This window comes from Acidaminococcales bacterium, assembly GCA_031290885.1.
In the GTDB taxonomy this organism is placed as follows: Bacteria; Bacillota; Negativicutes; order Acidaminococcales; family JAISLQ01; genus JAISLQ01.
The window spans coordinates 1-57,671 of the sequence record JAISLQ010000046.1; the positions used below are offsets into that span (position 1 = coordinate 1).

The following is a 57,671-nucleotide window of genomic DNA, read 5'->3' on the forward strand; positions in this document are numbered from 1 at the left end:
GCGGTAAAAGGCGGCGTTACCTGCGAAGTGTTCGGGTTGCGCGGATTCATTCCGGCCTCGCATCTCGGGCTGGAACGGGTAGACGATCTTTCTGTTTTCGTGGGGCAAAGAATCCCGGCGCAAGTAATAGAACTTAATCTGGACGGTCCGCGCAAAAAAATAATTTTGTCGCGGCGCGAATTGCTAAAGCAAGACAGGACGGCGAAAGAGGCGGAGTTTTACGCCCGGATCAAAGCCGGCGAAAAATACACCGGCATCGTGTCGCGGCTTACCGATTTTGGCGCTTTTATCGATTTGGGGGGAGTGGACGGGCTTTTGCACGTTTCCGAAATGTCCTGGCAAAAAGTCAAACATCCGGCGGACGTTCTCTCCGTAAACGAAGAAATTGAGGTCATGGTAAAAAAAGTCGATGCCGAAAACAAGAAAATATCTTTAAGCCGGCGCGAATTGCTGGAAGACCCCTGGCTTTCAAATGTGAGCGGCTTTAAAGAAGGGCAGATTGTCAGCGGCAGAGTTACCCAGATGACCAAATTCGGCGCGTTTGTGCTTTTGGGCGAAGCGGTGGAAGGGCTTGTCCATGTTTCGGAAATTGCCGAAGAACATATCGAAAGCCCCGAATCCGTCCTGAAGGCCGGCGAGGAAGTAAAAGCTAAAATACTCAAAATCGACAAAAAAAACAAAAAGGTTTCCCTGAGCATAGCGAAAGCGAAAAAAGAAGAAGGCCGGCTGGAAATGAAAGAATTTATCGGCGACAATTCCGAATTCAAAACGTCCATCGGCAGCAAGTTCAACCTCAACAAGATTTTTGACTGACCGCCCGGGGAGGCTTGCATGTTAAGACAGTCCCGCAAACTGGAACACATAGAATATTTTTTGCGGACGGCCGGCGAGCGGGCGGATAACGGGTTCGCCGACATAAATGTCCTGCATGACTGTTTGTCGGGGCATGCGCTCTCGGATGTTTGCCTGAAAACAAATTTGCTGGACATCCGGCTTGAACATCCGATCATCATCGATGCCCTGACCGGCGGCGACGAACGGGTGATAGAGATCAACCGCGCCCTTTCCCTGGCGGCTAAGGCATCCGGCTGCGCTCTGGCGGTCGGCTCGCAGTACGCGGCCATCAAAAACCCGGCGGCGCGCGCGAGCTACGAGATAGTGCGCAAAGAAAACCCGGACGGCGTCATCTTTGCCAACATCGGCGCTTACGCTTCCCCCGCCGAAGCAAAGGAAGCGGTTGACATGCTGTCGGCCCAGGCGCTGGAAATACATCTTAACGTAGCGCAGGAACTTTTCATGGCGGAAGGCGACCGCGCTTTCTGCGGCTACTTAAGCAACATAGAAAAAATAGCCGCCCTTTTGCCGGTTCCCGTCATCGTCAAGGAAACTGGCTGCGGAATGTCCATGGAAGCGGCTGCCCGGCTGCTCGGCGCCGGCGTCAAAATCCTCAATGTCGCCGGGGCGGGCGGCAGCAACTTTATCGCGATCGAAACGGCGCGCGCCGATAAAACATTGGACGGCGCCTTGCGCGGGTGGGGGATCAATACCGCCGTGAGTACGCTTGAAGTGGCGCACATAACCGATGGGCGCGCCGATATAATCGTTTCCGGGGGAATAAGGACGGCTTTGGACATTATAAAAGCGCTGGCCTGCGGCGGCCGCGCCGTGGGCATTGCCGGAATGTTCCTGAAAATACTGGCCGAGCAGGGCGTAGATGGACTGTGCGCCAAAATAGAAAATCTCCTGGACGAATGTAGAAAGTTGCTTTTGCTTACAGGCTGCGCCTCTGTTGACGCGCTGCGGAAAAAACCGCTGGTTGTTACGGGCTTTGCCCGGCAATGGATTGACGCCAGGGGCATTGACCCGCTCAAAGGGCGCTGAATTTGGAAAGTATTTCGATTGGGATGTGTAAGATTAACTATGGCAGCGGCATTAAGATAGTAGGACAACGGGTGGGCAACTTTTCAAGGAGGATCTGGGGACAAAACTGCCAACGATATTTACAGGGCAGCTTTAGTGTAAGCAGATAAAACTATCGTGGGCAATTAAACTTGCATTTTCGATGCCATGTCATCTTTCATAAAGTGTATTGACATTGCCGAAATTTAGCATTACAATTAAACATAGCTATAGCTAAATAAACTCAGAGGTTGATCTGCGTGATTAATGCCGTGAGCTTACAGCGAAACATTGGCCTTTTGTACAATGCGCAAAGACCGCCGAGCGATATTTCGGCCAAGGTTGGGGGGACGTTTGCGTGCAAGCGCGACAGCTTCGTAAAATCGGCAGGATTTTCCTTGTTGCCGGAAAATTATACAGGCAAAAAAATTAATAATATTGAGCCTACGAAAGTTGATGTAACGGAAAATCCTGCAAATACAAGTGAATTGCAGCAGGCTAACGCGCCAGAAAGGCTTTCAAATGTGAGCCATCTGTTGGATGCTTACGCTAACGAGGGAGTTGCGGCGAGTATTTCAAATGGCCCGGTCGGAGTGTCGGAAGAACCATTAAACCTTACACAAGAACAAATAGATTTTTACTTTAGTATCATGAGGGATTTTCCCGTTGGCGATAGTGAATATGATGTTTACCTTCCCCTGATACACGCATCGGATGATGTTAAAAAAGCTTGGATAGAAACGATAGATGAATTGGCCGCCCAAGAAATAAAACCTAACTATTATAAGGTTGCTAACGCTAAGGACGCAGTAGCGGCCGGATATGGCTTTTTTACCAACCTTAGCACGGAGCAGCTTATCAACTTTGATAAAGCTGGTATAAACAAGCAGTTTGGCGATTTTAAATCCATGATCGAAAGCGCGATAGATTATTTAAATGATCTGTATCGTCAATATTTGGCTGACCCAGCTTCGTTTGGGGATTTTACGATAGGCTATAAGGCAGAAGCCGATTATTACCAAGTCGTGCTGGACATGTTTGAGAAAAACCATGACAAATACAAAAAATAGAAATAAACAAGCAGACATAAGGGCAAATAGTATGAATGAAGAAAATTTTTGCAGTAATTTGTTTGTGTCTGAGTTTGTTTTTAGGAAATTTCTTGCTTGTCGATGCCCCAGGCGCGGAAGCTGCTACTACTATTTTTATTACCCAAGTGTCCCCTGAATGGATTTCTACTACTACCACTTCTGCCGATTATATACCTGTTCAAGGCAATTCTCTCCCAACTGGTAGATATTTAGCTGGCGACGTATTGCGGTTTCAGGTAAAATTTACTGACTTGACCCCCAACCCGACATTTACGCTTTTTGGCAGCAACGTGCCGAGTTCACAGGTGACTGAAATCTCCAGTAGTGTTTCGGGAAATGTAACGACAAAGACTTATCAAATATCTGGCATGGTTAATCGGGCTAATTTGACTCAGAATCCCGCCGTAGATAACAGTTTTGGACTTGGCGTTTGGCAATGGTCAGGTGCTACTAAAATAGCACATACAATTACTATTAGATATAGACGCTATATTGACTGGCCGTAATAAGTATTTGTCCGTAAAAGGAAAGAAGGCCCAAAACAAGTCTTCTTTCCTTTAATTTTTTGTATTGAAATAAGATATCATTGTAGTTCGTCCTGATAAGGAAAAATTGTTTTGAATTCTTTGTGGGCTTCTTGTGTCTGGTACGCAAGACACATTAAAGAGAATTGGAATTGTTATTGATCAATTTGACAAACGTTTGCCAAGTATAAAAGTCGAATTTAAAGTTTTGGAAGTGAATAAAAGCAAAGAAAGAAGATTTGGCATTTCTTGGCAGGATGGTGAAGGCACTTATTCATATAATAAACAAATCGGCGATATAAAGATTATGAGCCAAAGCGGCATATCAAAAATATTTACCGCCGGAATAGTGGCTACCGCCCAGGAAACTCAAGGTTGGGGCAAAATACTCGCAAGACCTTACCTAATTACAACCAACGCTACCGAGGCACATCTTTCCACCGGCGATGAAATACCTATATTTTCCAAAGATTATAATGGTAATCCTACAGTAGAATACAAAAAAGTTGGAATAGAGCTGTATGCTACCCCGATACTGCTCGAAGGCGATTTGCTTAATGTCAAGGCAAAAACCATTGTAAACATAATAAGTGGACAGGAGACGCAGCAAGGACTTACTGTGCCTAAAATAAGTTCGCGCGAAGCTGAAACCATTATGCAGATAAAAAGCGGGGAGACAATAGTCATAGGAGGATTAATCAAGCAGGAAGAAATAAAGAGCGTTGTGCGGGTGCCGGTTTTTGGTAAAAAACCGATAGTCGGCAGTTTATTCAAAAGTTCACATAAAAGCAAAGCCGAATCGGAAATTTTGATATTTATAACGCCAACGCTTATATATCCCAATTCCGACGTGGAAAATGCCACGGATGAAAACACAAGCATGGTTGCCAGCACAAAATAATCATGCTCTATAAAAAATAGTCCCCCAAAGCGGCTTTAATTTAAACGGCAGTTCATTTTTTTATTGTTAGCCGTACCAACCTTGCCATAAAGTTTACAATTTTTATGTTTTGAAAAAATCCACTTGCTGGACTTTTTCAAAATATAAATTTTTTCGTTGTATCTTTCTTGGAAAACTCCCCGCGCTGGCGGGAGTTTGCGGCAACATTTCGCGTCTTGGCGGTACGCGTCAAACATGGTGCATTTATGCTGAAAAACAAAACGATCGCGGCCGTAAAGCCCGGCAGTTTGGCCGCTTGCGCCGGCGTTTTGCCGGGCGACGTCCTTTTGTCGGTAAACGGCTGTGAATTCAAAGACCTCATCGACCTTGGCTATTTGCTGGCCGATGAAGAACTTGAGTTAAAAATACTCTCCGCCGACGGGCGGGAACGGTTCGTTACAATAGAAAAAACGATTGACGAAAACATCGGCCTGGAATTTCATGCCGCCGTTTTTGACGGAATAAAAACCTGCCGCAACAACTGCGTTTTTTGCTTTGTCGCGCAAATGCCGCCGAACATGCGCGGCAGTTTGTATATAAAAGACGACGACTACAGGCTTTCTTTTTTGTCCGGCAATTTTATCACCTTGACCAATTTGACAGAAGAAGATAAAAACCGCATAATTAATTTAAAGCTGTCGCCGCTTTATCTTTCGGTACACGCGACCGATGCGGCTGTCCGCCGGACGCTGTTTGGCAGCCCGGCCGCCGCCGGCGCGCTTGGCCTCATAGAAGAGCTGGCGGGGGCCGGCATAAAGTTTCACGCGCAGGTCGTGCTGTGCCCCGGTTTAAACGATGGGGAAATATTCGCCGCGACCTACCGCGACCTTTTGCGTTTGCATGGCGGCATCCTGTCGGTGGCGGCGGTGCCGGTCGGCCTGACTAAGTTCCGCCCTCCGTCCGCCGCCAAGCTGCGCCCCTTTACCGGCAGGGAGGCGCAGGGGACAATAGAGCGGATAGTTCGCTGGCAAAAAGAATGTCGGCAAAATATCGGCCGAAACTTTATATATCCGTCCGACGAATTTTTTGTCCTGGCAGGGCAGCCCTTCCCGCCGGCCGAATGTTACGACGGTTTCGCGCAATATGAAAACGGCGTGGGCATAGGCCGCGTGTTTCTCGACGAATGGCGCGCGGTGAAGATAAATGCCGGCGCTGCGCCGGAGGAGGCCTGCGTCGTCTGCGGCAAATCGGCGCGGGCGGCCTTGGCGGAAGTTATGGCGGAAATAGAAACCGCGTTTATGGTCAGGCATCGGCTGCTGGCCGTCGAAAATGATTTTTTCGGTGATACGGTTACTGTAACAGGGCTGCTTACGGGGCAGGACATCCTGCGGAGCATAAACAAACTTGTCGTAAAGCCTGGGCGCGTTGTCTTGCCGGGCGTTGCCCTGAAAAGCGAAACCGAAAAAGTCTTTCTTGACGATATGGCCTTGAACGAAATGGAACGCGCGCTTTCGGGCATCCGGGTGGAAGTCGCTTGGAACGCGTCCGAACTGAAAAATCTGCTTTGCGGATAAGAGGTGGCAATGTTGGGAAAAAAACAGGGCATGCTGCAAATCTATACCGGCAACGGCAAAGGGAAAACCACCGCCAGCCTTGGGCTGGCCTTGCGGGCCGCCGGGCATGGGTTCAAGACATTGATGATCCAATTTTTAAAAGGCGACCCGGAATACGGCGAAGTCAAAGCGGCCGGGTTTTTGCCGGGATTTGAAATAAAACAAGCAGGGCGCGATTGTTTCGTCAATTTCGCGGCGCCTGACCCTGTCGATGTAAAAATGGCGGCCGAGGGCTGGGAAATGGCAAAAGCAGCCATACTTTCGCAAAAATACGACATGATTATTTTGGATGAAATAAATATAGCTATGGGAACAAAATTGCTGCCGGCCGCAGAAGTCGCCGGTTTCTTGCGCGAAGTTTTTCCGCAGCCGGCGGAAATAATTCTGACAGGCAGGATGGCGCCGGCGGAAGTAGTCGAGTTAGCCGACCTTGTGACGGAAATGCAAGAAACACGCCATTATTTTGGCAAAGGCGTTCATTCGCGCAACGGGATTGATCATTGAGAGTGAGGATGCATGATGCCACGACCGATCGTAGCAATAGTAGGCAGGCCGAATGTCGGCAAATCTACGCTGTTTAACCTGATCGCGAACAAAAAAATCTCCATTGTCGAAGACAATCCGGGCGTTACCCGCGACCGCCTGTACGCGCCCGCCCAATGGCTGGACAAAGACTTCATGCTGGTCGATACCGGCGGGATAGAAAGCGACAGCAAAGATGAAATGTTCGCGCATATAAGGGCGCAGGCCGAAATTGCCATCAAAGAAGCGGACGTTATCGTTTTTCTGGTTGATGCCCGCGACGGCCTTTTGCAGCAGGACGAGGCAGTGTGCGCTATCTTGCGCAGCGCGAAAAAATCCGTGATACTGGCCGTGAACAAAACCGATTCACCCAAACAGGAAGCCTTGGTCTATGATTTTTACAGCCTGGGGCTGGGCGATCCGATACCGATATCTTCCGCCAACAAATTGAACATCGGCGACCTCCTGGACGCGATCGTCGCTAAATTTCCCGCAGAAGAAAGCGGCGAGGACGAGCGGGACGAAGATGTCATTCGCGTTGCGATCATCGGCCGGCCTAACGTGGGCAAGTCGTCCATTTTCAACGCGCTCGTCGGCAGCGAACGCTCCATCGTCAGCGATGTGGCCGGGACTACCCGCGATGCCATAGACACGACGGTGCAGCGCAACGGCATGAAGTTTTTGTTTATTGATACGGCGGGGATGCGGAAAAAAAGCAAAGTGGACGAACCTGTGGAAAAATACAGCGTTATAAGGTCGCTGCGCTCGGTTGACCGCGCCGATGTTACGCTGATGGTGCTGGACGCGGCGGAGGGCGTTACGGAACAGGACAAAAAAATTGCCGGCTACGCCCACGATGAGGGGAAAGGCGTAGTGATCGTGGTGAACAAATGGGACTTGACGGTGAAAGACACCTCGACCCACCTTCGCTACACGGAAAATTTGCGCAAAGAAATTATTTTTCTGCAATATGCCCCCATTGTGTACGTTTCCGCCAAAAACAACCAGCGGATCGGCCGCCTGCCGGAACTTATCCATTACGTCGCCGAGCAGCACTCCATGCGTGTCGCCACCGGCGTGTTGAACCAAGTGATCGGGGATGCCGTTTCCACCAATCCGCCGCCTTCCGAGCGCGGCGTGAAACTTAAAATACTTTACGCGACGCAGGTCAAAACCAAGCCGCCGACCTTTGTTTTTTTTGTCAACGATCCCGCTATCATGCACTTTTCCTACCAGCGTTTTTTGGAAAACAAGCTGCGCGACGCTTTTGGCTTTGAAGGGACGCCTATCCATATAATAATCCGCGGACGAGACGAAAATAAATAGGGCCTGTTAACGCTGCCCCGCGAAATGTTCGGATTTGGAGCGAATTTTTCGCCAGGCGCGGCACAAAACGCGGGCTAACCCCTATCGGCTTTAGGGCAAAGCATGGCGGATAATTTGCCAAAAGATGGGCGTTGAACGGCAGTGTCAACAGTATCTGATACTTTTCCCGCTTAAAACATGGCTGAGTTTTGCGGGCTGGTTTGCCGCCGTGCGCGGCGCAAAAAGGCAAACGGGCAAAACGTCCGGCGAGAGTTTTGCGCAAAGCGGCACGGCAAAATTCGCAAAGGCGCCGCGTTTTTGGCCGGGGGACGCATAAGGGGATTTTTATGCAATATTTGGCAGCGGCCTTACTTGGCTATCTTTTGGGGTCTATACCGAGCGGCCTTTTGGTCGGCCGTTATTTGCGCGGCATTGACATAAGGAAATACGGCAGCAAAAATCTTGGCGCCACCAACATGTTTCGCGTACTTGGCCCTAAACCGGCGCTGGCCGTGCTGCTGGCGGACATGGGCAAAGGCGCGCTGGCCGCGCTGTCGGCTCTTTATTTTGCGAGCGACGAGACGGCCTCCGTAATCGGCGGCGTAATGGCGATAATCGGGCACAGCTACCCGCTCTTTTCCGATTTTAAAGGCGGCAAGGGCGTGGCTACCGGGCTTGGCGTCATCTTGGCTTTGATGCCTGAACTTACTTTGATGGTGTTCGCCGTCTGGGCGGCGATCGTTTTTTTCACAAGATATGTTTCTTTGGCTTCGGTGGGCGCGGCGGCGCTGGTGCCGGCTTTTGCCTGGTATCTGGAATACCCTTGGCGGCTTTTTGTTTTCAGCTTGCTTGCCGCGCTTTTTGTCATTGCCAGGCACAAAGAGAATATGAAAAGGCTTCTGCGGGGACAGGAAACGAAGATAACTCCCGGCAGCTTGGAAAAATTTAAAAGCGCGAAAGGCAAGCGATGATAAAAACAGTCGCGGTATTGGGCGCGGGCAGTTGGGGCACGGCCCTGGCAAAACTTTTGGCGGAAAAACCTGCTCTCGCGGTTAAACTCTGGGCGCGCAGCGCCGAACTGGCAAAGGACATAAACGCTGGGAAGCAAAACCCCCGTTACCTGCAAGGCGTTGTTTTGCCCGGCAACCTTGAGGCGACTGCGGATCTTTGCGCCGTCCTGCCGGCAGACCTGATAATCTGCGCCCTGCCCTCGCAAGCGTTGCGCCCTATGGCGCGGCGGCTTTCCCAGGAAATGTCGCCGGGGCAAATGATCGTCTCCTGCGCCAAAGGACTGGAAGACGGCACTTTTTGCCGCATGTCGCAAATCATCGGTTCCGAGTGCCCGCTGGCAGCCGTGGCCGCCTTGTCCGGCCCCAACCACGCCAATGAAGTGGCCGCCCGGCAGCCGACCGCTACGGTCGTAGCCTGTGCGGACGAAAACATTGCGAAGCAAATTCAAGCGGCGGTATCGATGCCTTATTTTCGCGCTTATACCAATAAAGACATAACGGGCGTCGAACTGGGCGGCGCTTTAAAAAACATCATAGCGATCGCGCTCGGGCTTTTAAACGGCCTCGGCTACCAAGACAATATAAAAGCCGCCGCCATGACGCGGGGGCTTGCGGAAATATCGCGCCTGGGCGTTGCGCTGGGGGCGAACCCCGCCACCTTTCTCGGCCTGGCCGGGATGGGCGATCTCATTTCGACCTGCACCAGCAAACACAGCCGCAACCGCTGGGCGGGCGAGCAGCTTGCCAAGGGGCGCAAAGTAGAGGACATTTTGGCCGGGACCAATATGGTAGTGGAAGGGATAAAGGCGATAAGCTCCGCCTATGCCCTGTCCGCCGAATTGTCTGTGGAAATGCCGATTACAAAAGAACTGTACCACGTTATCTATGAAGGCAAAGACATTTCTGCGGCCGTAGCGGACTTGATGAACCGCGGCAGCAAATCGGAAGGATGAGCGCGCCGGCGGATGCCGCAAACGACAACGGCAGGGAAAACCGGCGCTGTTTTTCGTGAAACAAATAGCCAGGAGCATTTGTTTTTTTCTTGCGTTAATATAAACATAAATGCTATAATGTCTTTCGGGGGAAGAAAAAGATACTTTTGCCATGAACGGGGAGGCGGCGCGGGTGCAGGGGCAGGAAAAATTCTATTTAGTGAAGGAAACGATACTTCCCGAGGCGATCAAGAAAACCATCAAAATTAAGGAACTGTTGCTGGCCGGCGGCGCGAAAACGATCAACGAAGCGGCGGACAAGATAAAGCTAAGCCGGAGCGCCTATTACAAATATAAAGATTGCGTGCTTCCGTTTTTTGACGCCAGCCGGGAGAAGATCGTCAGCCTTTCCATCCTGCTTGAACACAAGCCGGGAGCCCTGTCCGGCGTTTTAAACGCCGTGGCGGCCGATTTGGGCAGCGTCATAACGATAAACCAAAGCATTCCCTCGCACGGCGTGGCGAACATCAACCTTACTATGGAAACGGCCAATTTAAAATTGGAGCTGGAAGCCCTGCTGGACAAAATCAGGACGCTCGATGGCGTAAAAAAGCTGGAAGTGCTCGGATACATATAAATATAAGGATGCCGATTGATTTCTTGGGGGAAACGGAGTGAAAAAATGTATAAAAAGCGCATAGACACAACAATCAACGTGGGACTACTGGGAGCGGGCACCATAGGGCGCGGGGTGATCGGCCTTTTGCGGGAAAACGCGCTGGCGATAGCGCAAAAAGCCGGGACGCGCATCAAATTGAAAACCGTTCTGGAAAAAGATCCGGCGCTGGCTGAAGAACTGGCGGAAGAAGGCTACATTGTAACGCAGGAAATAAACGACATCGTCAACGACCCGGAAATATCAATAGTCGTTGAGCTGATTGGCCGCGTTGAGCCGGCTAGGTCGTTTATGGCCAAAGCGATTGAAAACGGCAAGCACGTGGTTACCGCCAACAAAGACGTCATTGCGTCCCACGGCCGCGAACTTTTGGAGCTGGCGGAGAAAAAACGCGTCGATATGATGTTTGAGGCATCGGTCGGCGGCGGCATACCTATCATCCGGCCGCTCAAGCAATGCTTGGCCGCTAATGGCATCCATTCGGTAATGGGCATAGTCAACGGCACGACCAACTACATGCTGGGCAAAATGATCGATGAAAACCTTGATTATGACGCCGCCCTTAAAGAAAGCCAGGAAAAAGGTTACGCGGAAAAGGATCCGGCCGCCGACGTGGGCGGGCTGGATGCCGCGCGCAAAATTGCCATACTCGCCTCGATCGCCTTTAACACGAAAGTCGCTTTGGATGACGTATTCGTTGAAGGGATACAATCGGTGGATCTGCGGGACATAAAATACGCCGCCGAACTCGGCTATGCGGTCAAACTTCTGGCGATCGCCAAATATCTGCCCGAACATGGGATAGATGTGCGGGTGCATCCGGCCTTTTTGCCGAAAGAACATCCCCTGGCCAATGTGAAGGGCGTGTTCAACGCCATTTTCGTAACGGGCGATTACGTGGGGGACGTAATGTTCTACGGCCAAGGGGCGGGGCGCAGGGCGACCGCCAGCGCCGTCTGCGGCGATATAATAGACATCGCCCGTGACATAGCAAGTGGCAGCGCCGGCCGGATACTTTGCACATGTTTTGACGAAAAGCCCGTATGCTCGCAAGACATCGTGGCAACCCCCTTTTATACCCGTATGCTCGTAACCGACAAGCCGGGCGTGCTGGCGGCCATAGCGGCGGCCTTCGGCCATAACGACGTAAGCTTGCGCACGGTCCTGCAAAAATCCACTATCGGCGCCTGCGCCGAACTTGTCGTAATAACTCACAAAGTGTGCTACAAAAATCTTTCCCTCGCTCTGCAATCCCTGAAAGCATTGCCGTCTGTCGATAAAATATGCGCGGCCATCCGGGTGGAGGACAATGAATTCGCGTGACAAGAGGAATGGGGATGCCTGATACAGTAACGGTAAAAGTTCCGGCTACAAGTGCCAATTGCGGCCCAGGTTTTGACTCTATCGGCCTGGCGTGCGCCATTTACAATACCCTTACCCTTTCCTGCGGCGGCCTTCCCGGAATCAGGCTTGCCGTTACCGGGCAGGGGGAGGAATTTCTAAAACCGAGCGAAAAAAATTTCGCGGTCATGGCCATCAGGCGCGTATTGCGGGAAGCGGACTGGAACCGGCCCGGGCTTGACATAAAAATGCACAACGGCATACCCATGTCGCGGGGCTTGGGCAGCAGCGCCGCAGCTATCGTCGGCGGCATGGCGGCCGCTAACGCCCTTGCGGGGGGGAAGCTTTCGCGCGAGAGGATATTTGAGCTTGCGACGGAAATGGAAGGGCATCCGGACAACGTGGCGCCAGCCATATACGGCGGCTTTACCATAAGTTTTATGGAAAACGGCAAACCGCGTTGTATGCGGCTGGATCCGCCTGACGGCATACGGATGGTCGCGGCGGTGCCTGATTTTCCCCTGCCGACCAAACTGGCCAGGGACGCCCTGCCGGAGAAAGCCGCCTATCGGGACGCGGTCTTTAACATTGGCCGGGCCGCGCTTTTGGCCGCTTCCATCGCCAAAGGCGATGTCTCCTTCTTGCGCTTTGCTTTAAAAGACAAGCTCCATCAGCCCTATCGCGGCAAATTTATCCCCGGCATGGAAAATGTCTTTGCGGCGGCCGAAAAAGCCGGCGCGTTGGGCAGTTTCATCAGCGGCTCGGGTTCGGCTCTGATGTCCTTTGTGCCCAAAGAAGCTGACGCCGAAATGATTGGGGAAAAAATGTGCGCCGAATTTGCCCGGTTCGGCAAAACGGCTGTCTGGCACATACTCGGCTTTGACTTAGGGGGCGCTTATGTTGTTTGAATTTCTTGACAGCGGGGCGGAAAAAAGTTAAAATAAACCTTGTTAATCGGGGCGTGGCTCAGTTTGGTAGAGCGCTACCTTGGGGTGGTAGAGGCCGTGGGTTCAAATCCCGCCGCTCCGACCAGAAAAAATGCGGCTTCCGACTTTGGCCGGAAGCCTTTTTTATTTGTATTTGTGTTTGCAAGCGGCGCGAAGCCCCGCCCGAAAGAGGCGGCCGCAGACGGCCAAATCCCTGCCGCCGCCCAAGGAAACGAACCAGCCGAACTTTCTTATTTTGCCGCTATATGTTTACGCTATCATAATATATAAATTGCGCCGTATTGTCAAATAAAAACACCTCGCCCGTTCACCGTGCGGGAGAAAGAAAAACCCCCTGCCCGCGCAGTTCCCGCTATCGGCCAGGCGGAGGGAGGCGCAAATCTTTGCCGTGCCGTTGCCAAAGAAAAAGGACTGACAGGCCCGCAAGCTTTTCGCGGACGGCTTCGCCCCCAGCGCGTTTATTGCCCATCGAACCGCCATTTTGTTTGCCGCCGCCACCATTAACAAGGCTCGCGCAACAGTTTGCGTGGCCGACCCAAGGGACTTTTTGCCAAACTATGCCGCCGGCCGAAATTGCCAATGCCGATTTTCCCGCCGGCAAGGGCGGATTGGCGCGGAGCGTTTGCTTTTCAGGCGCGCGGGCGGTGGCCGTCCCGGGGAATAAAACAAGTTATGCGCGTCCCTTCGTTTTCGACGCTGTCAATATCGATTTTGCCCTGGTGCGCTTCCGCAATATGTTTTACTATGGCAAGGCCGAGCCCGGCGCCGCCGGTCTTTTTGGAGCGGGATTTATCCGCCCGGTAGAAACGCTCGAATATGTGGCCGATGTGCCGCGCCGGTATGCCGATGCCGGTGTCGGCAACGGTTATCAGGCAAAATTCGTTCTCATCCGACAATTCTATGTCCACCCGGCCGCCTTCCCGGTTGTATTTGACGGCGTTATCGATCAGATTGTAAAAAAGCCGGTCAAGCATGTTCCGGTTGGCCGCTATGTAAAAAGGCGGGCCGTCTTTTATGTTTATGGACACGCTGCGCCCGGCGGCCTTTTCTTTCAGGCCGGCGGCCGCTTCTTCCGCGACCGCGCGAAGATCGAAAGCGGCGCATTCGCCTGTCGCCGCCCCTTCGTCAAATTCCGCGATCATTATTATGTCTTCGATGATGTTTATGAGCCTTTTGGCCTGGGCATGGATTTTTTGCGCGAAAACCCGCGCGTCCTCCTCTTTGGCCGTCCGGTCGGCAATCATTTCCGCGAGGGCGCTAATGGTGGTAAGCGGGGTTTTCAGTTCGTGCGACACATTGGCGGAAAACTCTTTGCGCTGCTCTTGCGCCGCGTGCCATTCGGTCGTATCGATGAACAAAACGGCCGCGCCGCCCTTGTTTTCCCCTTCGCGGATCGGGTTACAGAAAACGCTGTATGTTTTGCGGCCGCGGCGCAGGACGGTTTGGGTCTCCTGCCCGGCCAGGCAGGTTTTCAGCCTCTCGAGGAATCCGGTGTCGCGGCAAAGCTGTATGATGTTTTTCCCGGGGGGGCAAGGATCGCCGAAAAGGCCGGCAACGCTTTTGTTGGCCATGACGACCGTTGATTTTCTGTCGACGATCAACAGGCCTTCCCGCATGTTGTCGGTAACCGTCCGCAAAATGGCTGTTTTGGTCTCCAGCGCCGCAAAGTGTTCCGCTATTTCTTTTTTCTGGGCGGCGATTTTTCGCAAAAAAGGCAAAAATTCATCGTAAGTGTCCGTTTCTTCGGCTTCTATGTCGATGCGGTCTATTTTGCCGACGATTTTGCCGGTGAGCCAGCGGGACAGGACGAAAGAAACAAAAACGGCTGGCAGCAGGCAGCCGACAAGCGCGGGGAAAAAGCTCCAGGCCATTTTGTCGATAAGGTCGGCCGTAACCGCCAAGCGCAGTATGTTGCCGCCCGGAAGCGCCACGGCGTAATAATGCGTAACCTTGCCCAAGGTTTCGGAAAAGCGGCTGACGCTGCCTGTACCTTTTCGCGCGGCATCAATTATTTCCTCCCGGTCTTTATGGCTGTCAAGACTGCCGGGATCGGCAAAATTGTCAAATATTACTTTTCCCGTAGGATCAATGTAAGATAGGCGAAGGGTTTTCAAGCTTTCTTTAATTTGCGTTTCCAAGCGGCCGCTGAAAACCGCGCTTAAAGACACGGCGAAAAAGAGCAGCATAAAAACGGCGGAAAAAACCATGAAACAGAAGATGCGCTTTTGCAAGGATTTTATTCTCCTATTTTATACCCAACATTGCGTACGGTCTTTATGTGTTTGCCGGCCGCGCCCATTTTTTGCCGCAGCGATTTGATATGCGCGTCGACCGTGCGGCTTTCGCCTTCAAATTCCTGCCCCCATACCATCTCCATGAGTTTGTCCCGGCTAAGGACAATGTCCGTGTTCAGCAGGAGGTATTGCAACAGTTCAAATTCCGTAAAGGTCAGCGAAATTTTGTGCCCGTCCACGGCGGTAAAGTGCCGCTTGCTGTCCAGCACAATGTTTTGGTAAACGAGCGGGCCGTCGTCTTTTTCGTGCGCGCCGGTTCGGCGCAGGACGGCGTTGACGCGTGCGACGAGTTCGGTTACGCCGAAGGGTTTGGCTATGTAGTCGTCCGCGCCGAGGTCAAGGCCCTTTACCTTGTCAAATTCGCTGCTTTTGGCGCTCAGCATGATGACCGGTACGGTACGGTAGCGGCTGTGCGCGCGCAGCTTTTTCAGTATGAGAAAACCGTCGCAGACCGGCAGCATAATGTCCAGTAAGATGATGTCAGGCAGGAGGGCGCTTTTTTCCAGCTCTCGGAAAAAAGGCTCCCCGCTCTCGAAGCCTTCGCACAAAAAGCCATGCGACTTCAAGGCATAAAGGACAAGATCGCGTATGTCTTCGTCGTCTTCAATGAAAACCGCTTTCGCCGGCATGGCGCACCGCCCCTTAGGTTGCCTTTTGCTCTTTTTGCCCGGCCGGGCCGCCTGTTATATAAAATATGATCCAGCCCGCGATGTTCACGGCGTGATCGCCGATTCTTTCCAGATACTTGGCGATCATGATCAAATTTATCGCCTGTTCCGCCCCGCCGCCGTCTTTTCTGATCAACTCGATGAGGTTGAGCCTGGCTTTCGCGAACAGATCGTCCACCACGTCGTCATAGGCAATGACCTGTTCGGCCAGCCGCGCGTCTTTGTGCACAAACGCGTCTATGCAGCCTGTAACCATTTTTTGGGCGGCCTCGCTCATGCGCAGCACATATTCAAGTTTGCCGCTGTAGGGCGGCTCGTTCAGGGCGGCGGCCAGTTCCGCGATGTTTACGGCCTGGTTGCCTATGCGCTTTAAGTCGGTGCTCATCTTGAGCACCGAGGATATGAGCCGCAAATCTGTGGCCACGGGTTGCTGATGCAACAGTAGCTTTAGGCACAGGCTCTCTATTTCCTTTGTTTTATTGTCGACGTCCTGGTCAAGGGCGATCGCCTGTCCGGCGAGCGCGGCGTCCGGTTTTTCCAGCGCTTCCGCGCTGGCGGCGATCGCCGTCTCCGCCAGCGCGCCCATTTCCGTAAGCATGGCGCTTAAAATGGACAGTTGTTCTTCAAATTTTCCGCGCATCACCCAAACCTCCCCGTGATGTAGTCTTCGCACCTTTTGTCCTTGGGGACGGAAAATACTCGTTCGGTAGCGCCGTATTCCACCAAAACGCCCAGGAGAAAAAAGGCCGTTTTGTCAGATATGCGGGCCGCCTGCTGCATGTTGTGGGTAACGATGACGACGGTGTAATTTTTCTTTAAGTCCACCGCCAGATCTTCGATTTTGGCGGTGGATATGGGATCGAGGGCGGAGGTCGGCTCGTCCATCAAGATGACTTCCGGCGACACGGCCAGTGCCCGCGCGATGCACAGCCGCTGCTGCTGTCCCCCGGAGAGGCTGAGGGCAGTTTTGTGCAGTCGGTCTTTTACTTCGTCCCAAATAGCCGCGTCCCGCAGGGCTTTTTCAATGACCTCGTCAAGTTTGCGCTTGGCCGTTATCCCGTGCGTGCGCGCCCCGAAAGCGATATAGTCATAAATGGTCATGGGGACGGGGTTGGGCTTTTGAAATACCATGCCGACCCTTTTGCGCAGGCGGTTGACGTCAGGGTCTTTGTAAATGTCTTTGCCGTCAAGCCTTATGCTGCCGCTGATTTTGCAGCCGTCCACTAAGTCGTTGAGGCGGTTGAGGCTTTTGAGCAGGGTGGATTTGCCGCAGCCGGACGGGCCGATGAAGGCCGTAACTTCGTTTTCTGCGATGTCCATGGAAATGTTGTGCAATGCTTTAAAATTATTGTACCACAACTGCACGTTGCTTAAATTAAATTTGTCCATGCGGTTCAGTCCTTTTTGATCTGTTTTGTCATTATTGCCGCCAGAAAGTTCAGCAAAATCACCGTCAGCAGGAGTATGACCGCCGTGGCGTAGGCCTGGCCGCTGTAGAGCCCTTCGCTGGAGAGGGCGTACATGTGTACGGACAATGTCCGGCCGGACGAAAAAAGATTTTGCGGTATTTGCGCCACCGTCCCCGCCGTGTAGATAAGCGCGGCGGTTTCGCCCGCGATCCTGCCGATGGCCAAAATCACGCCCGCGAGTATGCCGGGCGCGGCCGACGGCAGCACGACTTTAAACACCGTGCGCAGCTTGCCCGCGCCCAGCCCGAAAGCGCCTTCCCGGTAGATGTCGGGCGTGGCTTTGAGGCTTTCTTCGGTTGTCCGCACCAACAAAGGCAAAATCATTATGGAAACCGTAAATGTCCCGGCCAGCAAGGAAAACCCCCAACCCAGCCAGATGACGAAAAAAAGCATCCCGAACAGGCCGTAGACGATTGAGGGTATGCCGGCCAAGGTCTCCATCGTTACGCGGATGACGCGCACGAGCCGGTTGCCCCGCTTGGCGTACTCGACCAAGTAAATGGCGGTAAATATGCCTATCGGCGCGCTTACGGCGAGCGAAAGGATTATCATGAAAATGGTGGTCAAAAGCGCGGGGAAAAGCGACACGTTTTCCGTATTATAAGAAAACGCGAACAAAGACGGCGTTATGTAAGCCGCGCCGTTTATCGCGACATAGCCGATCAGGAAAAACAGGGCGGCAAAAGTAAAAAAGGCGGACAGGCAAGAGAGGGTGAAATAAAACAAGTCCCATGGTTTTTTTGTCATTTTTGCCCTCCGGTTTGCAAAGAAGAAAACAAAAGGTTGATAATGAGTATAAAGACAAACAGCACGACGCCCGTTCCGATCAGCGCCCCCCTGTGCAGGTCGGCCGCGTAGCCCATTTCAAGGACTATGTTGGCGGTGAGGGTGCGCGCGCCCCGCAGTATCCCCACCGGCGCGCGCGCTTGGTTGCCCGCGACCATGATCACCGCCATAGTCTCCCCGACGGCTCGGCCGATTCCAAGCACAATGGCCGCCAGCACCCCCGATTTCGCGGCCGGCAGCAGCACGGCGAAAATTATTCGCTCCCGGCTCGCGCCAAGCGCCGCCGCCCCATCGTACAATTCGGGCGCCAGAGCGTTCAGGGCGCTTTCCGTAATGCAGATGATGGTCGGCAGGATCATTAGCGCCAACAGGATGGACGCGGTCAGTATGCTGCTGCCGCTGCCGCCAAAAAAGAACCTGATCAGCGGCGCTATCGTAACAATGCCGAAGAAACCGTAAACGATCGAGGGAATGCCGGCCAACAGTTCCACCAGCGGCTGCAGAAAGCGGCAAAGCCCTTTTGGGCACAGCTTGGACATGAATACCGCCGTCAGCACGCCGATGGGCGCTCCCAGCAAAACAGCGCCGCCGGTGATGTAAACGCTGCCGAGGATCATGGGGTAGATGCCGAAAGACGGCGGCACATCGTTAGGCGCCCACTCTTCGCCGAACAAGAAGTTGCCCAGCCCTATTTCCCAGATCGCCGGCAAGCCGTTGGCAAACAAAAACAGGCAGATCAGCGCGACCGCTAAAACAGAGGTCAGCGCTGAACAAATGAAAACTGCCCGCATAAAGTGTTCTTTACGGTTATTCACCGATCTGGCTCCAATATTCGAGCGCGCCGGTGAAAACATCTTTGATCTGGCGGCTGGTCATGCCGCTGACGGGATTTTCCCGGTTGACGATCACGGCTATGCCGTCAAGGGCGATGGGGATGGCTTTAAGCCGCTCCAATTCGCTGCTTTTAAGATCGCGGCTCGCCATGCCTATGTCGCAGGAACCATTTATCGCTGCCAGCATCCCGGACGTGGAGTCGCTCATCTGAATTTCGATGGCAGCGGCGGGATTTAAGGCGATATAGGCTTCTTTGAGTTTTTCCATGATCGGCGTTACGGAAGAAGAACCGGCGACCGTTATTTTGCCGGACGGCCTTGAGCCTTTGTAGGCGGCGGCCGCGCTGTTTACGGGGATGTAGCCGTTCGAGACGACCTTTTGGCCTTCGGCGGAGAGGATGAACCCGATGAAATCACCGGCCAGGGCGCTTAGGTTGCTGCCGGTCGCCAGCATGAAAGGGCGCGAAATCTTGTACGAGCCGTTTTTCACGTTGCCGGTGGTAGCCGCCACGCCGTCGACGATCAAGGCTTTGACGCTGCTGTTTAGCGATCCGAGCGAGATATAGCCGATAGCGTAAGGGGCGTTGGCCACATTGGAAATCATTACGTCGGTTTTATTGGCGATGATCGCCTCTTTGGTGGTCATGTCCTTGCGCGCGCCGTCCGGCGTCCTGGCCTCGATCCCCAATAGCTCAATAAAAGCCCCCCTGGTGCCGCTGCCGCTCTCGCGGGAAACCACCGTTATGCTTTTGCCCCTTTCAAAGGCCGCTTGCGCCTTCCCCCGGGAAAATGCCGCGAACAACGTGAACAGCGCCAGCAATAAAATACCTGCTTTTAGTAACCTGTGCATAATTACCCCTTCTTTCCCTGTTTATTCCGGGCGGACAGTTCCGCCCCGGCATATTCAAAGTATATTCGCCCGATGTAAAAAGCAAACGCGGGGTTTTGTGAAAAACAGGTAAAATATCGTTCGGTGGAAAAGGCGTCCGAAAACATAAAGAACCATCCCCGGCCGGCATTGCCGGCCGGGGATGGTTCTTAGGGCAAAAAGCGGGCGCCGCGCGGCTTAGTCCGCCCGGGGCGGCGGATTATGCTCGGGGGCGCCGCCTGTTTTATTGCGCAGCCCGAGCCTTTCCGTGATCCATTCCACGATGACAAAAAGCACTGGTATGATGAAAATGCCCAAAGAGGTGGCGATCGTCATGCCGCCCACGACCGCCGTGCCCATGGCGTTTCTCGCCCCCGCCCCGGCGCCGCTGGCGGCTATCAGCGGTATACAGCCGATGATAAAGGCGAGCGAAGTCATAAGAATGGGGCGCAGCCTGAGCTTTGAAGCCTCAATGGCGGCTATGAGCGGCGGCATGCCGTTATCTACTCTTACCTTCGCGAACTCGACGATGAGTATGGCGTTTTTTGCGGCCAGGCCGATCAGGGCGATGACGCCGATTTGCATATAAACGCTGTTTTCCAGGCCGGCGGCGTATTGCGACAAAAACGCGCCGAAGATGGCGGTGGGGACGGACAAAAGAACGGCGTAAGGGACGGACCAGCTTTCATAAAGCGCCGCCAGGCACAGAAACACAAAGACCAGTGCCAGGGCCATTATTTGTTCGGCGGCGGCGCCGGCTTTTTTCTCTTCGCGGCTTTGCCCGGACCATTCCACGGCAAAACCGGGCGGCAGTTCAGCCGCGGCTAAAGACTCCATGGCCGCTATGGCCTGGCCGGAACTGTAGCCGGGCGCGACCGAACCGTTTACCGGCAGGCTGCGGGCGGCGTTGAAACGGGAGATGTTGGACGGCGCGGTGGTTATCTTTGGCGTAACGAGCGTATTGAGCGGAATCATGGCGCCATTGGCCGAACGGACGTAAATGAAGCGCAAAGCCTCCGTTTCGCCGCGGTAAGGGGAGGCGGCCTGTATGGATACCCTGTAGGCGCGGCCGAAGAGATTGAAGTCGTTAATTTCCGCGCCGCCGAAATTGACCTGCATGGCATCGAATATGTCTTTTAGCGGCACGCCCAGCGCCTTTGCTTTTTCGCGGTCGACTTCAAACTCTATGGCCGGCGCTTTGGCGCTGTAGGTGGTATAGACGCCGGTTACGCCGGCGGTGCGGGTGTTGGCGGCCAAAAGCAGCTTGTCGAGCGCGGCGGCGGTTTCTTCGTCGCCGTGGCCGACGATGTCCTGCAACACCATCGTAAAGCCCCCGACCATGCCAAGGCCGGGCAGGGACGGCGGGTTCATGGCGATTACGGACGCTTCGGGATAGTTGTGCGCTTTTTCCATTACACGGGCGATGATAGCGTTTATCCGCATAGCGGCGCTTTTGCGCTCCGACCAGTCGGTAAGGCTGATGAACATGGTGCCGGCGCTGGTTTTGGCGCCATCGGATAAAACGTCAAACCCGGAAATCGCCATTACCTGCTTTACGCCGGGGATGGTTTGCACGTCCTTGCCGAAGCGGTCCATAAAGTCTATCGTCCTGTTCATGCTGGCTCCGTCCGGCAGGCTGGCGGACGCTATGACGAAAGCCTGATCTTCTTCCGGAATGAAAGTGGAGCGCACGGTTTTGACGAGCACGCCCGTAAAGGCGAATACGATCAGGAGGAATATGACCACATATTTGGCGCATCCGATGAGTTTTTGCACGGTTTGACCGTAAGATTCGGTCATGCGCTCAAACCAGGCGTTGAACTTTGTGAAAAACCCGCCCAAAAATCCGCCCGCCTGTTCCTTGTGCGGCTTTAAAAGCGATGCGCACAGGGCGGGGGTCAGAGAAAGGGCGATGAAAGCCGAAAGCCCCACGGAAATGGCGATGGTCAGGGCGAACTGGCGGTACAGAACGCCCAGCATGCCGCCCAGAAAAGCTACCGGTATGAATACCGACGAAAGGACAAAGGCGATGGCCACAACCGGCCCGGAAACTTCGGCCATGGCGCGGCGGGTGGCTTCGCGCGGGCTGAGGTTGTTTGCCCGCATGTGATGCTCGACCGCTTCAATCACGACGATCGCATCGTCAACTACCAGGCCGATGGCCAAGACCATGGCGAAAAGGGTCAAAGTGTTTATGGTAAAGCCCAGCGCCACGAAAGAGGCAAAAGTGCCGATGAGCGAAACCGGCACCGCCAGTATGGGGATAAGCGTTGCCCGCCAGCTTTGCAGGAAGACGAACACTATGACGATTACCAGAAAAAGCGCTTCAAAAAAGGTCATGGCGACTTCTTCCAGAGATGACGATATATATTCGGTATTGTCAACTACTACGGCGTATTCCGCATCGGGAGGCAAATCGGCGGCCGCGCGCGCCAGCGTTTCTTTTACTTCGCCGATGGTCTTTAGGGCGTTGGCGTCGCTGGTAAGCTGCACGGCCAATCCAAGCGCGTTCTTTCCGTTGAGTTTGGAATCGAAGGTCAGTACCCGGCCGGCGTTTTCGATATGGGCCAGGTCTTTCAAAAATATGAAGGAACCGTTGGGATTGGCCCTGACGATGATGTCGCCAAATTCCTCGATGCTTTCCAGCCGCCCTCTCGCTCGCCCGGTATACTGCACTTCCTGCTTGCTGTCCACGGGCATGCCGCCGATCGTGCCGGCCGCCGCCTGCATGTTTTGATCTTGTACGGCGGCGATTACATCGTTGACCGTAAGGTTAAGTTCCGCCAGCCGGTCGGGGTTAATCCAGATGCGCCTGGCCAGGTCGGAACCGAAGACCATGACGTCGCCGACGCCGTTGACCCGCTTTATCGCGTCAAGCACATATATTTTTACATAATTGTACAAAAAGGTACTGTCGTGCGTACCCTGCGGGGAATAGAAAGTAACGATCAGCGACATATCGGCGGCGGCTTTTTTGGTTACTATGCCGTATTCCCGGACTTCGGCAGGGAGGCTGGCGTTAGCCTGGGAAACATTGTTTTGCACTTTTACGGAGGCTATGTCGCCGTCCATCCCGAGTTCAAACACCACCGACAGGCTGTAGCGGCCGGCATCGTCTGACATGGACGACATGTAGTCCATGCCCTGCACGCCGTTTACCTGCTCTTCTATGACCTGGGCGACCGACTGGTTTACCGCGCCGGCATTGGCGCCTATGTAAGTCGTCTCTACAGAAACCGTTGGCGGCTGGATTTGCGGATACTGGGCAATCGGCAGGTTCAACCCGGCGATAGAGCCGCTGATCACGATGAGGACAGAAATGACTATCGCGAAAATCGGGCGGTCAATGAAAAATTTTGCCACTTTCCCTACCTCCTGGATTACTCAAAAACAAGGTTTAAATCTTCCGGCCGCACAAGGGACGGCGTTACGACCTGGCCGTCCCTGACTTTGGCCAGCCCTTCCACGATGACGGCCTCGCCGGCGGACAGGCCGGTTTCCACTATCTGGAAACTGCCGGTTTTTCTGCCCAAGGTTATTTGCCTTGCCGCCACTTTGTTTTCGGCGGTCAAGGTCATAACATAGGACTTGTCAAGCACTTGCTGCACCGCGCGCTGCGGGGCCAGGACGGCGGCTTTGGCGGGCGCGCCCGCTATCCGCGCGCGGACGAACATGCCGGGGACAAGGGTTCCGCCGGGATTGGCGAAAGAAGCTTTTATTATAATAGTGCCGCTGTTGTTGTCGAGCGCGCGGTCTATCTGCGCGACTTGCCCGGGCAGCGGGTAAGTTTCGCCGTTTGACAAGGTTATGTCGACGCGCCCCCCCCAGCCCTCGGACAGGTCGCCGCCGTAGGCGCGGCTTAGGCCGAGATATTCTGTTTCGCTCATATTGAACACGGCAAATACCGGGTCTATGACGTCAACCGTTACCAGCGGCGCGCCGCCCGGCTGTACATAAGTGCCGACGCTGACATCGTCTACGCGCAGCCGCCCGTCAATGGGCGAGGCGATGAGCGTGTCGCTCAAGTCGTCGCGCGCCTTCTGCAAAATGGCCGCCTGCGCGTCCACTATCGCCTGTTGTTGGCGTTCGTTCGCCTCCTGCGCCGTCAGAGCCTGTTCGGCGATGGCGGACGCATTGTAAAGCTCGCGGTATCTTTGCGTGTCGATTTTTGTGTTGTTTAAAACCGCCTGCGCCTGGGCAAGCTGGGCTTGGGCCGACAAAAGGGCGCTGACATACGGGCGGCTGTCGATTTTAAAAAGCGGCTGGCCTTTTTTGACCGACTGCCCGCCGGCGATCAGCTTTTCCGTTACATGGCCGGATACCCTGGACTGAACGCGCACTTCGTTTTTCCCCTGTATTTGCCCGGCATATTCGTTGACGATGCTGACGTCTTTTTTGACGGCCGCCATTGTTTTTACCGGGACGGGCGGCGGCGCGGGCGGCGCGCTTCTGCCGCAGCCGGCCAAAACAAACAGCGCGGCTGCGATCGCCGGTACGCGCCGAAATTTTTTCATAGTAGAACTCATTGCCTGATCCTCCTTAAAAACCGCAAATCTGCTAAAGAACGTGATTCCGTGAACCGCTCCGCGCGGGGGCGGCATTTGCCGCTTGCGGTCAGGGCGTTGATATATTATCCTAACACAAAACAACGCAAAAGGAAAGAGGCGAAAATCGCCGCCGCGAAAGAAGCGCTGGGCAGTCAGTTTGCGGCCGTCCGGCCCCTTGCGGAAAAAACGCGGAAAAGCCGCTTTGGCAAGGGCCTTACAAAAAACAATGACAACCTTTTGCTCCGGGCGGCCGACGTCTGCCTCAAAGAAAACCGCCGGGTGATAATCGTGCCGCGCGAGATGCCTTTGAGCCGGATACACCTGCGCAACATCAAAGAGGCCGCCGACAACGGCTGCGTTGTGTTCCCGCCCATGCGGACCTTTTATGGCGGCGTCAATTCCGTGGAAAAGCAAATACAGCATATAATCGGCAAGCTTTTTATGCAGTTGGGGATTGTTTGCGGGAAAATGGCCGTTTGGGAGGGACGTTGAAAATGCTGAAAATTTTGCGGGTTGAAACAGGAGAAGGCGCGCATCAAAGTAGCCGCGGCCGCGCCTGAAAAAAGACGGCGGCATGTCGGCCAGCGCGTCCGTATTGCGCGTAATGGGGCATAAAGACGATCTGCCGGCCCAGGCGGCGGCTTTGCGTCCGCTTGCGAAAATGCGGGCAGGGGGAAATTTTCCGTCCGCGGCAGGTTGAGCATTGGACAACGGCCATGTATTTAGGATAAAATAAATAGCGGACGATAACATTCAGAGAAAAAAATTGGAAAGCAGTGATTTTATGAATATTCAGGTACAGGTATTGGGCGCTTTGCCGGACGGGCAGCGGGAATTGGCCGTGCTGGCGGGAAAAGTCGGAAAAAAGGCGGCGGTTTCTTCCCTTTTGCCCGGGGCTTTGAAGGCAAAAGTTCTGTCAATTTTAAAAGAAGAGCCGGAATTGACGGAATTTGGCCGGGAATGTTTTTTCTACGTGGACGGCCGGCCGGCAATCAAATTGCTGCTGGCCGGGGCCGGCGCCATAGAAGAATTTACTCAGGAGAAGTCGCGTACGCTGGGCGGCAATATAGCCCGTGCCTGCGCCGCCGGCAAACAGCGCTCGCCGGCCGTTTGTTTCCCGGACGCCCTGGCCGGCGATGGCGGCAGGATAGGCGCCTTTGCGGAAGGAGCCATTTTGGGCGGCTATGTATTCGATCGGTATAAAACCGAAAAAAATTCGGAAACGCTGAACAAAGTCCTCTTGGCGGTTTCCGGCGCGGCGGGCATCGAAACGGCGGTTAAAGAAGCCGAATGTATCGGCGCGAGCGTCAACCTGGCCCGCGATTTGATCAACAGCCCGGCCAACGTGATCTACCCGGAAAGCTTGGCGCGGGAAGCGGAAAAAATGGCCGCCGAGGCGGGAGTGGCCTTAAAAATACTCGAAGAACAGGATATGGAAAAGTTAGGGATGGGAGCTTTGCTCAGCGTGTCCAAAGGTTCCGCGCAGCCACCCAAACTTTTGGTGCTCGAATACGTGGGCAAGGGCAAAGGCGGAGAAAAAATCGCCTTTGTGGGCAAGGGCGTTACTTTTGATTCCGGCGGCATTTCCATCAAACCGGCGGCGGGCATGGGCGACATGAAGAACGACATGGGCGGCGCGGCCGTTGTCTTGGCTGCGGTTTGCGCGATCGCCCGGCTGAAATTGCCGATAAACATCGTCGGCGTCATTCCCTGCGTAGAGAATATGCCGTCAGGGACTGCTTCGCGGCCCGGCGATATAGTAACGTCCGCCTCCGGCAAGACGATTGAAATAATATCGACCGACTGCGAAGGGCGAATGATTTTGGCGGACGCGGTCTGGTACGCGGGGGCGAAACTGTCCGCAGCGAAGATAATCGACATAGCCACTTTGACCGGCGCGGCATCCATCGCGCTCGGCGATTTCGTCGCCGGCGTGGTGGCCAGCAACCAGGAATTGTGCGACAGGGTAGTTGCCGCCGGCAGGATAAGCGGGGAAAGATGTTGGCAGATGCCGAGCTTTGATGAATTTAAAGAATACAATAAAAGCGACGTCGCCGACATCAAAAACAGCGGCGGCCGCAATGGCGGGATGATTACGGGCGGCATGTTTATCGGTGAATTTACCGATAAGCCTTGGGTACATATTGACATAGGCAATACCGACATGGCGAAAAAAACTGTCGGCTACGCCGTAAAAGGCGCCAGCGGTTTCGGCGTCAGGCTGCTTATCCAAACGGCCAGGCAGGTGCTGGCGTGTTAGTCGATTTTCACTGCCATACGACAATTTCCGACGGCGTATATTCGCCGTCGGAAATTGTCCGTATGGCGGGCGCGGCCAAAATAGCCGCGCTGGCGATAACCGACCATGACGCCGTGAGCGGCTGCCGGGAAGCCGCAGATACAATAAAACGGGAAAAAATACCTTTGTCGCTGGTAAACGGAGTGGAGTTTTCCATTGAAGCCGGCGCAGACGAAGTGCATATGCTGGCCTTGGCCATAGATGATCAGGAGCCGCGGCTTTTGGAGCGGTTGCGCGCTTTCGACGCCGACCGCGAAAGCCGGGTGCATAAAATTTTGGCCAAACTGGAAAAGCTTGGCTACAACCTCACGCCAAAGGAGGTTTTCGCGGCGGCGGGCGATGGCGCAAAAGCTCTCGGGCGGCCGCATGTCGCCGCCGCGCTGGTACAAAGGGGCTATTTCCGTTACGTGCACGAAGCTTTCGACAAATTGCTTTATAATAACGGGCCGGCGTATGTTGCGCATTTAAAGCCGTCGCTTGAGGAAGCGATTGCGCTGGCGCATGCCGCCAAAGGCCTGGCGGTTATGGCGCATCCTTACGGGATAAAAGATCAGGGCGTGCTGGAGGAAGCCGCGCGGCTCGGCGTAGACGCGATAGAGGCTTATTATCCGCAGCATACGCCGGAACAGGTAAAGCATTACAAAGCGTTCGCGCGGCTTCATGGGTTAAAAATAAGCGGCGGCTCGGATTTTCATGGCATAAAAAACAAATATCCCCATAAACTTGGCGTTTACGCAATATCCGCAGAATTATTGAATTTGTGGTGAAAATACGCAATATATGATAATATTAGAAGAAAGACAATCTTGACCGCAGGAAAGGCGTTGGCGTGGAAGTAGTGGCGTTTGTCGGCCCGGCCGGAACAGGCAAAAGTTATAAAGCGCAAAAGATCGCCCGCGATGAAGGCGCCGATGCGATTATTGACGATGGGCTGCTTATCCGTGAAGGGAAAATATGGGCGGGGATTTCCGCCAAAAACGAGCAAAATCGTATAATGGCCGTGAAAAGGGCTATTTTTAATGATGACGCTCACGTTAAAGCCGTGCGCGAAGCCGTAATGCGGGCAAAGCCGGAAAAAATACTGATCCTTGGGACATCCGAGGCCATGGTTAGGCGCATTGCCGGAAAGCTTGGCATGCCGGAGCCGAATAAATTCATCGACATAGAGGACGTATCGACCAAACGCGAAATTGCCCGCGCCAAAGACAGCCGTTACAAAGAAGGCAAACATGTCGTGCCCGTCCCGGCGGTGGAATTAAAGCCGCATTACTCGGGCTACTTTATAGATCCTTTTCGCGGCTTTTTTTCCCAAAGCCGCCATACGCACGACTATGCCGCAAAGTCAATAGTCCGGCCGACTTTCAGCATGTACGGGAAAATGCTGATAGCCGATTCGGCGATTGAGGACATAGTCAAGTTGTCGGCGGCTGAGATAAAGGAAATTAAAGGCGTGCTCAGCGTAAACATAAGAAAATCGGAAAAGGAAAACAACGGCGGCATTTTCATTAACGTGGAGACCGTTTTGCTCTACGGGACGGTTATCAACGAAGTGGCCGCCGTGGCGCGGCGCTTAATCAAGCAGCAGGTGGAATTGATGACCTTGATTGACGTGATTGCCGTAAACGTGTTCGTCCGCCGTCTGGCAGTCAGGTGATTTTTCAGGCGTGAGGCCGGCTTTTTTGAGAATTTTCAGGAAGGAGATGCGTCATGTACAATCCGCGCGACAATTTGGTGCTGTTTTCCGGCTATGCCAAACTTCCCACAGGCATTACCGCCAGCGAAATGTATAAGCTTATCGGCATTGTCGTCTTGGTGGACATCAGTACCGGCGTGGTAGTGGAGGCCGATTGCACGCTGGCTACGGAACTGGCCAGGCGGCATGTTTCAAAATCCATCGCGGGTTATGATTTGAACCGAGGCAACGAGCCTTTGCAGCAGATGCTCGACAAAGTATATCAAGGCAGCGCGAAAAAAGCGGTAACGACTGTTATCAGAATCATTTATGACAAGTACCGCAGTTACAAACAGGAAATGGCGCAAGACGCCAAAGACGAGACTTGACAGCGAAACGGGGCGGTTGCGGCGCTGGGCGAGCGGGGGGAGGATGTTATGCCGGTACAAGGCGATAAATCACTGGAATGGCTGAAGCGCTTTTCGGAAGCCAAAGGGGTAACAGGGTTTGAAAAAAGAATAAAAGCATTGCTGACAGAGCGCGTACAAGGCCTGGGGGATATTTCTTCCGACGGCCTCGGCAGCGTTGCCATAACGCACAAAGGCGCGGGCGGCGACGGGCCGCGGGTGATGATTGCGGCGCACATGGACGAAGTTGGGTTCATGGTAAAACATATAACCAAAGAAGGGTTTTTGAAATTCGTCCCTTTAGGCGGCTGGTGGGAGCAGGTGATGCTTGGGCAGAGGGTTACGGTTCACGCGGAAAAAGGCGACATCGTCGGTATCATCGGCAGCAAGCCGCCGCACATACTGACGGCGGAGGAACGCAAAAAAATAGTCGATAAAAAAGATATGTTCATAGACGTCGGGGCGGACGACGGCCAGGAAGTTACCGAAATCCTGGGCGTCAGGCCGGGCGATTTTGTTACGCCGGAATGTAGTTTTGCCGTTATGGGCAATAAAAACTACCTTTTGGGCAAGGCTTGGGACAACCGCGCCGGCTGCGCGATCATGGCGGAAGCGCTGGAGCGGCTTGTCGGCGAAGGCCATCCCAATACAATCTGCGCGGTGGGGACGGTTCAGGAAGAAGTCGGCTTGCGGGGCGCCATAACCTCCGCCAATATGTTGCGGCCAGATGTGGCCCTGGTGGTAGATACAGCCATCGCCGGCGGCACGCCGGGGATAAGCGACGATATAGCGTCGGCAAAACTGGGCGGCGGCATCGCCGTTACTATTTATGACGCTTCACTTGTCCCTAACACCGCTTTGCGCGATTTGACCATAGAAACGGCGCAAAAAGAAAAAATAAAATATCAGTTCGCTTTTTCCGAGGGCGGCGGAACCGACGGCGGCAAAATTCACCTTCAGGGGTCGGGCGTGCCGACTTTGACGTTAAGTCTGCCCACCCGTTATATCCACAGCCATCAAAGCATTATTCACTACCAGGATTACCAGGCGGCGGTCAGGCTTTTGACGGCGCTGGTCAAACGTTTGGACAAAAAGCTCTGCGAAGCTCTGCGCAGTTGACGCGCCGGGAGCAAAACGGCCGGGATTTAAGGAGGGTAAGATTGTGCAACGAACTTATGTAATGGTGAAACCCGACGGGGTACGGAAAAATCTTATTGGCGAAGTGATCGCGCGTTTTGAGCGCCGCAGTTTAAAAATAATCGGGCTGAAAATGATCAAGATGAGCGAGGCGCAAGCGAAAAGACACTACGGCGAACACGCCGGCAAGCCCTTTTTCGATGAATTGGTGGAATTTATCACGTCAGGGCCGGTCGCGGCAATGGTGGTGGAGGGGGAAAACGCCATAAAAGCCGTGCGTTCCATGATGGGCGCCACCAATCCGCTTGACGCCGTCCCGGGCTCTATCCGCGGCGATTTTGCCCTGACCGTGTCCCAGAACATAGTGCACGGCTCGGACGGCGAAGAGAGCGCCGCAAGGGAAATAGCCAACTTCTTTGCCATAGGCGAAATATATTGATTGTCGCTTCAATGCTGTTCCCATATTAAAACGCCCCTTAAAGGCTGCGCGGCGCAAAACGCAGGCGGATCCCGTGGGCTCGGCGAGGCTTTGGAACACGGCAGGGCGGTAAATTGGCCGTAACGGCAGTATGATTTTAATCTGGGAACAGTAAGTAATATAGGGAAAACAAACCATACGTAACAAGGATTTTATTTGATTGCTGGAGGGATTTACTTTGAAAGATTACAAAGGCGACAAAATCCGCAACGTAGCAATAATCGCGCATGGCGGGGCCGGCAAGACTTCGGTCGCGGAGGCGCTGCTTTATCGTTCCGGCGCTATAACCAGGATGGGGCGCATTGAAGACGGCAATGCCACCACCGACTTTGAGGCGGAGGAAACAAAGCGCAAAAGCAGTATCGGCATGGCGCTCGCTCCTGTCGAATGGCGCGGGCAGAAAATAAATTTTCTTGACACCCCCGGCTACGCTGATTTCGTTGGCGAAGTAAAAAGCGCGCTCAGGGCGGCTGAAAGCGCTTTGGTAGTTGTATGCGCGGCTTCGGGGGTTGAAGTTGAAACGGAAAAAGTATGGCGTTACGCCAATGAGCTTAAATTGCCGCGCGTAATAATGATCAACAAAATGGATCGCGAAAACGCCGATTTTAGCAATGTAGTAGAAGAATTGCGCGTCAAGATGGGGGCGGGCATTTTGCCGGTGCAGATGCCGATCGGCGCGGAAGCGGGATTTAAAGGCATTATTGATCTTTTGAAAATGAAAGCGTATTTCCAGCAGGGCAATAGTTCGGTTGAGCAGGAAATACCGGCGGAATTTATGGATGCCGCCGGCAAGGCGTATGAAGCGATGGTGGAAGCGGCTGCGGAAACAGACGACGAGATGATCGCGAAATTTTTGGAAGGCGAGAAACTCACGGAAGAAGAGATCATGCGCGGCATTGTCAATGGGATAAGAAACGCCAAAATATATCCGGTAGTGGTTGGTTCGGCTTTAAAGAGCATAGGCATGGGGCGGGTCATGGATGCGATAGTCGATTACATGCCGGCGGCGGTGGAAAAAGAGTTTGCCGTAACCGACAAAAAGTCCGGGGAGGAAGTTTTGCGCAAAGCCGACGATTTATTGAACGCCCTGGTATTTAAAACGACTACCGATCCTTTCGTGGGGCGGCTAAGTTATGTAAAAGTTTTCTCCGGCGTTTTAAAAGGCGACGGCGCCATTTATAACGTGAGCAAGGACAAAACGGAAAGGGTCGGCAATCTTTTCACCCTGCGCGGCAAGAACCAGATACCCCTTAAAGAGATTGTCGCGGGCGACATCGGCGTCATCGCCAAATTGCAGGACACCGCTACCGGCGACAGCATCGGCGACAAGGACAGGCCAATGCTTTTTCCGCCGATCGATTTCCCCAAACCGATGTACACTTTATGCATCGAGGCCAAAAATAAAGCCGATGAGGACAAGATTGGGCAGGCGCTTTCGCGGCTGATGGACGAAGACCAGACTTTCCTCTTGGACAAAAATTCCGAAACGAAGGAAAAGCTGGTCAGCGGCATAGGCGATCAGCATCTTGATGTCATAATGGAAAAACTGAAACGCAAATTCAGCGTGGAAGCCATACTCAAACCCCAGACCGTCGCCTACCGGGAGACCGTCCGGGGAAAGGCGCGGGTGGAAGGGAAACACAAAAAACAAAGCGGCGGGCATGGGCAATACGGGCATGTGGTCGTTGAGCTGGAACCGCTTGCGCCCGGCGAGGGATTCCAGTTTGTCGATTCGATTTTCGGCGGCGCGGTGCCGCGCCAATACATACCGGCGGTGGAAAAAGGGATGCGCGAGGCCATACAGGGCGGCGTCCTGGCGGGGTATCCGGTTGTCGATATAAAAATAAATTTAGTTGACGGTTCTTACCATACGGTCGACTCTTCCGAAATGGCTTTCAAAATCGCCAGCCACCAGGCTTTCAAAAAAGCCGCTATCCAAGCGAAGCCGGTTTTGCTTGAACCTGTTTACAACGTGCAGGTGATCGTGCCGGAAGGCAACATGGGCGACATAATCGGGGATTTTAACAGCAAACGCGGGCGCATAATCGGCATGGAGCCGATCGGCGACGGGCTTGGCTGCGTCAAGGCGCAGGTCCCTTATTCGGAACTTTTGAAATACGCGGTCGATTTGCGTTCCATGACCCAAGGCAGAGGCAGTTTTGACATGGCTTTTTCACATTATGACGAAGTGCCGCAAAAAATAGCGGAAGAAATAATCGCCAAAGCCGGCGTTAAAAATTCCGAGGATTGACGGCGGCTTTGGCGCGCCGCTCCCCGGTGGGGCGCAATAAGGGCAGGATCCGCCGAACGTTGAGGCGGGGCTTGCCGCCATATAATATGGAGGTTTGCAAAATGGAACCTATCGACCGTAAGGCCATCACCGCTTTGCGCACTTTGTCCATAGACGCGATTGAGGCGGCAAGTTCCGGGCATCCCGGTTTTCCGCTGGGGGCCGCGCCGTTAATGTACGCCATATGGAAGGAATTTTTAAACTATGACCCCGCCTGTCCCCGCTGGGAAGGCCGCGATCGGTTCGTTTTATCGGCGGGACACGGTTCCGCGCTTTATTACGCCATGCTTCATTTGAGCGGGTTTGACCTTTCCATGGAGGAACTTAAAAAATTCCGCCAATGGAACTCAAAAACGCCGGGGCATCCCGAATACGGCCATACCGCAGGAGTTGAGGCGACTACCGGCCCGCTTGGGCACGGATTTGCCACCGGCATCGGCATGGCGATCGCCGAGAAGATGCTTGCCGCCCAATACAACCGGCCGGGATTTGAGATTGTCAGCCATTATGTTTACGGCATAGTCTCCGACGGCGACATGATGGAAGGGGTGGCGGCCGAGGCGGCTTCGCTGGCCGGCGCCCTGGGGTTGGGCAAGGTGATTTATTTATACGATGACAACAAGATAACGATCGAAGGCTCGACGGAAATCGTCTTTACGGAAGATGTGCGGGCGCGTTTTGAGGCTTACGGCTGGGACGTCAGGCAGGTCGGGGACGCGGAAGACATAGGCGCCCTGGCTTTGGCGATCCGTAAAGCCAGGGAAACAGCCGACAAACCGTCTTTGATCATGGTTCGTACGCACATTGGTTTTGCCAGCCCCAAACAAGACACCCCGGCTGCCCACGGCGAGCCGCTGGGAGCGGAAAACGCGGCCAGAACCAAAGAAAAGCTGGGCGTTCCCGGAGAGCGGCCGTTTACGGCGCCGGCAGAAGTAAAGGAGTATTTTGCGGAAAAAAGCAAGGTTATGGCCAGAAAGCGGGCGCAATGGGAAGCGCTTTTTTCCGCCTATGAAAAAGAGTACGGCGCTTTGGCGAAAGAGTTGGCCGAACGCTGGAAAAGCGGCTTCAGAGTGGAAAGCGGCGATCTGTCCGGCATTTTTGCCGACATTAAGCAGACGTCCACGCGCGAGGCATCCGGGCTCATACTGCAAAAGCTGTCCGCGTTGGTTCCTTCTTTGTGCGGCGGTTCCGCTGACCTTGCTCCTTCCAACAAGACCTATGTAAACGGCGCGGGCGATTTTTCCCGCGCTGACCCTGCCGGGCGGAACATACATTTCGGCGTGCGCGAGCAGGCGATGGCGGCCATTGCCAACGGCATGGCTCTGCACGGCGGGTTTGTGCCTTATTGCGCGACTTTTCTGGTATTTGCCGATTTTATGCGGCCGGCGGTCAGGTTGGCGGCGCTGATGGGCGTACATGTGATATTTGTGTTTACTCACGACAGCATAGCGGTCGGCGAGGACGGGCCGACCCATCAGCCGGTTGAGCAGACCATGAGCCTTAGAATCATTCCCGGTTTGCTTGTCCTGCGCCCGGCGGACGCGCTGGAGACAGCCGAGGCGTGGCGGGTGGCAATAAATGGCCGAAAGCCGGCGGCGCTTGTCCTTACTAGGCAAAAAGTGCCGGTGTTGGGCGCTTTTTCCGATGCAATCAAGGCCGGGGCGGAAAAGGGCGGATATGTAATCAGCGCGGAATCGGCCTCCCCTCTGGACATAACTCTGGTGGCGGCCGGCTCGGAAGTGGCGCTGGTCCTGGCGGCGCAAAAAGAACTTGCCGGGCTGGGGATAAACGCGCGCGTGGTTTCCCTGTGCAGCTGGGAGCTATTTGACAGCCAAAGCGAAGAATATCGGGCGCGGACTATACCGAAAAGCGCGCCGGCGCTGGCGGTTGAGGCGGGCGTACCGCACGGCTGGGAAAAATACGCCGTCCGCCCGGAAAACATACTTGCCCTTGATCGTTTCGGGCAATCGGCGCCGGGAGGCGAAGTATATGAAAAACTTGGCTTCAGCGTGGCCAATGTCGTAGACAAAGCCCGCCGGATCATTGGCGCGTGATGCCCGGCAAAGGCAATATCGCGCTGGTAGGCTTTATGGGCACAGGCAAGACAACGGTCGGGCGCCTGCTTGCGGAAAAACTGGGCATGGCGTTTGTCGATACGGATGAGGAGATTGAGAAAGCGCAGGGGAAACCCATTCCCGAGATATTCGCGCAAAACGGGGAGGAATTTTTCCGCGAAACGGAAAGCAGGGCGCTGAAAGTTGTCGCCGCCCGAAACGGGCAGGTTATAGCCACCGGCGGCGGCGCGATTGTGCGCGAGGATAATTTCTCCGAACTGTCGAGGCGGGCGCATATCATCTGCCTCCGGGCGTCCCCCGCCGTTATACTGCGGCGTACGGCAGCCGATGCCGGCCGGCCGCTTTTGCAGGGCGGCGAGCGGATAGAGAGGATAGCCTCTTTGCTTAAAGCGCGCGAGCCGCATTACGCCAAGGCGGAATGTGCCGTGGACACGGACGGCAGAAGCTTTTCGGAGATAATCGGGGAAATCAGGCTGTTTTTGCTGAAAACAGGGTTTATCCCGCAAAACGCGGATTTTCAATGAGAGACGAAATGGACGGGGAATTGAAAGATATTTCTTTTATATTGCGTCAATACAAAACAGGCCGCCTCAGCCACGAAGAGGCGATGCGGGAGTTGAGCGCGGGCTGCGTCGAAGATCTCGGTTTTGCCAAGATTGACCATGCGCGCATGAAGCGGCAGGGTTTTCCCGAAGTGGTGTATTGTGAGGGAAAGGGCGCGGAACAGGTAACGGCCATAGTAAAAAGCCTTGCCGCGAAGGGGCGGAACGTTTTGGCCAGCAGGGCGGGGCCGGAATTTTTCGCGCAAGTAAAAAAAGCCCTGCCGGACGCTTTTTATAATGAACAGGCCCGCATGATCGTGGTCATGAACGAAAAGCCCGTAGTGGACCAGCAGCGCTACATCGCCGTAATAACTGCCGGAACGAGCGATGCGCCGGTGGCGGAAGAAGCGGCGCTGACGGCGGAGGTGATGGGCAATAAAGTCGAGCGGGTCTTTGATGTCGGCGTGGCCGGGATACACCGTCTGTTCGCCAACCTCGATCTCATCCGCAAAGCTAATGTATGCGTGGTCGCGGCCGGCATGGAAGGCGCGTTGGCCAGCGTAGTCGGCGGGCTTGTCGACAAACCGGTCATAGCGGTTCCCACCAGCGTTGGCTACGGGGCCAATTTTGGCGGGCTTTCGGCGCTTTTGTCCATGCTCAACAGTTGCGCCGCCGGTGTAGGCGTAGTCAACATAGACAATGGATTTGGCGCCGGGCGGTTGGCTGCTTTAATAAATAAAATGAGGTGAATTGAAATGCGGGCTTTGTATGTGGATGCTTTTAGCGGAATCAGTGGAAATATGTTTATGGGGGCGCTGCTTGATTTAGGCGTTCCCGAAGAACATTTGCGCGAGCGGCTGGGCATGCTGAACTTGCCAGGCTACGAACTGTCCATACGTAAAGTGATGAAATGCGGCATTGCCTCAACTTACGCAGAGGTCAACATTAAAGACGCGCATGAGGGCGGGGCGCACGGGCATCGCGGCCTCAGCGGAATAGTGTCTTTGATCGACAAGTCTTTGCTCGACTTGAAAACCAAACAGAAAGCTATTGACATCTTCGTCTTTTTGGCGCGGGCGGAGGCCAAGGTTCATGGCATAGCCGTCGAAGACGTTCACTTTCACGAAGTGGGGGCGGCCGATGCGATTGTCGATATAGTGAGCGCCGCCGTTTGCCTGGATTGGCTAAGCATTGAATCGGTGTTTGTTTCGAGAGTGAGGACGGGTTTTGGTTTCACGCAGTGCGGCCACGGGCGTATGCCTGTTCCCGCGCCGGCAACTGTGGAATTGCTGCGAAGCATTCCCTTTTATGAAGGCGATATTGAAAAAGAACTGGCGACGCCTACCGGAGCGGCGATACTTGCCGCAGTCGCCCAGGTCAGCCAAAGCGTCCCGGACGGATTTGTCAGCGAGCGCATAGGATACGGCGCCGGCAGCTACGATCTGGACATTCCGAACGCGCTGAGGGTCATAAAGGGAGAAATAGCGCCAAAAGAAAACAGGAAAAAAATGCTTGTCATGGAAACAAATATTGATGACATGAATCCGCAGATTTACAGCCATGTTATCAATAAACTTTTCGCCGCAGGCGCATCGGACGCCTGGGTAACCCCGATCATTATGAAGAAAGGCCGCCCGGCGTGCCTATTGTCGGTGCTTTTGCAGGATTTTCTGCTTGACGATATCGCAAAGATAGTTTTTTCCGAAACAAGCACTTTAGGCGTGCGCTATTATAGCGTGGGACGCAACGTGCTGGAAAGGTACACCGAAAAGATAAAACTGCCGTTATATGGCGACATGCATATCAAATACGGCAAGCTTGACGGCAAGATCATAAACATGGCGCCGGAATTTGAAGATTGCAGCAATCTTTCCGCCCTGACCGGCCGCCCGATAAAAGAAATCTGGCAGGCGGCCATGCGGTTCGCGGCGCAAAAAGAAAGCGAGTGAGGGCGAAGGGTTCGGCGATTCAGCAATCGAAAAGATCCCGGCCGTTTTCCGCGCTAAGCGTCAAGGCCGGGCTCGGATAGTAAAATTGGCAGTATTGCGGATGAAAGGCTTCGGCGGCAAATCTGGTCAATAGCAGCGCCGACACGCTATCTTCAAACTGCAGGAAATTAGCGTTGTTTATGTCGGCATCGTCGACAATTACCAAAAGAAACGGCGGCGCATCCGGCGCGTCCGGCGGCAGTTGGCCGCGCTCAAGCGGCATTCCCGGCACTACGCGCAGGAACCCTTTGACCGAGCCGTCGCCGCTTTTTACGGCGCAGCGGTAAATATTGTGATAAAGCGTTTTGGCAAGCGTAAGAGACAAATTGCCCATAGTTCAAACCGCTCCTTTGTTTTCAATAATTAAAACAATTATAACTGAAAAAAACCTTGCTTTGCAAAAGCACTTTATTTTTTCTTTGCCGTCGGAGGGCCTATGCGAAAAAAAACCTGCTTCTTTATTTTTTTGCTGCTTGCGGCTTTGCTCGCGGGTTGCGGCAACGCGCAAAGAAGAAGCGCCGTCGTGCCGGTAAAACAGCAATTTATCAGCATGGCGTCCGGCGGCGCGGCTGATATGCCCCTTCGGTTCAGCGGCGTTTTGGCGGATATACTCAACAGGGACATACCCGGAATGAATGTATCGGTGGAATCAACCGAAGGTTCGGCTGCCGGAATTGCGCTTTTGGCGGGCGGCAAAGCCGATCTGGCCATCGCGCAAAGTGATGTTGCGCATTATGCCGTAAACGGGACGGAGATGTTTCAGGGCGGAAAGGTCGGCATTTTGCGCGGGATATGCGCCCTTTATCCAGTAACCCTGCATATCGCCGCGTTGGAGCGTTCCGGCATAAAGAAGGCCGGCGACATAAGGGGAAGGCGCGTGGCCGCCGTTACGGACGCCGGAGTGGCCGCGCTTGACGTACTTGCCGCTTGCGGCGTTCCGGAAAAAAGCGTAAAAATGCAATATCTCGACTATAACGGCGCGGTGAAGGCCCTGACAGAGGGCAAGGCCGACGTTATGTTTTTTAACGCCGCCTGTCCATCGGCACTGCTGAAAGAAACCGCGCTGAAAGAACGAATTGTATTTATACCGCTTGACGACGGGGAAATCTCCGGGCTGCTGAATAAACACCCTTTTTATAAACGGCAGGTCATCCCCGCCGGGACATACGCCGCCCAGACGAGGCCGGTAACCGCCTTGTCGGTTGTGTCGGTGCTGCTGGCAAGCGACAGAATAAGCGACGAAATGGGCTATAAAATAGTGAAAGCGATGTACGGCGACCTGCAAAAACTGCGCGGCGTACATCCGGCGGCCAACGGCATCAGCAAAGCCAACGCCTTTGCGGGCGTGGCGGCGCCTTTCAACGCGGGCGCGGAAAAGTTTTTGAAAGAATAAATCCGCCGTCAGGCAGGATCGTTTGTATGTGTTGCGAAATTCTAAAGCCATGTCTATGGGGGGTTTCCTGGCCTTAAAAGCGATGGGGAGGGGTTGGCGCGAGCGTCGGTTTTCCTTCCCGGCGGGGGAGGTTTTTTGTTTGCATAGTAACTTGCGCCCTGAAGGGACAATTGTTTTGATTACAGGCGGTTCGCGCAGCGGCAAGAGTGAATTTGCCGAGAAACTGGTGAAAGTTCTTGGCGAAAGTTGCGCGTATATAGCTACGGCGAAAATATTGGACGAGGAAATGCGGGCGCGGGTCCAGAGGCATCAGGAAAGGCGGCGCGGCAGCTTTTGGACAAATTACGAAGCGCCCTTTGACGCACATGAAGTTATACGCGAAGTTTCCGGCGCGGACAGCATTTTGTTTGACTGCCTGACCCTTTACGCCGCCAATCTCGTTTACGGCGGGGAGGATGCGGCGGCCAAGCGCGAAAAGGTTCTCGGGCAGATCGACCTTTTGGTGGCGGCGGCGAAACAAAGCGGCAGAAATGTTGTTTTTGTTGCTAACGAAGTCGGCAGCGGCATAATACCTGACAATCTTCTCGCCCGGGAGTTTTCCGACCTTGCCGGACAGGTCAACCAAGTCGTAGCGGCGGCGGCGGACAAAGTATACTTAGTGGTAAGCGGCATAGCGGTTGACCTGAAAAAAATCGCGGTGAATTTGGAGAAAAAAGAGGTTTTCTTGTGACCAAATACATAATGCTCCAGGGCACCGGCTCCAATGTCGGAAAAAGCGTCTTAACGGCCGCTCTCTGCCGCATACTGAAACAGGACGGGCGCCATGTCGCGCCTTTTAAGGCGCAGAACATGGCGCTTAATTCCTTTGTTACCAAAGACGGGCGCGAGATGGGGCGGGCGCAGGCCGTACAAGCCGAAGCCGCCATGATTGAGCCGCGCGTGGAAATGAACCCGATTCTATTGAAACCATCAGGCAGCGCCAGCAGCCAGGTCATTGTTATGGGGCGCCCCGTCGGCACGATGAGCGCCGCCGCCTACCACAATGATTATGCGGCGCGGGCTTTCCGGTTTGTTCAAGAGGCGCTTTCCCTGCTGGCCGGCGAATATGAGGTTTTAGTGATTGAAGGCGCGGGCAGCCCGGCGGAGATAAACCTGAAGGCGAACGACATCGCGAACATGCGCGTGGCCAAATATTTGCGCGCCCCGGTGCTGATAGTCGCCGACATTGACCGGGGCGGCGCGATCGCTTCCTTGGTCGGGACGCTGGCGCTTTTGGACGAGGAAGAACGTTCTTTGGTAAAAGGTTTTATCATCAATAAATTTCGCGGCGATATAAATATTTTGCGGCCGGCGCTGGACTTTTTGCAGGACAAAACAGGCCTGCCGGTTTTGGGCGTGCTTGATTACATGGAAAAACTTGATATTGACGATGAGGATTCCGTGGCCCTGGACGGCAGGAAAAGCCAAGCCGGCGGCATACGGATAGCGGTGATCAGGCTGCCGCGGATCTCCAACTTTACCGATTTTGCCGTCCTGGAAGCGGAAGAAGACGTGCAGGTCGCCTATGTGCGGGATGCGGCAGAACTGGGCGCGCCTGATCTCATTGTCGTGCCGGGCAGCAAAAATACTACGGAAGACCTTTTGTTTTTAAAAAAATCGGGGCTGGAAAGCCAAATCATCAGTCTAAACAAAAAAGGCGTCCCTGTCATCGGGATTTGCGGCGGCTACCAAATGCTTGGCGAGCAATTGAAAGACCCGGAGCATACCGAGTCGGAAATAGGCCAATTGGCTGGGATGGCGCTTTTGCCGGTCATAACCACTTTCGCCGCCGACAAAGTAACCCGCCAAGTAACCGCCTGCGCCCGGGGCAACAATTTCCTGCGGATGGATTTTTCCGCCGACGGTCTTGCCGGCTATGAAATACACATGGGCAGGAGCGAATATACAAAAGCTGCGCCGAGCGCTTTTTGGCTTGACCGGGGCGAAGGGGAGACGGCCGCCGACGGGGCTGTGCGGGCGGACGGGCTGGTTATGGGGACATATCTGCACGGCCTTTTTGATAACGATCCGTTCCGGCACGCGCTTATTGACAAATTGCGCGCAAACAAAGGACTGTCGGCCGTACAGGGACGCCTCAGCGCGGCGGAGCGCAAAGAACGCGCTTACGGGCGGCTGGCTGACGCGGCGCGCGCGCGGCTTGACCTTGAAAGGATATACGCGCTGATGGGGTTGTCCGAATGAGCGGCCTTAATTTTCTGTTCGCGGGCGCGCTTTTATTTGATTTGCTGCTGGGCGACCCGCGTGGCGGCTGGCATCCGGTCGTATTGATCGGGAAATTAATCACGTTCATGGAACAGCGCCTCTTGAAAAAGGAATGTGGCCGGCTGCGCAAAAAGGCGGCCGGCCTGCTCTTGTTGGTTTCTGTTGCCGGTTTGGTATATTTAACTTGTTATCTACTGACAAAAATTATTTTTTTAGCGGGAGAACGGGCGGGCGCGGTCGGCAGCGCGCTCATCCTGTCTTTTGCCATTTCGCCGCGCGCCTTGCGCCAGGCGGCGCAAGAGATATACAATCTGCTTTTGGCCGGCGATATCGCAAAGGCGCGCCAAAAGACCGGCCTGATCGTTGGGCGCGATACCGGAAAGCTTGACGCGGCGGAAATAACCAGGGCCACAGTTGAAACTGTCGCGGAAAATATTACCGACGGCGTAATCTCCCCCTTGTTTTTCGCCGCTATTGGCGGCGCGCCGCTGGCTTTCGCCTATCGGGCGGTCAATACCCTTGACTCGATGGTGGGCTATAAAAATGACCGTTATTTGGACTTTGGCTGGGCATCGGCCCGTTTTGACGATATATGCAATTACATACCGGCGCGGATAAGCGCGTGCCTTATCGTCGCCGCTGCGGCCGCCTTGCCGGGCTGCGATCCCAAAGGGGCCTTTTGCGTTTTGTGCCGCGATGCCGGCAAACACCCGAGCCCTAACAGCGGTTTGGCCGAAGCGGCGGTGGCGGGCGCTTTAGGCATCCGCTTGGGCGGTTGCAACTATTATGCCGGCCGTCCTTCTTGGCGGGGGCACATGGGGGACGCGCGGCATGGGCTGATGCCCGCGCATATTGAAAAAACCGTCCGCATCATGTACTTTGCGGCGGTTGCTTTTGCCGTCGTCTTGACGGCCATTGGCCTGTGGTAAATCGCTTTGGAGGTAAAATGGAAAAATTCCTTGCGTCGATAAAAATTCCCGCGCTCGATGAAAAGGCGCGGCAGGCGGTGCGGCGGCGCTGGTCGAAATTGAGCCAGTATGAGCGCGGGCTGGGCAAACTGGAGGACATGGCGGCGTCTATTGGCGCCATGACCGGCCGTGAACCGAGAATATTAAAAAAGGCCATGATACTTACGGCCGGCGACCACGGCATCGCGCGTTATGGCGTCAGCAACTTCCCCCAGGAAGTTACCGTCCAGATGATTAAAGGATATTTGCGTTACGCGGCGGGGGCAAACGTGCTGGCAAGGCACGCCGGGATACGGAACCAGGATCTGTTTGTGGTCGATATCGGCGTCAACGCCGATCTTTTGCCGCATCCGCAGCTCATAAACAAAAAAGTAGCTTACGGAACCGCAGACTTTACCAAAGGGCCGGCCATGACGGACGAGCAGGCCTTTTTGTCGCTCAAGGCCGGTTTTGACGTGGCCAGCAAATGTATCGACGCGGGTTATGAAATGTTGGTACTGTCGGAGATGGGCATCGGCAATACCACGGCCAGCGCCGCCATAGCTTCCGTATTTACCGGCTTGCCGCCCGAGCGGACGGTCGGGCGCGGCACTGGCATAGGCGATCGGCGCATGGCGATAAAGCGTCAGGTCGTTGAAGAGGCGCTAAGAGTAAACAAGCCTCAAAAGGGCGAGCCCTTGAAAGTTCTGGCGAAAGTGGGCGGCTACGAACTTGGCGGCTTGGCGGGGGTGCTGATCGCCGGAGCGGCCAGAAGGGCGCCGGTGTTCATCGACGGTTTGAACGCGACGGCGGCGGCGCTGATCGCGCACGGCCTTTTCCCGGCGGCACGCGGCTATATGCTGGCATCGCATTTGTCGGCGGAAATAGCGCATAAGGCTATGCTGGACATCTTGCGCCTGGAACCTGTACTGACCGCCGGCATGCGGCTGGGCGAAGGTACGGGGGCGGCGGTAGTTGTCTCGCTTTTGGACGCCGCGATTGCGGTACTTAACAAAGCGGCGTAAATTCACGAATCGCTGCTTGTACTGTTTTCGGAATAAAATCATCCTGTCTTTGCGGCCGGTTCGTTGCCCCGCTTTGCGCTAAAGGCGCGCCGAAACTACGGGTCGCCTGTGTCTTGCGCCGCGCAACGCGGCAAATTATAGAGCAAATATCAAGGAGTGTTTTAAACTGCGAACAGTATTAGGGGCTGCTTAGAGGTTATGAATAATTTTATCACGGCTTTACAATTTTTTACCCGCATACGGTTGCGCCGCCAGCAAGAATGGGCGGACGATGCCTTTTCGCGCAGCGTCCCTTGGTTTACGCCGGTGGGGGCGGTCATTGGCCTTTTGCTTTCCTGTTTGTCCATGCTGCTTGCGCCCTTTAATTCCTTGCTGCGCGCCGCCGTTTTGTTGGCGGCGGAAATATTCATAACCGGCGCCACCTTGAACGACGGCTTGCTTGACACGGCGGACGGCGTGTTTGCCGGGCGCGGGCGCGCCCGCGCGCTGGAAATAATGAAAGACAGCCGCGTCGGCGCTAACGGCGTGATTGCTTTTGTAACAGTGGCGCTTTTAAAAGTAGCGGTCTATAACGCCCTGGCGGAGGAACTTCTGCCTTGTGCTGTGTTTGCCATGCCGATTGTAACAAGGCTGGCCATAGCATTTGCCGTAACGCACTTTGCGTCCGCGCGGCCGGACGGCATAGGCGTGCTTTTTGCCAAATACGCGCAAAAAAGCTGCGCCCTTAAAGCCGCCCTGTTCGCCGTTTTGCTGCTGATTCCCGTTTTCTCCTGGCAACTGGCCGCAGCGTCTGCCATCTGCCTTGCCTATTCCTTTTTTGCCGCCCGCCGCCTGAACAAAATGCTGGGCGGGCTTACGGGCGACACTTACGGCTTTATAGCCGAAACCGGAAGCGTTGTCTTTTTATTTTCAACTTATTTGGCTTCGCTTTTACAAATAAAAATGGCCTGGAGTTAAAAAATGCAAATACCGAAAATATCGCCGATCGATAAGTCAGTTTGGCAAAACGCGCAAAGCCGGTTCGACCGGCTGATAAAACCGGTCGGTTCCTTGGCGCGGCTGGAAGAAATTACTTGCCTTTACGCGGCGGCGAGGAAAACAGGCGAAATAACCGAGCCGGGCAAAGCGCTGCTTGTTTTTCTCAGCGACCACGGCGCGGCGGCGGACGACCGGGAAGAAAAAAACGCGACGGCGGCTTTTCGCGAAAGTATTTTAGCCGGAAAGCACGCCCTCAATGTATTGGCCAATACGGTTGGCGCCTCTATTGTCGAGGTTTTCCCCGGCGGGGAAGGAACGAAAAGGAGCGGCGACATCCGCCGCCGGCCGGCGTTGAGCGAAAGTGATTTTACGGCGGCTTTTCAGGCGGGGCGAGCGGCCGCGCAGTCGGCGGGAGCGGCGGGGGCGGGCGTGATCGGGCTCGGCCATTACGGAGGCGGCGCCGCGCTCAGCCAAGCGGCGCTAATGTCGATGTTTTTCGGCGAGCGTTTTGCCCAAACGCTTGCCCTTGACGAGCGGGAACTGCTTGCGCAGGTTTTTTCCTTTCACGGCGCTTTGGACAAAAACGATTTGCCGGGATTGGTTCGGCGACTCGGCGGCTGGGAAATGCCCGCCATGATAGGAAGCATATTGCAAGCGGCCAGCATGGGCATGCCGGTGTTCTTGGACGGCCTGGCGACTTTTGTCGCGGCTTTTGTTGCGGCCGGCCTGCGCCCGCCGGTTGGCGATTACCTGATTGCCGTTTCCAGCTTGGAGGATGCCGGGCAAAACATTTTGTTGACGCAGTTGGGATTGTCGATTATGCTTGATTTAAAGCTCCATTCGCCGGCGGGCGAAGCAAGTCTTTTGGGTTTTCAAATCCTGAGCGCGGGCATAAAGGCGTTCAACGAGATGGATTCCTTTGGACGCGATACAGTGCATCATCCCTTAGGGGACATTTGAATACCTTTCCCCGGGCAGTCCGGTTTTCCGTTTGGAGGCGTTAATCGCGGCAGGATATATGGCAAGCATTGCAGTTTTGAGGTGGCAACATGGCGAACATTTTACGGAAGCGGCAGGGTGATTGGGAAATAGTCTGGAAAGTTAACAAAAATGAGGGGGGGGGGGGGTAATTATCCGGAAATTTTGCAAATATTTAAAGACGGCGGCAATTATCACAAACTGATTTATGCCAATTACGAATTGGGGCGATATATCTATCTAATAGAAACCGCCGGGCGCAGATTTGCTATCAAACACATTAAACAGGACAAAGAACGTTTTGAAAAGATTTGTTATCAAAAAATCATCGGTTGCGCATATTATCCAAGAATACTCCGTTTAACGGCCAAGGCCATTGACAAGGGCTGTGTTGCGGCGCAGGACATTTTTTTAGTGGCGGAAAGAAAAATCAGTTTTACAGCAAAGGAGATATTCATTATCGCTGAGTATGTTGAAGGCAGGCCGCTGGGACGTGATTATGCCCGACAAGAGTATCGGCGGCCTATAGTCAATCTTTTGCAGCAATTGCACCTTTATGGATTGGCCGTATGCGATTTTCAGCCTGGCAACATAATAGTAACTCCTGAAAACAAGCTCAAGGCGATTGACATCTCCATCAATTCTCTTATATCATATTGCCAAGCGAAGGATGTTTTGTGTTTTTATAAATATTTTAATTTTGTTCCGGTTGAAGAACTGAATTTTTCAATTAAATTGAAATCATTATTCTGGTTTATTTTTTATAGAGATAAAATCAGGTGTTTTGTCAGGCAAATTAGGCAGAAATTAAATATATTTACAGATCATTCCCTTAAAAATGAAGATGAAACACTGGATGAAAAGGACTAAGCCTTGTTTAAGAACAATTCATTTAAGCAAAACGGCGATAGCGCAACGGCAAGGGTAAAGTCCTATCGGCTTGCCGTTGCGGGTTACAATACGGCGGAACTACTTGATTTTTCGGAAAAGCATTCGGCCAAATGGCGCTCCGCGTAAATATGCTTGTCGCAATCCCACAGTTGGTTCACATTGGACTGCGGTGGAATTGCGTACCGTCCGCCGCTTGCAGTAATGGAATCACGAACCGCATTGGCCTAATAAGCTTTGTTGCCCATGGCATACTACAAAATTTTGTTTTTAAGCAAGGCATGATCGCGTTCTTTTGTTGTTAATCGCGGCAGGATATATGGCAAACATTGCAGTTTTGAGGTGGCAACATGGCGAACATTTTACGGAAGCGGCAAGGTGATTGGGAAATAGTCTGGAAAGTTAACAAAAATGAGGGAGAAGGGGGTAATTATCCAGAAATTTTGCAAACATTTAAAGACGGCGGCTACGCTGCAACGCCGCTTTACCTGAACCATGCACTTGGCCGGTATATCTATATTATTGAAACAGGCGGACGCAAATTTGCCGTCAAACATATTTTGCGGCACAAAGAAACTTTTGAAAAAAGTTGTTATGAGATTTTTGCCGGCTATTCGCATTATCAAAGAAACTTTCATTTGACGGCCAAGGCGATTGAGCAAGGTTGCGCTGTAGTGCAGGATATTTTTTTGGTGGCGGAAAGAAAGACAGGGTTTTGCACGAAAGAAATATTTGTCATTGCCGAATATGTCGAGGGAAATATTCTCAATCATGATTTTTGCGGTGAACATGAAAGACATTGGTTGCCGGCAATTCGCCTTTTAAGTGAATTGCATTCTTACGGATTGGCAGCTTGCGACTTTAGGTATAAGAATGTAATAATTACGCCGGAAAACAAACACAAGATAATTGACCTTTCCATTTCGGCCCATACGCCGATAGCAATTTGTCAGGCTAAGGATATGGTGAGAATAAAAGAGTTGTTTAATGTCAATCCTTTTGAAGAAATGCGGGTGCGTTCCCTAAAAGCAAAAATTTTTTTCTGGTTTGTTTTTTACAGATACCAGGCAAAGGACTTTGTCCGCAAAACCAAATCTAAATTAAAGGCGGCGGCAGGTTATTGCCTTGAAAGCGAAGACGAAAGCGTTCAATAAAGATACCTAGGCGCGCCTTTCGCGTTCAAGGCGCTAAACTGCGGCGGCACAAAAAAACTCATTCGTCAGCGGTACAGGATGGCTTAATATGGCAAAAGTTCCGGGTTCGTGCGGGGAGTTGGCGCAGGGCTTTATAGATGGCGGCGATTTGCTCGTAACCTGCCCCATATCGTGGCACAGCGAAGTCAATATCAGTTTTGCCGCCGATGTCGCCGACGAGACGAAAGACTGCAAAGCATACGCGGCCGTGCGCCAATTTTTGCAAAACAATGGTTGCGGCCGCCCGTTTGCTTTGACGGTCATATCAAAATTGCCGCGCGGCAAAGGCATGGCTTCCAGCAGCGCGGACATAGCGGCGGCTTGCGCGGCGGCGGCGCGCGCTTTGGATCTGCCCGTGACGCCGGAGGAGATAAAAAAAATCGCCTTAGCCATTGAGCCGACAGACGGGGTGTTTTTCCCGGGCATCGTCGCTTTTGACCATATTCGCGGCGAACGGCTGATAAACCTCGGTGCCCCGCCGCCGATAAAGCTGGCGATTTTTGATTTCGGCGGGGAAATCGATACAATCGCTTTTAACAAAAGAAACGACCTTAGGGCGCTGCGCTTGGAAAAGCAGGAAGAATTCGCGCAAGCTTACGCGCTTGTCCGGGAAGGGATAGCGGACGGCAATCCCGTGCTGGTCGGTAAAGGCGCGACTATCAGTGCCTTGGCCAACCAAAAAATATTGCACAAACCGTACCTGGAAAAAATGATCGTCATCGGCAACAATTGCGGCGCGCTCGGCGTAAATGCCGCGCATAGCGGCGCGGTGGCCGGCGTTTTGTTTGACGGGGCACGCGGCGGGGAATTGGGCAAATGCGTCCGGGACATCCTTGCCGCTTGCCCGGGGCTGAAATACTTAGGGAGCGCCGACCTGGTGGGCGGCGGAATATTTTGATATGGACGATGGCAAGTTTGAACACGGGGGAAATATTTATCAGGCGGCGCGGTTGACCGGCAAAACGCCGGAATTGGATTTTAGCGCCAATATCAATCCGCTTGGCCTGTCGGATAAAGTTCGGCGGGCGATCGCGGACAATATCGCCCAAGTCGTCCATTATCCCGACCCGGCGGCTTTTGAACTTAGGGAAGCTATATCCCTGCATTACGGCGTGCGGCCTGACGCGCTGGCGCTGGGCAACGGGGCCGCCGAACTCATCTATCTTTTGTGCCATGTTTTGCGGCCGGCGCGGGTGTTTCTGCCTGTGCCGTCTTTCAGCGAATATGAACGTGCGGCCTTGGCCGTGGGCGCCCGCGTGGAATACTTTTATCTGGAGGCCGGCGATTGTTTCAAAATCAACTTGGAAAAATTGGCTTGCGCCTTGCCGCCCGGCGCGCTGGCATTCATAGGCAATCCGGACAATCCGGCCGGCAACTTGCTGGCGCAAAGCGGCCTGCGTGATTTTCTGGCGTTGGCGCGGGCAAAGGGCTGTTTCATAGCAATTGACGAATCTTTTATAGATTTTTTGCCGCAGCCGGACGAAAGTACGCTCCGGCACTTTTGCGCGGAATACGACAATATGGCGGTTATTCACTCCCTGACCAAGTTTTTCGCCATACCGGGGCTGCGGCTGGGATTTGGCGTATTTTCGTCCGCGCTGGCCTTGCGGCTTCAAGGCGCGGCCGACCGCTGGAACGTGAACAGCTTGGCGCAGGCGGCGGGCAAAGCCGCGCTGTCGGACAAAGCTTATATAACTGAAAGCCGGGCGCTTGTTGCGCGGCTGCGGGAAAATTTGACGGCCGCGCTGTCCGCTTTTCCCGCGATAAAGGTATTTCCTTCGTCCGCGAACTTTTTGCTGCTTGACATAAGAAATACCGGCCTGACGGCAAAGCGATTGAGCGAAAGATTGGCCGGGCGCGGCGTCCTTGTCCGGGACTGCGGCAATTATCCGGGACTTGATGGCGGCTATGTTCGCATTGCCGTGCGCGGACAGGAGGAAAACGAAAAGCTCATAACGATATTGGGCGAATTTATCGGACGTTAGGGCATATGTTGCCATTCACCGCGTGTCTCGACTGAACGAAAGATAAAATTGATTTTGAGGTAATCCATACATGAGAAACATTTATCTGATCAGGCATGGGGAAACAAACTGGAACAGCGCCAGACGGCTTCAAGGCGCTACCGACGTCGAGCTTTCCGAAAAAGGCCTGCGCCAGGCGCAAAAATTGGCGCAGCGGCTGGCCGGCAATAAGTTCGCGGCCATTTACGCCAGCGATCTTAAACGCGCGGCGGTTACCGCCGGCCTCATCGCGGAAAAACACAACCTGGCCGTGGTATTGGAACCGCTTTTCCGGGAAATGGCCTTTGGGGAATGGGAAGGGCTTGACATTGACGCCATTAATGAAAAATGGCCCGGACAGCTTAAAAACCTGTTTGAAAACACCAACGGTTTCAAAATACCGGGCGGGGAAGGATTTGACAACCTGCGGCGGCGCGTTGCCACTGCTTTTCAGGCGTTGGCGGATCGGCACGCCGATCCTGAGGAAAACATCGCGGTGGTGGCGCACGGCGGTACCATCCGGGCGATCCTCGGCAATGCGCTTGACATACAGGCGGCCGGCGTGTGGCGGTTTCAGCTCGACAATGCCGGGATCAGCATATTGTCGGCCTTTGGCGGCCGGTTTTCCATATCGCTGCTCAATGACACAAACCATCTATGTTGATTGAGGGCTCATTTTGCGCTTTGCGCAAAATGATTGCCGTGATTTTTTGTGTAACCCTTATTTGTCCGCTTTTGCGTTGGTTTATGGCAAAATTGCCGGGACGGTGTTTTGCGCGAAAAAATGTTTTCGTTAAATTTTCAAATTTTCTTGACTTTGCCAATAATTATAAATATAATTTAGACATACCAACTATCCAATGGACCTACAGTAAGACTGAGACCTTCTCCCATCCAAACCAATGGCGGAGAGAAAGCTAAGGGGACTCTGTGGACGCCTAAATGGGTATGGAAGAGTAGAAGGAGTGTTAAAAAATGAAAGAAGACAAAACCTTAGTATGCCGCGATTGCGGCGCGGAGTTTGTATTTTCCGCATCGGAGCAGGAGTTTTACGAATCAAAAGGGTTCGCCAACGAACCCGGGCGTTGTCCCGCGTGCCGTTCGGCCCGCAAACAGCGCAACGGCGGCGAGCGCGCTCCCCGTCAGATGTATCCGGCGGTCTGCGCCGAGTGTGGAGTGGAAACGGAAGTTCCTTTCCGCCCGTCCATGGAACGGCCGGTTTATTGCCGCGCTTGTTTCAGCGCCAGGAACGGCAAGTAACCTCGTTGCTTAGCTAAACCGCGCTTTCGTGCCGCTTGTGCTGGAATGATTGTGCAATGATATATCGTCTGTGTGCGCACAGACGATATTTTTATTGCCATAAAGGTTAACCATAATAAATATATGGTTGACTAAAAAGGCGCCGCAGTTTATACTGATACTGTTCTCAGATTTAAACATGCCTCAATATTGGCTGCAACGATAGCGTGATTTTAATCTGGGGGCAGTATGATGGCGCAAAAACGAGAAAACAGCGCGCATGGCCGCCGCAGAAGGGCTGTGCGCCAAGGGGGGGCGCATCATGTATGCTGCTGGCAAACTGAAAGACTTTATTTACGCGGCGCTTTTTGCCGCGCTGACCATCAGCCTGGGATTTGTGTCCATTCCCGTGCCGTTCAGCCCGGTGCCCATCTCGGGCATCAGCCTGGGCGTTATGCTGTCCGGCAGTATACTTAGCGTGCGGCAGGCAGTCAATAGCGTATTGGCGATTATCCTCATGGGCGCGGCCGGGCTGCCGGTATTTTCCGGGTTCGCCGGTGGGCTGGGCATTCTTTTCGGCCCGCGCGGCGGATATTATTTAGGTTTTATGGCGGGAGCCGGCCTTATCGCTTTCCTGCGCGGCAGCAGCGCAGGGCCAGTCAGGTTTTTCTTTGCCAACGTATTGGGCGGCATATTTATCGTGTACCTGTTTGCCGTCCCATGGCTGGCCTTTGTTTCCGGCATGGATTTTTACCAGGCCTTGGCCGCCGGCGCCCTGCCTTTTGTCATCGGCGACTTGCTGAAAGCGGGGATAGCCAGCATGCTGGCGGTGGCCGTGCATAAACACGCCGGCAGGTTCCAGGCGGCCGAATGAACAAAGTATATATTGTGGGCGGCGTCCGCACCCCGATCGGGAAAACCGGCGGCGCGCTGCGCCTGTTTTTGCCGGAAGAATTAGCCGCCTGCGTACTTAACGAAATATTGTCGCGTTTTGGCCTTGCGCCGGGACACGTCGATCATGTGGTACTGGGCAACGCGGCGGGGACCGGCGGCAACTTGGCGCGGGTGGCTGTTTTGCAGGCAGGCTGGCCTTACGGCGTTCCGGCGATGACGGTGGACGCCCAGTGCGCCTCCGGGCTGGCCGGCGTAAGCGCGGCTTGGGCTTTGGTTGCCGCAGGCGCGGCCGAACTCGTGGTGGCCGGAGGGATGGAATCCACCAGCATGGCGCCGGCCCGCCGTTTTCATATAAACGACCCGCGGTTTACCGGGCACGATGACTTTTATGAACAAGCGCCTTTTTCGCCTTTGGCAATTGGCGATCCTGATACGGTGGCGGCGGCGGAAACGCTTGCCGGCGAAATGGACATTTCCCGCCGCGAAATGGACGCCTTGGCGCTGGAAAGCCATCGCAAGGCCTGCGCGGCCAAACGCGGCGGCATCCTGGACGATATAATACTGCCGCTTGCGCGGGGCGGCCTGATCAAAGACGACGAATGTCCGCGCGAGAACATGAATATGCGCCTTTTGTCCAGATTAAAAGGCATTGTTGCACGTGAGGGGCGCATCACGGCCGGCAACGCCTGCCTAAAGCACGACGGCGCGGCGGCGGTGCTCCTGGCCTCGCCGGAAGCTTTGCGCAGACACGCGCTGAAACCGGCAGCCGAGTTGCGGCGCGCCGCAAGCGCGGGATGCGATCCAAACTATTTTCCCTTGGGGCCGGTTTGCGCGATAAACTCCTTGCTGCGTTGCTGTTCGCTCGGCCTTGAGGAAATCGACGCCGTTGAAATCAACGAAGCCTTTGCCGTAAAGATACTGGCTTGCTGCCGGAAATTGGGCTTGCCGCCGGAAAAAGTCAATAAATTGGGCGGCGCTTTGGCCTACGGGCATCCTTACGGCGCATCGGGCGCTATAATATTGCTGCATTTATTAAAAACGCTGGAAAAAACAAAAGGCCGTTTCGGAATCGCCGCGATCGGCGCGGTGGGAGGGTTGGGCGCGGCCGTATTGGCGGAAAAAATTTAACCATGCTGATACAACAATTGATAGAAAAGCACCCGGCCGACAAAACCTGCCTGATTTGCGGCAAGCGCCGCCTGACCTACGGCCGGCTGCGCCGGCAGGCCGACGAAACGGCGCGCTCATTGGCATCTGTTGTACAAAAAGGCGACAAGGTACTCTTGCGCCTGTCCGACCCGGCCGAGCAGCTTTTGGCCTTTTTTGCCATAATAAAAGCCGGCGGCGTCTGCGTCTTTGCCGGCGCGGAATTTTCCGGGCGAAGCTGCCGGGAACTTTTGTCGGCCTATAACATAAAACATGAAATTGCCGATGGATTTGTCGGCGGCGGCAGGCCGGCGGGGGAATTGCCCGCAGTCGCCGAGAGCGACATTTTCCTCGGCGCTTTAAGTTCCGGCACGACCGGCGCGCCCAAAGCCCTCTGGCGCGACCATGCCAGCTGGATGGCGGCTTTCCCCGAACAAAGCAAAATTTTCGGCATAAACGGCGATGACCGGCTCTACATAGCCGGGCCGCTTTCTTACACGGCAAACCTCAACGCGTGCCTGCACATTTTTTTTGCCGGCGGCGCGGCTGTCATAGCCGACAGGAAGCTGCCGCGCGGGTGGCTGAAAGAAATGGCGGAACATGAGGTAAGCGCCGTGTTCATGGTGCCGGCCAATTACCGCGTGCTGCTCCGGGCGATGAAAGCGCCGGCGGAAAACGTCCGGTCGGCAGTGAGCGGCGGCGCCAAAATGGACAAACCTACGGCGGAGAAACTGCTGGAATATTTTCCCCGCGCCCGGATAGTGGAATATTACGGCGCAAGCGAACTCGGGCACGTCAGCTATGCCGGGGCGCGGGACATCCTGGCGCGGCCAGCCTCGGTCGGCCGCCTTTTCCCCGGCGTCAGCGCGCGGATCAAAGACGGCCTTGTCTATGTAAGAAGCCCTTATATAGTCCCCGCACTGCGCCCGGAAGCGACCGCCGGCGACATCGGCGAACTGGACGGGGAAGGTTTCCTGACCCTTTACGGGCGGGCGGCGGGCACGATAAACGTGGCCGGGGTTAAAATTGTGCCCGAACGGGTAGAAGAGGCGCTGAAAAAATGCCCGGCGATTGGCGATGCCGCAGTAACAGGGATCGGGGACGCGACAAAAGGGGAAAAAATCTGCGCTTTTGTCGTTCGGCGCGGCGCTGGCGTCACTAAACAGGAGATCGCGCGATTTTGCCGGGAAAATATGGATAGGCACAGTTGCCCGCAGAAAATAATCTTTATCGACGCCCTGCCGCTGAACGGCAGCGGCAAGGTCGATCGGGCGGCGCTTAAGCTGTTGCCGGAGGGCGGCGCAAATGGATAACATCAAAGACCTATTGCCGCAAAGGGAGCCTTTCTTGTTTGCGGACGCGATATTGGCGGCGGAAATTGAACTTATTTCCGCCGTGAAAATTTACGGCGGCGACTTTATTTTTGCCCAATGTGCGCCGGATGGGCAAAAATATGTGCCAACGGCCGTAATCATCGAATCTTTGGTACAGTGCGGCGGGGCGGGGATGAAAAAAATGGGCTTGGGCGGCGGCGTGTTCGTCCTGGCGTCCATAAATAAAGTCAGGGTGCGCGGCTTTGCCGAACTGCCCGCCGTCGTTGACATGGAAATACGGACAATTAAAGCCAAAGGCAAGATCCTGCGGCAAACGGGCGAAGCGCGTTGCGGCGGCAAGTTTATCCTGAGCGCCCGTTGGAACTGCGTGTTTTTAGATCACTGCTGATTAATTGCCGGCCTTCCCGCAAAATGGCATGATGCAAAAATCAGAAAGGGAAGCGGGCGCAAAAGATGAAGCAGCGAACTTTCTCCGACATAGAATGCTCGAATCGCAAGCGGCAAGCCAAACGGGGCGATTTCCTGGAAATTATGGACGAAAGCGGAATGGGTTGCGACAATCAAGCCGTTTTGCTTCGGCAATGCTGCCCTTGGCGAAAAACGTCTTGGCGAAATCCACGATGTCGTCGATGCGCTTATTGTTCGCGTCCGCCCAGCATGAGGCAAACTCAAAGCGGCCGCTCGTTTTCTTGCTCTTGCGGCGTTCGTTAGTTCCCTGATCTTTGATATGGGCGTTGCGGGCGGCGTTGTTGCAATGCTTGGTTTCCGCGCCGTTGGAAATTACGAAAATCTGAACGTGCTCGAACAGATACGGCCGCTTCAAGCGGCGTGTTCACTTGGCTCATCAAGCGCACTCCTTAAAGGCCAATAGTTTGTCGCGGTAATATTCGTACTGCCGCTTCCTTGCCGCGATTTCGGCGGGCAAGCCCTGCGTTAGATTTGTGGTCAGTTCCTCGAATTGGTCAAGGATAGCGACTATGCGCTCCTGCTCGTCAAGGGACGGGATCGGCATTCGGTACTTTTTCAGCCGCTCCATATCCACGCTTGGAAAGCTTGACACATTCACGTTTTCTTTGCACCATTCGCCGATTATAAAGAAATAGTAAAAGGCGTATTTCATATTCAATTTTATGTCAGGGCGATTAACATTTTGGGTAAAAAATGTGAATTGCTGATTCGCCAGCGAATCAGCAATTAGCAACGCGTGTTCGCCGATTGTTGCCGTCGTTGCCATTATAATTGAGTTTGCGGGGAACAATTTCCCCTTTACTGCCTGCGGTGTTATGTGCTGTATGCTGTCCGCAAGTATACGCCCATTTTCGCGTATATCCTCCATTCTGAACCACGGTAGAGTCCCGCCTGTCCAGTATTCCGTGTTCGCTTTTGACGGCGTGTAACCGTTACGCATTGTAAATATCTCGCCCAGCTTCAGCCAGACTGTTTGTTTGTTTGTTTGTTTGTTTGTTTGTTTGTTTGTTTGTTTGTTTGTTTGTTTGTTTGTTTGTCAACAGCGTTTCACGGTTTTCGTCAAATGTCAAGAGGTAATTTCTGTAATATTCATATTGCTTTTTCCGGGCTGCAAGCTCCGCTGCAAGCTCCGCTGCAAGCTCCGTAAAATTGTCGAGTATCTCGACAATTTTACGCTGCACGGGCAGCGGCGGGAGGGGGATACGAATAGCTTGCAACGCCGGTATGTTTGAATGAACGACCTTGCTTTTTACCCGTCCTTTACTCTTTTGCTCTTGCGCCATTATTGTGGAAAGAGCATAAGACATATACTTCGGGTCTTGGTTATGCTTCATAACGACAATATCGCCGCCAGCGTAACAGGTTTCGTGACCGATGTAAACGGTTGACTTCGCAATTTCCTCAACGCTCTCGCCTGTTATGGCAAACAAAACGTCACCGTGTCCGAACGTCTTAATGCCTGTTTGCGTGCGAGAAACGCACTCGTCAAACCAAATGCCGTAAGTAGTGTAGATTTCACCATATCGAACACAAGGCGTACCCGTTGCGGTCACTTCTTCACGCTTAATGCCCGAACCGCGATACATATCGGTCGCTATCTCCCCAAGTTTGGCGTACCTCACCCCGTTCGGGCAATGTTCTTTGATCAGCGCGTCCATTCTGCCCATATTTCTTCCCCTCCCGCGTCTTTTGGCGCAAGTTCCACGCGTTCGCAAATCACCTCGGCGGCGGTGCGCTTATGGGCGGCGCAGCGCATTTTGTTCTGCGCCGCAGCGAAAAACTACCGCGCAATCTCGGCTTTCGGGTTGCAGTCGATTGCCGTGGCGTAGATGTCCGTCACCTGCCGATAGAGGTTGCGCTCGCTGCTGCGAAGGTCGCGGATGCCTTGCGGCAGTTCGCGCAAGTAACGCCCGCCGCCGTTTTTCGGTCGCTCGTCGTCCATAGTGAACCCTTTGCGGATATATTCGTTCAGCCGCCAACTCTCCCCTTGCCGCAGAGTATCTGGACGCGCCGCCCGCTTATTCCCCAAAGTTCCGATGTTTCCTTAACGGTCATCCAGTCCACAATCTAACCTCGCCACGTTTTATATTGGTTACATTATACATCGAAAGAACGAATAATTCACGAGGCATTTTCCAAAATCCAACGAATGTATGTACAAATTGTAAATCTTTGTTCGAGGATAAACCTTTGTTGCAAAACCACCTTGGCAAAACGCACTTTAGTGCTTAGGCTTTATCAGATAAAGCGTGGCGAAACATCTGATTGAAATCTTAAACATGCTAAAATATGCGAAAAGAGAGTTGCTTTATTTTACACATTTTTCTTAATATAAGCATTTACTTGTCATTTGTTTTGGTATATAATATGCCTACAATGGCAATAAATTGCATAAATTTGTTATAATAATTACATTATGTAGTATGCCCGGCAAGTAATAACATCTATATATAGTTAAGTATGCGGCGCGGTATTTTGCAAACATATAAAGTTGCCCCCATCGCTTAATTAACCGGACCTGAGGCGCGGCAGCGGGAGGATTGCTTCGGGCGGGTATCCGACTGACGTTCGGCGGGCGCGTAATCTGCCGCTGAAGGCAGTTTAGTTTGGCAAAAAGGGGAAAAACATGAATGTGTTAATTACCGGTGGGTATGGTTTTATCGGATCCGCCACCGCGGAGCGCTTGTCCAAGGAAGGCTGCAATATATTTATCGTCGATAATTTGTCTTCTAACGCAGTAAATAATCTGAAAATAAAACATACTTTTTATCAGATCAATGCCGGCGGCGCGCAATGCGAAGACGTTTTCCGCATAAATAACATAGATGTGGTCGTACACCTGGCGGTTGCGGAGGTAACCGACATTGAGGGGCTCAAAGCAAATCAACTTGGATTGACCAATGTTTTGGCCATGGCGCAAAAATACGAGGCCAAGCAGGTCATTTGCGCTTTTTCCGCGTTCTTTTCCCCTGACGCAAAATTGCTCGCTCACGATGGCCGGCCGATGGAATTGCCTGTTTCCCCGGAAAAGGCCTGGCATACGACAGCGGTTAATTATTGCCTTGGTTATCGCCGACTTTACGGCATGAACGTTGCCGCGCTTTTTCTTTCCAACGTCTACGGCCCGAGGCAAAAGAAAGGCGTTTTAAGCGAATTTGTCGAAAGGGTTTTTCATTATCGCCCGCTCGTTGTTTACGGCGATGGCCGCCAGACGAGGGACTTCATCCACGTGGACGACGTTGCCGACGCCATATACCGGATGATTTCAAGAAACTATCAAGGCGAGCGCCTTACGGTTTCGTCAAATTCCGAAACGGCCGTCAACGATTGCCTTGAAATATTCAAGGAACTTACCGATCTTAAAGTCGAGCGCGCCAAAGCCCGTCCGGGCGATATCGTCCGCATGTCGGCCGACAGTTCCGCCTGCCGGGAGGAATTGGGCTGGCGGATTAAGTATGACATAAAAAAGGGCATTATCGCTACTTGCTATTGGTATAAAAACAACCTTCCGGCCGATACGGAAGATGCCGCTAAAGCTGGAAAAGGCGCCCTGTGGAAAAATATGCGCCCTTATGTCGAAAACTTGGCGTTTTTTGGCGTCATGGTCCTTCTGTCCGTGTTTGTGTACGACAATTCGATTGTCGATCCCAATATAAACCTTGACTATAATTTTGTTTACATTTTGACCATGGGAGTATTGTACGGCAAGAAACAATCCATCCCGGCCACGGCGTTGTCCGCTATTTTGCTTTCCTACAACATAATAACTAAATATGACGACTTTGTTTCCATGATTTATAAAACCGAATATATTGTCCATTTTTCCGCCT

57 protein-coding genes and 1 tRNA gene (1 of these 58 running past the window's edge) are annotated in these 57,671 nt (G+C 53.8%); 44 read left to right on the forward strand and 14 right to left on the reverse strand.

Going from position 1 to position 57,671, the window contains the following annotated elements:
• The 14 genes from LBO03_05395 to LBO03_05460 form a co-directional block, all read left to right on the forward strand.
• Positions 1 to 813: S1 RNA-binding domain-containing protein (locus LBO03_05395; protein MDR3349023.1), on the forward strand; the 813-nt coding region annotated here is incomplete at its 5' end.
• Positions 814 to 831: 18 nt separating this feature from the next.
• Positions 832 to 1,881, forward strand: coding sequence for a type 2 isopentenyl-diphosphate Delta-isomerase (fni, locus tag LBO03_05400; GenBank protein ID MDR3349024.1), 1,050 nt, complete (start codon positions 832 to 834; stop codon positions 1,879 to 1,881).
• A gap of 278 nt (positions 1,882 to 2,159) precedes the next feature.
• On the forward strand, positions 2,160 to 2,969 hold the full coding sequence (locus LBO03_05405) for a hypothetical protein (protein MDR3349025.1): 810 nt from the start codon (positions 2,160 to 2,162) through the stop codon (positions 2,967 to 2,969).
• Positions 2,970 to 3,004: 35 nt separating this feature from the next.
• Positions 3,005 to 3,496: a hypothetical protein gene (locus LBO03_05410; protein ID MDR3349026.1), complete on the forward strand. Its 492-nt coding sequence runs from the start codon at positions 3,005 to 3,007 to the stop codon at positions 3,494 to 3,496.
• Between the two features lie 133 nt (positions 3,497 to 3,629).
• Entirely contained in the window at positions 3,630 to 4,415 is a 786-nt protein-coding gene (locus LBO03_05415; GenBank protein ID MDR3349027.1) for a hypothetical protein, read from the forward strand.
• Positions 4,416 to 4,660: 245 nt separating this feature from the next.
• Entirely contained in the window at positions 4,661 to 5,968 is a 1,308-nt protein-coding gene (locus LBO03_05420; GenBank protein ID MDR3349028.1) for a DUF512 domain-containing protein, read from the forward strand.
• 9 nt (positions 5,969 to 5,977) lie between these two features.
• Complete coding sequence (locus LBO03_05425) at positions 5,978 to 6,511, forward strand: cob(I)yrinic acid a,c-diamide adenosyltransferase (protein MDR3349029.1); 534 nt, start codon at positions 5,978 to 5,980, stop codon at positions 6,509 to 6,511.
• 15 nt (positions 6,512 to 6,526) lie between these two features.
• Complete coding sequence (gene der, locus LBO03_05430) at positions 6,527 to 7,855, forward strand: ribosome biogenesis GTPase Der (protein MDR3349030.1); 1,329 nt, start codon at positions 6,527 to 6,529, stop codon at positions 7,853 to 7,855.
• A 326-nt stretch (positions 7,856 to 8,181) separates the two neighbouring features.
• Entirely contained in the window at positions 8,182 to 8,805 is a 624-nt protein-coding gene (gene plsY, locus LBO03_05435) for a glycerol-3-phosphate 1-O-acyltransferase PlsY (protein MDR3349031.1), read from the forward strand.
• Complete coding sequence (locus LBO03_05440) at positions 8,802 to 9,797, forward strand: NAD(P)-dependent glycerol-3-phosphate dehydrogenase (protein MDR3349032.1); 996 nt, start codon at positions 8,802 to 8,804, stop codon at positions 9,795 to 9,797. Before plsY ends, LBO03_05440 begins: the two co-directional genes overlap by 4 nt.
• Positions 9,798 to 9,948: 151 nt before the next feature.
• On the forward strand, positions 9,949 to 10,413 hold the full coding sequence (locus LBO03_05445; protein ID MDR3349033.1) for an ACT domain-containing protein: 465 nt from the start codon (positions 9,949 to 9,951) through the stop codon (positions 10,411 to 10,413).
• Positions 10,414 to 10,458: 45 nt separating this feature from the next.
• Entirely contained in the window at positions 10,459 to 11,775 is a 1,317-nt protein-coding gene (locus LBO03_05450) for a homoserine dehydrogenase (GenBank protein ID MDR3349034.1), read from the forward strand.
• 14 nt (positions 11,776 to 11,789) lie between these two features.
• On the forward strand, positions 11,790 to 12,701 hold the full coding sequence (thrB, locus tag LBO03_05455; protein ID MDR3349035.1) for a homoserine kinase: 912 nt from the start codon (positions 11,790 to 11,792) through the stop codon (positions 12,699 to 12,701).
• A gap of 47 nt (positions 12,702 to 12,748) precedes the next feature.
• A tRNA-Pro gene (locus LBO03_05460) sits at positions 12,749 to 12,825 on the forward strand.
• Between the two features lie 544 nt (positions 12,826 to 13,369).
• Here LBO03_05460 and LBO03_05465 read toward each other — a convergent pair.
• From LBO03_05465 to LBO03_05505, 9 genes are all read right to left on the reverse strand, one after another.
• Complete coding sequence (locus LBO03_05465) at positions 13,370 to 14,971, reverse strand: hypothetical protein (protein MDR3349036.1); 1,602 nt, start codon at positions 14,969 to 14,971, stop codon at positions 13,370 to 13,372.
• Positions 14,972 to 14,976: 5 nt separating this feature from the next.
• Positions 14,977 to 15,663: a response regulator transcription factor gene (locus LBO03_05470; protein MDR3349037.1), complete on the reverse strand. Its 687-nt coding sequence runs from the start codon at positions 15,661 to 15,663 to the stop codon at positions 14,977 to 14,979.
• A gap of 13 nt (positions 15,664 to 15,676) precedes the next feature.
• Positions 15,677 to 16,342, reverse strand: coding sequence for a phosphate signaling complex protein PhoU (gene phoU, locus LBO03_05475; GenBank protein ID MDR3349038.1), 666 nt, complete (start codon positions 16,340 to 16,342; stop codon positions 15,677 to 15,679).
• Entirely contained in the window at positions 16,342 to 17,091 is a 750-nt protein-coding gene (gene pstB, locus LBO03_05480) for a phosphate ABC transporter ATP-binding protein PstB (GenBank protein ID MDR3349039.1), read from the reverse strand. The genes phoU and pstB overlap by 1 nt, the downstream gene beginning before the upstream one ends.
• A 5-nt stretch (positions 17,092 to 17,096) precedes the next feature.
• Positions 17,097 to 17,918: a phosphate ABC transporter permease PstA gene (gene pstA, locus LBO03_05485; protein ID MDR3349040.1), complete on the reverse strand. Its 822-nt coding sequence runs from the start codon at positions 17,916 to 17,918 to the stop codon at positions 17,097 to 17,099.
• A complete protein-coding gene (gene pstC, locus LBO03_05490) occupies positions 17,915 to 18,772 on the reverse strand; it encodes a phosphate ABC transporter permease subunit PstC (GenBank protein MDR3349041.1) in 858 nt (285 codons plus the stop codon). Before pstC ends, pstA begins: the two co-directional genes overlap by 4 nt.
• Positions 18,765 to 19,640, reverse strand: a complete 876-nt coding sequence (locus tag LBO03_05495) for a substrate-binding domain-containing protein (GenBank protein MDR3349042.1) — start codon at positions 19,638 to 19,640, stop codon at positions 18,765 to 18,767. Before LBO03_05495 ends, pstC begins: the two co-directional genes overlap by 8 nt.
• A gap of 216 nt (positions 19,641 to 19,856) precedes the next feature.
• Positions 19,857 to 23,021, reverse strand: a complete 3,165-nt coding sequence (locus LBO03_05500) for a multidrug efflux RND transporter permease subunit (GenBank protein MDR3349043.1) — start codon at positions 23,019 to 23,021, stop codon at positions 19,857 to 19,859.
• 17 nt (positions 23,022 to 23,038) lie between these two features.
• A complete protein-coding gene (locus tag LBO03_05505) occupies positions 23,039 to 24,184 on the reverse strand; it encodes an efflux RND transporter periplasmic adaptor subunit (GenBank protein ID MDR3349044.1) in 1,146 nt (381 codons plus the stop codon).
• A gap of 75 nt (positions 24,185 to 24,259) precedes the next feature.
• Between LBO03_05505 and LBO03_05510 the strand changes: the two genes are divergently transcribed.
• From LBO03_05510 to larC, 12 genes are all read left to right on the forward strand, one after another.
• Entirely contained in the window at positions 24,260 to 24,697 is a 438-nt protein-coding gene (locus LBO03_05510) for a hypothetical protein (protein MDR3349045.1), read from the forward strand.
• A 292-nt stretch (positions 24,698 to 24,989) separates the two neighbouring features.
• Complete coding sequence (locus LBO03_05515) at positions 24,990 to 26,465, forward strand: leucyl aminopeptidase (protein ID MDR3349046.1); 1,476 nt, start codon at positions 24,990 to 24,992, stop codon at positions 26,463 to 26,465.
• On the forward strand, positions 26,459 to 27,271 hold the full coding sequence (locus tag LBO03_05520; GenBank protein ID MDR3349047.1) for a PHP domain-containing protein: 813 nt from the start codon (positions 26,459 to 26,461) through the stop codon (positions 27,269 to 27,271). Before LBO03_05515 ends, LBO03_05520 begins: the two co-directional genes overlap by 7 nt.
• Before the next feature lie 62 nt (positions 27,272 to 27,333).
• Positions 27,334 to 28,158: an Asp23/Gls24 family envelope stress response protein gene (locus tag LBO03_05525; GenBank protein MDR3349048.1), complete on the forward strand. Its 825-nt coding sequence runs from the start codon at positions 27,334 to 27,336 to the stop codon at positions 28,156 to 28,158.
• Between the two features lie 53 nt (positions 28,159 to 28,211).
• The gene (locus LBO03_05530; GenBank protein ID MDR3349049.1) at positions 28,212 to 28,565 is read left to right on the forward strand and encodes a DUF3870 domain-containing protein; all 354 of its coding nucleotides are present in this window, start codon (positions 28,212 to 28,214) and stop codon (positions 28,563 to 28,565) included.
• A 48-nt stretch (positions 28,566 to 28,613) separates the two neighbouring features.
• Positions 28,614 to 29,702, forward strand: coding sequence for a M42 family metallopeptidase (locus LBO03_05535; GenBank protein ID MDR3349050.1), 1,089 nt, complete (start codon positions 28,614 to 28,616; stop codon positions 29,700 to 29,702).
• 43 nt (positions 29,703 to 29,745) lie between these two features.
• Positions 29,746 to 30,159, forward strand: a complete 414-nt coding sequence (gene ndk / locus LBO03_05540; protein ID MDR3349051.1) for a nucleoside-diphosphate kinase — start codon at positions 29,746 to 29,748, stop codon at positions 30,157 to 30,159.
• Positions 30,160 to 30,376: 217 nt separating this feature from the next.
• The gene (gene fusA / locus LBO03_05545; GenBank protein MDR3349052.1) at positions 30,377 to 32,449 is read left to right on the forward strand and encodes an elongation factor G; all 2,073 of its coding nucleotides are present in this window, start codon (positions 30,377 to 30,379) and stop codon (positions 32,447 to 32,449) included.
• A 101-nt stretch (positions 32,450 to 32,550) separates the two neighbouring features.
• On the forward strand, positions 32,551 to 34,542 hold the full coding sequence (gene tkt / locus LBO03_05550; protein MDR3349053.1) for a transketolase: 1,992 nt from the start codon (positions 32,551 to 32,553) through the stop codon (positions 34,540 to 34,542).
• Positions 34,542 to 35,087, forward strand: a complete 546-nt coding sequence (locus LBO03_05555; protein ID MDR3349054.1) for a shikimate kinase — start codon at positions 34,542 to 34,544, stop codon at positions 35,085 to 35,087. The genes tkt and LBO03_05555 overlap by 1 nt, the downstream gene beginning before the upstream one ends.
• Positions 35,084 to 35,854 carry a nickel pincer cofactor biosynthesis protein LarB gene (gene larB, locus LBO03_05560; protein MDR3349055.1) on the forward strand — a complete coding sequence of 257 codons (771 nt, stop codon included), beginning with the start codon at positions 35,084 to 35,086 and terminating at the stop codon, positions 35,852 to 35,854. Before LBO03_05555 ends, larB begins: the two co-directional genes overlap by 4 nt.
• 6 nt (positions 35,855 to 35,860) lie before the next feature.
• Complete coding sequence (gene larC, locus LBO03_05565) at positions 35,861 to 37,054, forward strand: nickel pincer cofactor biosynthesis protein LarC (GenBank protein ID MDR3349056.1); 1,194 nt, start codon at positions 35,861 to 35,863, stop codon at positions 37,052 to 37,054.
• 19 nt (positions 37,055 to 37,073) lie between these two features.
• Here the strand turns inward: larC and LBO03_05570 are convergent, their stop codons facing one another.
• Positions 37,074 to 37,427, reverse strand: a complete 354-nt coding sequence (locus tag LBO03_05570; GenBank protein MDR3349057.1) for a hypothetical protein — start codon at positions 37,425 to 37,427, stop codon at positions 37,074 to 37,076.
• A 102-nt stretch (positions 37,428 to 37,529) separates the two neighbouring features.
• Between LBO03_05570 and LBO03_05575 the strand changes: the two genes are divergently transcribed.
• From LBO03_05575 to LBO03_05655, 17 genes are all read left to right on the forward strand, one after another.
• Positions 37,530 to 38,486 carry a TAXI family TRAP transporter solute-binding subunit gene (locus LBO03_05575; protein MDR3349058.1) on the forward strand — a complete coding sequence of 319 codons (957 nt, stop codon included), beginning with the start codon at positions 37,530 to 37,532 and terminating at the stop codon, positions 38,484 to 38,486.
• A 139-nt stretch (positions 38,487 to 38,625) separates the two neighbouring features.
• Positions 38,626 to 39,216 carry a bifunctional adenosylcobinamide kinase/adenosylcobinamide-phosphate guanylyltransferase gene (cobU, locus tag LBO03_05580; GenBank protein ID MDR3349059.1) on the forward strand — a complete coding sequence of 197 codons (591 nt, stop codon included), beginning with the start codon at positions 38,626 to 38,628 and terminating at the stop codon, positions 39,214 to 39,216.
• Positions 39,213 to 40,727, forward strand: a complete 1,515-nt coding sequence (locus LBO03_05585; protein ID MDR3349060.1) for a cobyric acid synthase — start codon at positions 39,213 to 39,215, stop codon at positions 40,725 to 40,727. Before cobU ends, LBO03_05585 begins: the two co-directional genes overlap by 4 nt.
• Positions 40,724 to 41,677, forward strand: a complete 954-nt coding sequence (gene cbiB / locus LBO03_05590; GenBank protein MDR3349061.1) for an adenosylcobinamide-phosphate synthase CbiB — start codon at positions 40,724 to 40,726, stop codon at positions 41,675 to 41,677. The genes LBO03_05585 and cbiB overlap by 4 nt, the downstream gene beginning before the upstream one ends.
• A gap of 17 nt (positions 41,678 to 41,694) precedes the next feature.
• Positions 41,695 to 42,720, forward strand: coding sequence for a nicotinate-nucleotide--dimethylbenzimidazole phosphoribosyltransferase (gene cobT, locus LBO03_05595; GenBank protein MDR3349062.1), 1,026 nt, complete (start codon positions 41,695 to 41,697; stop codon positions 42,718 to 42,720).
• Positions 42,721 to 42,918: 198 nt separating this feature from the next.
• A complete protein-coding gene (cobS, locus tag LBO03_05600; GenBank protein MDR3349063.1) occupies positions 42,919 to 43,677 on the forward strand; it encodes an adenosylcobinamide-GDP ribazoletransferase in 759 nt (252 codons plus the stop codon).
• Positions 43,678 to 43,680: 3 nt separating this feature from the next.
• On the forward strand, positions 43,681 to 44,658 hold the full coding sequence (locus LBO03_05605; GenBank protein ID MDR3349064.1) for a nicotinate-nucleotide--dimethylbenzimidazole phosphoribosyltransferase: 978 nt from the start codon (positions 43,681 to 43,683) through the stop codon (positions 44,656 to 44,658).
• A 150-nt stretch (positions 44,659 to 44,808) separates the two neighbouring features.
• The gene (locus LBO03_05610; GenBank protein ID MDR3349065.1) at positions 44,809 to 45,546 is read left to right on the forward strand and encodes a hypothetical protein; all 738 of its coding nucleotides are present in this window, start codon (positions 44,809 to 44,811) and stop codon (positions 45,544 to 45,546) included.
• A 368-nt stretch (positions 45,547 to 45,914) separates the two neighbouring features.
• Positions 45,915 to 46,718, forward strand: a complete 804-nt coding sequence (locus tag LBO03_05615; protein ID MDR3349066.1) for a hypothetical protein — start codon at positions 45,915 to 45,917, stop codon at positions 46,716 to 46,718.
• Between the two features lie 88 nt (positions 46,719 to 46,806).
• Positions 46,807 to 47,655, forward strand: coding sequence for a hypothetical protein (locus LBO03_05620; GenBank protein ID MDR3349067.1), 849 nt, complete (start codon positions 46,807 to 46,809; stop codon positions 47,653 to 47,655).
• A gap of 1 nt (position 47,656) precedes the next feature.
• Positions 47,657 to 48,742: a threonine-phosphate decarboxylase CobD gene (gene cobD, locus LBO03_05625; protein MDR3349068.1), complete on the forward strand. Its 1,086-nt coding sequence runs from the start codon at positions 47,657 to 47,659 to the stop codon at positions 48,740 to 48,742.
• Positions 48,743 to 48,812: 70 nt separating this feature from the next.
• A complete protein-coding gene (cobC, locus tag LBO03_05630) occupies positions 48,813 to 49,424 on the forward strand; it encodes an alpha-ribazole phosphatase (protein ID MDR3349069.1) in 612 nt (203 codons plus the stop codon).
• Between the two features lie 311 nt (positions 49,425 to 49,735).
• Entirely contained in the window at positions 49,736 to 50,020 is a 285-nt protein-coding gene (locus LBO03_05635) for a zinc-ribbon domain containing protein (protein MDR3349070.1), read from the forward strand.
• 301 nt (positions 50,021 to 50,321) lie between these two features.
• Positions 50,322 to 50,873 (forward strand): biotin transporter BioY, encoded by a 552-nt coding sequence (locus LBO03_05640; GenBank protein ID MDR3349071.1) that lies wholly within the window; start codon positions 50,322 to 50,324, stop codon positions 50,871 to 50,873.
• On the forward strand, positions 50,870 to 52,021 hold the full coding sequence (locus tag LBO03_05645; GenBank protein ID MDR3349072.1) for a thiolase family protein: 1,152 nt from the start codon (positions 50,870 to 50,872) through the stop codon (positions 52,019 to 52,021). Before LBO03_05640 ends, LBO03_05645 begins: the two co-directional genes overlap by 4 nt.
• 2 nt (positions 52,022 to 52,023) lie before the next feature.
• Positions 52,024 to 53,352 (forward strand): AMP-binding protein, encoded by a 1,329-nt coding sequence (locus LBO03_05650; protein MDR3349073.1) that lies wholly within the window; start codon positions 52,024 to 52,026, stop codon positions 53,350 to 53,352.
• Positions 53,345 to 53,761 carry a hypothetical protein gene (locus tag LBO03_05655; GenBank protein MDR3349074.1) on the forward strand — a complete coding sequence of 139 codons (417 nt, stop codon included), beginning with the start codon at positions 53,345 to 53,347 and terminating at the stop codon, positions 53,759 to 53,761. The genes LBO03_05650 and LBO03_05655 overlap by 8 nt, the downstream gene beginning before the upstream one ends.
• 141 nt (positions 53,762 to 53,902) lie before the next feature.
• Here LBO03_05655 and LBO03_05660 read toward each other — a convergent pair whose 3' ends face one another.
• From LBO03_05660 to LBO03_05675, 4 genes are all read right to left on the reverse strand, one after another.
• Entirely contained in the window at positions 53,903 to 54,196 is a 294-nt protein-coding gene (locus tag LBO03_05660) for a hypothetical protein (protein ID MDR3349075.1), read from the reverse strand.
• A gap of 21 nt (positions 54,197 to 54,217) precedes the next feature.
• Positions 54,218 to 54,805 carry a restriction endonuclease subunit S gene (locus tag LBO03_05665; protein ID MDR3349076.1) on the reverse strand — a complete coding sequence of 196 codons (588 nt, stop codon included), beginning with the start codon at positions 54,803 to 54,805 and terminating at the stop codon, positions 54,218 to 54,220.
• Positions 54,774 to 55,508 carry a restriction endonuclease subunit S gene (locus LBO03_05670; protein MDR3349077.1) on the reverse strand — a complete coding sequence of 245 codons (735 nt, stop codon included), beginning with the start codon at positions 55,506 to 55,508 and terminating at the stop codon, positions 54,774 to 54,776. The genes LBO03_05665 and LBO03_05670 overlap by 32 nt, the downstream gene beginning before the upstream one ends.
• A 113-nt stretch (positions 55,509 to 55,621) precedes the next feature.
• A complete protein-coding gene (locus LBO03_05675) occupies positions 55,622 to 55,870 on the reverse strand; it encodes a virulence RhuM family protein (protein ID MDR3349078.1) in 249 nt (82 codons plus the stop codon).
• Between the two features lie 597 nt (positions 55,871 to 56,467).
• Between LBO03_05675 and LBO03_05680 the strand changes: the two genes are divergently transcribed.
• Positions 56,468 to 57,671: the 5' portion of an NAD-dependent epimerase/dehydratase family protein gene (locus LBO03_05680; protein ID MDR3349079.1), read on the forward strand. Its footprint extends 953 nt past the window's final position; only the first 1,204 of its 2,157 coding nucleotides appear in the window; it begins with the start codon at positions 56,468 to 56,470; its stop codon lies beyond the right edge, outside the window.

Excerpts from the sequence above, each read along its gene's own strand:
- fni (MDR3349024.1), top strand. The coding sequence starts at position 832 with ATGTTAAGACAGTCCCGCAAACTGGAACACATAGAATATTTTTTGCGG.
- LBO03_05410 (MDR3349026.1), top strand. The coding sequence starts at position 3,005 with ATGAAGAAAATTTTTGCAGTAATTTGTTTGTGTCTGAGTTTGTTTTTA.
- LBO03_05420 (MDR3349028.1), top strand. The coding sequence starts at position 4,661 with ATGCTGAAAAACAAAACGATCGCGGCCGTAAAGCCCGGCAGTTTGGCC.
- LBO03_05425 (MDR3349029.1), top strand. The coding sequence starts at position 5,978 with ATGTTGGGAAAAAAACAGGGCATGCTGCAAATCTATACCGGCAACGGC.
- der (MDR3349030.1), top strand. The coding sequence starts at position 6,527 with ATGCCACGACCGATCGTAGCAATAGTAGGCAGGCCGAATGTCGGCAAA.
- plsY (MDR3349031.1), top strand. The coding sequence starts at position 8,182 with ATGCAATATTTGGCAGCGGCCTTACTTGGCTATCTTTTGGGGTCTATA.
- LBO03_05440 (MDR3349032.1), top strand. The coding sequence starts at position 8,802 with ATGATAAAAACAGTCGCGGTATTGGGCGCGGGCAGTTGGGGCACGGCC.
- LBO03_05445 (MDR3349033.1), top strand. The coding sequence starts at position 9,949 with ATGAACGGGGAGGCGGCGCGGGTGCAGGGGCAGGAAAAATTCTATTTA.
- LBO03_05450 (MDR3349034.1), top strand. The coding sequence starts at position 10,459 with ATGTATAAAAAGCGCATAGACACAACAATCAACGTGGGACTACTGGGA.
- thrB (MDR3349035.1), top strand. The coding sequence starts at position 11,790 with ATGCCTGATACAGTAACGGTAAAAGTTCCGGCTACAAGTGCCAATTGC.
- LBO03_05470 (MDR3349037.1), bottom strand. The coding sequence starts at position 15,663 with ATGCCGGCGAAAGCGGTTTTCATTGAAGACGACGAAGACATACGCGAT.
- phoU (MDR3349038.1), bottom strand. The coding sequence starts at position 16,342 with ATGCGCGGAAAATTTGAAGAACAACTGTCCATTTTAAGCGCCATGCTT.
- pstB (MDR3349039.1), bottom strand. The coding sequence starts at position 17,091 with ATGGACAAATTTAATTTAAGCAACGTGCAGTTGTGGTACAATAATTTT.
- pstA (MDR3349040.1), bottom strand. The coding sequence starts at position 17,918 with ATGACAAAAAAACCATGGGACTTGTTTTATTTCACCCTCTCTTGCCTG.
- LBO03_05495 (MDR3349042.1), bottom strand. The coding sequence starts at position 19,640 with ATGCACAGGTTACTAAAAGCAGGTATTTTATTGCTGGCGCTGTTCACG.
- LBO03_05505 (MDR3349044.1), bottom strand. The coding sequence starts at position 24,184 with ATGAGTTCTACTATGAAAAAATTTCGGCGCGTACCGGCGATCGCAGCC.
- LBO03_05515 (MDR3349046.1), top strand. The coding sequence starts at position 24,990 with ATGAATATTCAGGTACAGGTATTGGGCGCTTTGCCGGACGGGCAGCGG.
- LBO03_05530 (MDR3349049.1), top strand. The coding sequence starts at position 28,212 with ATGTACAATCCGCGCGACAATTTGGTGCTGTTTTCCGGCTATGCCAAA.
- LBO03_05535 (MDR3349050.1), top strand. The coding sequence starts at position 28,614 with ATGCCGGTACAAGGCGATAAATCACTGGAATGGCTGAAGCGCTTTTCG.
- tkt (MDR3349053.1), top strand. The coding sequence starts at position 32,551 with ATGGAACCTATCGACCGTAAGGCCATCACCGCTTTGCGCACTTTGTCC.
- LBO03_05555 (MDR3349054.1), top strand. The coding sequence starts at position 34,542 with ATGCCCGGCAAAGGCAATATCGCGCTGGTAGGCTTTATGGGCACAGGC.
- larB (MDR3349055.1), top strand. The coding sequence starts at position 35,084 with ATGAGAGACGAAATGGACGGGGAATTGAAAGATATTTCTTTTATATTG.
- larC (MDR3349056.1), top strand. The coding sequence starts at position 35,861 with ATGCGGGCTTTGTATGTGGATGCTTTTAGCGGAATCAGTGGAAATATG.
- LBO03_05570 (MDR3349057.1), bottom strand. The coding sequence starts at position 37,427 with ATGGGCAATTTGTCTCTTACGCTTGCCAAAACGCTTTATCACAATATT.
- LBO03_05575 (MDR3349058.1), top strand. The coding sequence starts at position 37,530 with ATGCGAAAAAAAACCTGCTTCTTTATTTTTTTGCTGCTTGCGGCTTTG.
- cbiB (MDR3349061.1), top strand. The coding sequence starts at position 40,724 with ATGAGCGGCCTTAATTTTCTGTTCGCGGGCGCGCTTTTATTTGATTTG.
- cobT (MDR3349062.1), top strand. The coding sequence starts at position 41,695 with ATGGAAAAATTCCTTGCGTCGATAAAAATTCCCGCGCTCGATGAAAAG.
- cobS (MDR3349063.1), top strand. The coding sequence starts at position 42,919 with ATGAATAATTTTATCACGGCTTTACAATTTTTTACCCGCATACGGTTG.
- LBO03_05605 (MDR3349064.1), top strand. The coding sequence starts at position 43,681 with ATGCAAATACCGAAAATATCGCCGATCGATAAGTCAGTTTGGCAAAAC.
- LBO03_05610 (MDR3349065.1), top strand. The coding sequence starts at position 44,809 with ATGAGGGGGGGGGGGGGTAATTATCCGGAAATTTTGCAAATATTTAAA.
- LBO03_05615 (MDR3349066.1), top strand. The coding sequence starts at position 45,915 with ATGGCGAACATTTTACGGAAGCGGCAAGGTGATTGGGAAATAGTCTGG.
- LBO03_05620 (MDR3349067.1), top strand. The coding sequence starts at position 46,807 with ATGGCAAAAGTTCCGGGTTCGTGCGGGGAGTTGGCGCAGGGCTTTATA.
- cobD (MDR3349068.1), top strand. The coding sequence starts at position 47,657 with ATGGACGATGGCAAGTTTGAACACGGGGGAAATATTTATCAGGCGGCG.
- cobC (MDR3349069.1), top strand. The coding sequence starts at position 48,813 with ATGAGAAACATTTATCTGATCAGGCATGGGGAAACAAACTGGAACAGC.
- LBO03_05635 (MDR3349070.1), top strand. The coding sequence starts at position 49,736 with ATGAAAGAAGACAAAACCTTAGTATGCCGCGATTGCGGCGCGGAGTTT.
- LBO03_05640 (MDR3349071.1), top strand. The coding sequence starts at position 50,322 with ATGTATGCTGCTGGCAAACTGAAAGACTTTATTTACGCGGCGCTTTTT.
- LBO03_05645 (MDR3349072.1), top strand. The coding sequence starts at position 50,870 with ATGAACAAAGTATATATTGTGGGCGGCGTCCGCACCCCGATCGGGAAA.
- LBO03_05650 (MDR3349073.1), top strand. The coding sequence starts at position 52,024 with ATGCTGATACAACAATTGATAGAAAAGCACCCGGCCGACAAAACCTGC.
- LBO03_05655 (MDR3349074.1), top strand. The coding sequence starts at position 53,345 with ATGGATAACATCAAAGACCTATTGCCGCAAAGGGAGCCTTTCTTGTTT.
- LBO03_05670 (MDR3349077.1), bottom strand. The coding sequence starts at position 55,508 with ATGGGCAGAATGGACGCGCTGATCAAAGAACATTGCCCGAACGGGGTG.